This window comes from Collimonas silvisoli (genome assembly GCF_018305005.1).
Classification (GTDB): domain Bacteria; phylum Pseudomonadota; class Gammaproteobacteria; order Burkholderiales; family Burkholderiaceae_D; genus Collimonas; species Collimonas silvisoli.
Window position 1 is genome coordinate 1 of sequence record NZ_JAGQEG010000032.1, and the last position, 56,841, is coordinate 56,841.

At 51.7% G+C, this 56,841-nt stretch carries 50 protein-coding genes, 1 tRNA gene and 1 pseudogene; 22 read left to right on the forward strand and 30 right to left on the reverse strand.

The window, feature by feature from the left end; all coding sequences use genetic code 11:
• Window positions 1-185: 185 nt before the first annotated feature.
• From KHU33_RS10795 to groES, 5 genes are all read right to left on the reverse strand, one after another.
• Complete coding sequence (locus KHU33_RS10795) at window positions 186-995, reverse strand: MetQ/NlpA family ABC transporter substrate-binding protein (protein WP_211462857.1); 810 nt, start codon at window positions 993-995, stop codon at window positions 186-188.
• Between the two features lie 72 nt (window positions 996-1,067).
• Entirely contained in the window at window positions 1,068-1,721 is a 654-nt protein-coding gene (locus tag KHU33_RS10800; RefSeq protein WP_211462858.1) for a methionine ABC transporter permease, read from the reverse strand.
• Window positions 1,711-2,760 (reverse strand): methionine ABC transporter ATP-binding protein, encoded by a 1,050-nt coding sequence (locus KHU33_RS10805; protein ID WP_211462859.1) that lies wholly within the window; start codon window positions 2,758-2,760, stop codon window positions 1,711-1,713. The genes KHU33_RS10800 and KHU33_RS10805 overlap by 11 nt, the downstream gene beginning before the upstream one ends.
• A 341-nt stretch (window positions 2,761-3,101) precedes the next feature.
• Entirely contained in the window at window positions 3,102-4,754 is a 1,653-nt protein-coding gene (gene groL / locus KHU33_RS10810; RefSeq protein WP_211462860.1) for a chaperonin GroEL, read from the reverse strand.
• A gap of 100 nt (window positions 4,755-4,854) precedes the next feature.
• Entirely contained in the window at window positions 4,855-5,148 is a 294-nt protein-coding gene (groES, locus tag KHU33_RS10815) for a co-chaperone GroES (RefSeq protein WP_211462861.1), read from the reverse strand.
• A 551-nt stretch (window positions 5,149-5,699) separates the two neighbouring features.
• On the opposite strand from groES, the gene KHU33_RS10820 reads away from it, so the two are divergent.
• Window positions 5,700-6,680, forward strand: coding sequence for an alpha/beta hydrolase (locus KHU33_RS10820; protein ID WP_211462862.1), 981 nt, complete (start codon window positions 5,700-5,702; stop codon window positions 6,678-6,680).
• Window positions 6,681-6,959: 279 nt separating this feature from the next.
• Here the strand turns inward: KHU33_RS10820 and KHU33_RS10825 are convergent, their stop codons facing one another.
• Window positions 6,960-8,366, reverse strand: a complete 1,407-nt coding sequence (locus tag KHU33_RS10825) for a glycerophosphodiester phosphodiesterase family protein (RefSeq protein ID WP_211462903.1) — start codon at window positions 8,364-8,366, stop codon at window positions 6,960-6,962.
• 799 nt (window positions 8,367-9,165) lie between these two features.
• Between KHU33_RS10825 and KHU33_RS10830 the strand changes: the two genes are divergently transcribed.
• From KHU33_RS10830 to KHU33_RS10850, 5 genes and pseudogenes are all read left to right on the forward strand, one after another.
• Window positions 9,166-10,644: an efflux transporter outer membrane subunit gene (locus tag KHU33_RS10830; protein ID WP_211462863.1), complete on the forward strand. Its 1,479-nt coding sequence runs from the start codon at window positions 9,166-9,168 to the stop codon at window positions 10,642-10,644.
• 23 nt (window positions 10,645-10,667) lie between these two features.
• A complete protein-coding gene (locus KHU33_RS10835; protein ID WP_211462864.1) occupies window positions 10,668-11,855 on the forward strand; it encodes an efflux RND transporter periplasmic adaptor subunit in 1,188 nt (395 codons plus the stop codon).
• 12 nt (window positions 11,856-11,867) lie between these two features.
• The gene (locus tag KHU33_RS10840) at window positions 11,868-14,936 is read left to right on the forward strand and encodes an efflux RND transporter permease subunit (RefSeq protein WP_211462865.1); all 3,069 of its coding nucleotides are present in this window, start codon (window positions 11,868-11,870) and stop codon (window positions 14,934-14,936) included.
• 275 nt (window positions 14,937-15,211) lie between these two features.
• Window positions 15,212-15,331, forward strand: a pseudogene (locus tag KHU33_RS10845) (cyanase); the annotation flags it as partial.
• Window positions 15,332-15,480: 149 nt separating this feature from the next.
• Window positions 15,481-16,131, forward strand: a complete 651-nt coding sequence (locus tag KHU33_RS10850) for a DUF1345 domain-containing protein (RefSeq protein WP_211462866.1) — start codon at window positions 15,481-15,483, stop codon at window positions 16,129-16,131.
• Between the two features lie 149 nt (window positions 16,132-16,280).
• Here KHU33_RS10850 and mgtA read toward each other — a convergent pair whose 3' ends face one another.
• On the reverse strand, window positions 16,281-19,043 hold the full coding sequence (gene mgtA, locus KHU33_RS10855; RefSeq protein ID WP_211462867.1) for a magnesium-translocating P-type ATPase: 2,763 nt from the start codon (window positions 19,041-19,043) through the stop codon (window positions 16,281-16,283).
• 690 nt (window positions 19,044-19,733) lie between these two features.
• On the opposite strand from mgtA, the gene KHU33_RS10860 reads away from it, so the two are divergent.
• Both KHU33_RS10860 and dacB read left to right on the forward strand, forming a co-directional pair.
• Window positions 19,734-19,916 carry a hypothetical protein gene (locus KHU33_RS10860; RefSeq protein WP_211462868.1) on the forward strand — a complete coding sequence of 61 codons (183 nt, stop codon included), beginning with the start codon at window positions 19,734-19,736 and terminating at the stop codon, window positions 19,914-19,916.
• 195 nt (window positions 19,917-20,111) lie between these two features.
• The gene (dacB, locus tag KHU33_RS10865; RefSeq protein ID WP_407928268.1) at window positions 20,112-21,536 is read left to right on the forward strand and encodes a D-alanyl-D-alanine carboxypeptidase/D-alanyl-D-alanine endopeptidase; all 1,425 of its coding nucleotides are present in this window, start codon (window positions 20,112-20,114) and stop codon (window positions 21,534-21,536) included.
• Window positions 21,537-21,622: 86 nt separating this feature from the next.
• On the opposite strand, the gene KHU33_RS10870 is transcribed toward dacB, so the two are convergent.
• Genes KHU33_RS10870 through KHU33_RS10880 form a run of 3 tightly spaced genes read right to left on the reverse strand, consistent with a single transcriptional unit; the run spans window position 21,623 to window position 23,639 of the window.
• Window positions 21,623-22,126: a TPM domain-containing protein gene (locus KHU33_RS10870; RefSeq protein WP_211462869.1), complete on the reverse strand. Its 504-nt coding sequence runs from the start codon at window positions 22,124-22,126 to the stop codon at window positions 21,623-21,625.
• Window positions 22,126-23,040: a TPM domain-containing protein gene (locus tag KHU33_RS10875; RefSeq protein ID WP_211462870.1), complete on the reverse strand. Its 915-nt coding sequence runs from the start codon at window positions 23,038-23,040 to the stop codon at window positions 22,126-22,128. The genes KHU33_RS10870 and KHU33_RS10875 overlap by 1 nt, the downstream gene beginning before the upstream one ends.
• Window positions 23,040-23,639, reverse strand: coding sequence for a LemA family protein (locus KHU33_RS10880; protein ID WP_211462871.1), 600 nt, complete (start codon window positions 23,637-23,639; stop codon window positions 23,040-23,042). Before KHU33_RS10880 ends, KHU33_RS10875 begins: the two co-directional genes overlap by 1 nt.
• A 158-nt stretch (window positions 23,640-23,797) precedes the next feature.
• Here KHU33_RS10880 and pyrF point away from each other — a divergent pair, with 158 nt between their 5' ends.
• The gene (gene pyrF, locus KHU33_RS10885; RefSeq protein WP_211462872.1) at window positions 23,798-24,625 is read left to right on the forward strand and encodes an orotidine-5'-phosphate decarboxylase; all 828 of its coding nucleotides are present in this window, start codon (window positions 23,798-23,800) and stop codon (window positions 24,623-24,625) included.
• Between the two features lie 7 nt (window positions 24,626-24,632).
• Here pyrF and KHU33_RS10890 read toward each other — a convergent pair whose 3' ends face one another.
• The 10 genes from KHU33_RS10890 to KHU33_RS10935 all read right to left on the reverse strand — a co-directional run bounded on the left by KHU33_RS10890 (window position 24,633) and on the right by KHU33_RS10935 (window position 31,866).
• The gene (locus KHU33_RS10890) at window positions 24,633-25,142 is read right to left on the reverse strand and encodes a CinA family protein (protein WP_211462873.1); all 510 of its coding nucleotides are present in this window, start codon (window positions 25,140-25,142) and stop codon (window positions 24,633-24,635) included.
• 78 nt (window positions 25,143-25,220) lie between these two features.
• On the reverse strand, window positions 25,221-25,739 hold the full coding sequence (locus tag KHU33_RS10895) for a phosphatidylglycerophosphatase A family protein (protein WP_211462874.1): 519 nt from the start codon (window positions 25,737-25,739) through the stop codon (window positions 25,221-25,223).
• On the reverse strand, window positions 25,736-26,731 hold the full coding sequence (gene thiL, locus KHU33_RS10900; RefSeq protein WP_211462875.1) for a thiamine-phosphate kinase: 996 nt from the start codon (window positions 26,729-26,731) through the stop codon (window positions 25,736-25,738). Before thiL ends, KHU33_RS10895 begins: the two co-directional genes overlap by 4 nt.
• A gap of 98 nt (window positions 26,732-26,829) precedes the next feature.
• Complete coding sequence (locus tag KHU33_RS10905) at window positions 26,830-27,390, reverse strand: hypothetical protein (protein ID WP_211462876.1); 561 nt, start codon at window positions 27,388-27,390, stop codon at window positions 26,830-26,832.
• A 66-nt stretch (window positions 27,391-27,456) separates the two neighbouring features.
• Window positions 27,457-28,164, reverse strand: coding sequence for a tRNA (guanosine(46)-N7)-methyltransferase TrmB (gene trmB / locus KHU33_RS10910; RefSeq protein ID WP_211462877.1), 708 nt, complete (start codon window positions 28,162-28,164; stop codon window positions 27,457-27,459).
• Window positions 28,165-28,298: 134 nt separating this feature from the next.
• Window positions 28,299-28,372, reverse strand: a tRNA-Gly gene (locus tag KHU33_RS10915).
• Window positions 28,373-28,542: 170 nt separating this feature from the next.
• Window positions 28,543-29,841 carry an SIR2 family protein gene (locus KHU33_RS10920; RefSeq protein ID WP_211462878.1) on the reverse strand — a complete coding sequence of 433 codons (1,299 nt, stop codon included), beginning with the start codon at window positions 29,839-29,841 and terminating at the stop codon, window positions 28,543-28,545.
• Between the two features lie 49 nt (window positions 29,842-29,890).
• Complete coding sequence (locus KHU33_RS10925) at window positions 29,891-30,670, reverse strand: nuclease-related domain-containing protein (protein WP_211462879.1); 780 nt, start codon at window positions 30,668-30,670, stop codon at window positions 29,891-29,893.
• 80 nt (window positions 30,671-30,750) lie between these two features.
• Window positions 30,751-31,080 carry a hypothetical protein gene (locus tag KHU33_RS10930; protein WP_211462880.1) on the reverse strand — a complete coding sequence of 110 codons (330 nt, stop codon included), beginning with the start codon at window positions 31,078-31,080 and terminating at the stop codon, window positions 30,751-30,753.
• Window positions 31,081-31,455: 375 nt separating this feature from the next.
• The gene (locus KHU33_RS10935; protein WP_211462881.1) at window positions 31,456-31,866 is read right to left on the reverse strand and encodes a transcriptional regulator; all 411 of its coding nucleotides are present in this window, start codon (window positions 31,864-31,866) and stop codon (window positions 31,456-31,458) included.
• A gap of 138 nt (window positions 31,867-32,004) precedes the next feature.
• Here KHU33_RS10935 and KHU33_RS10940 point away from each other — a divergent pair, with 138 nt between their 5' ends.
• The 5 genes from KHU33_RS10940 to KHU33_RS10960 all read left to right on the forward strand — a co-directional run bounded on the left by KHU33_RS10940 (window position 32,005) and on the right by KHU33_RS10960 (window position 36,242).
• The gene (locus tag KHU33_RS10940; protein ID WP_211462882.1) at window positions 32,005-33,450 is read left to right on the forward strand and encodes an FG-GAP repeat domain-containing protein; all 1,446 of its coding nucleotides are present in this window, start codon (window positions 32,005-32,007) and stop codon (window positions 33,448-33,450) included.
• A 68-nt stretch (window positions 33,451-33,518) separates the two neighbouring features.
• The gene (locus KHU33_RS10945; protein WP_211462883.1) at window positions 33,519-34,067 is read left to right on the forward strand and encodes a hypothetical protein; all 549 of its coding nucleotides are present in this window, start codon (window positions 33,519-33,521) and stop codon (window positions 34,065-34,067) included.
• A gap of 113 nt (window positions 34,068-34,180) precedes the next feature.
• Window positions 34,181-34,762, forward strand: coding sequence for a hypothetical protein (locus KHU33_RS10950; protein ID WP_211462884.1), 582 nt, complete (start codon window positions 34,181-34,183; stop codon window positions 34,760-34,762).
• 32 nt (window positions 34,763-34,794) lie between these two features.
• Complete coding sequence (locus KHU33_RS10955; protein ID WP_211462885.1) at window positions 34,795-35,409, forward strand: hypothetical protein; 615 nt, start codon at window positions 34,795-34,797, stop codon at window positions 35,407-35,409.
• 113 nt (window positions 35,410-35,522) lie between these two features.
• Window positions 35,523-36,242 carry a PIN domain-containing protein gene (locus tag KHU33_RS10960; RefSeq protein ID WP_211462886.1) on the forward strand — a complete coding sequence of 240 codons (720 nt, stop codon included), beginning with the start codon at window positions 35,523-35,525 and terminating at the stop codon, window positions 36,240-36,242.
• Window positions 36,243-36,459: 217 nt separating this feature from the next.
• Here KHU33_RS10960 and KHU33_RS26365 read toward each other — a convergent pair whose 3' ends face one another.
• The 5 genes from KHU33_RS26365 to KHU33_RS10985 form a co-directional block, all read right to left on the reverse strand.
• Complete coding sequence (locus tag KHU33_RS26365) at window positions 36,460-36,867, reverse strand: hypothetical protein (protein ID WP_230414184.1); 408 nt, start codon at window positions 36,865-36,867, stop codon at window positions 36,460-36,462.
• A 257-nt stretch (window positions 36,868-37,124) separates the two neighbouring features.
• A complete protein-coding gene (locus tag KHU33_RS10970; protein ID WP_211462887.1) occupies window positions 37,125-38,264 on the reverse strand; it encodes a tyrosine-type recombinase/integrase in 1,140 nt (379 codons plus the stop codon).
• Between the two features lie 1,385 nt (window positions 38,265-39,649).
• Entirely contained in the window at window positions 39,650-40,270 is a 621-nt protein-coding gene (locus KHU33_RS10975) for a hypothetical protein (protein ID WP_211462888.1), read from the reverse strand.
• A complete protein-coding gene (locus tag KHU33_RS10980; RefSeq protein WP_211462889.1) occupies window positions 40,212-42,638 on the reverse strand; it encodes a phage/plasmid primase, P4 family in 2,427 nt (808 codons plus the stop codon). Before KHU33_RS10980 ends, KHU33_RS10975 begins: the two co-directional genes overlap by 59 nt.
• 97 nt (window positions 42,639-42,735) lie before the next feature.
• On the reverse strand, window positions 42,736-43,293 hold the full coding sequence (locus tag KHU33_RS10985) for a hypothetical protein (RefSeq protein ID WP_211462890.1): 558 nt from the start codon (window positions 43,291-43,293) through the stop codon (window positions 42,736-42,738).
• A gap of 158 nt (window positions 43,294-43,451) precedes the next feature.
• On the opposite strand from KHU33_RS10985, the gene KHU33_RS10990 reads away from it, so the two are divergent.
• From KHU33_RS10990 to KHU33_RS11005, 4 genes are all read left to right on the forward strand, one after another.
• On the forward strand, window positions 43,452-44,102 hold the full coding sequence (locus KHU33_RS10990) for a hypothetical protein (protein ID WP_211462891.1): 651 nt from the start codon (window positions 43,452-43,454) through the stop codon (window positions 44,100-44,102).
• Between the two features lie 636 nt (window positions 44,103-44,738).
• The gene (locus KHU33_RS10995; RefSeq protein WP_211462892.1) at window positions 44,739-44,981 is read left to right on the forward strand and encodes a DNA translocase FtsK; all 243 of its coding nucleotides are present in this window, start codon (window positions 44,739-44,741) and stop codon (window positions 44,979-44,981) included.
• 514 nt (window positions 44,982-45,495) lie between these two features.
• Entirely contained in the window at window positions 45,496-45,717 is a 222-nt protein-coding gene (locus KHU33_RS26855) for a hypothetical protein (RefSeq protein WP_407928269.1), read from the forward strand.
• 342 nt (window positions 45,718-46,059) lie between these two features.
• The gene (locus tag KHU33_RS11005; RefSeq protein WP_211462893.1) at window positions 46,060-46,593 is read left to right on the forward strand and encodes a hypothetical protein; all 534 of its coding nucleotides are present in this window, start codon (window positions 46,060-46,062) and stop codon (window positions 46,591-46,593) included.
• Here the strand turns inward: KHU33_RS11005 and KHU33_RS11010 are convergent.
• From KHU33_RS11010 to KHU33_RS11030, 5 genes are all read right to left on the reverse strand, one after another.
• Window positions 46,559-47,518, reverse strand: coding sequence for a DNA-methyltransferase (locus KHU33_RS11010; protein WP_211462894.1), 960 nt, complete (start codon window positions 47,516-47,518; stop codon window positions 46,559-46,561). The two genes, KHU33_RS11005 and KHU33_RS11010, sit on opposite strands and share 35 nt — an antisense overlap.
• Before the next feature lie 344 nt (window positions 47,519-47,862).
• Window positions 47,863-48,246 (reverse strand): DUF1249 domain-containing protein, encoded by a 384-nt coding sequence (locus KHU33_RS11015; protein ID WP_211462895.1) that lies wholly within the window; start codon window positions 48,244-48,246, stop codon window positions 47,863-47,865.
• A gap of 235 nt (window positions 48,247-48,481) precedes the next feature.
• Window positions 48,482-49,048 carry a hypothetical protein gene (locus tag KHU33_RS11020; RefSeq protein ID WP_211462896.1) on the reverse strand — a complete coding sequence of 189 codons (567 nt, stop codon included), beginning with the start codon at window positions 49,046-49,048 and terminating at the stop codon, window positions 48,482-48,484.
• Window positions 49,026-49,901 (reverse strand): hypothetical protein, encoded by an 876-nt coding sequence (locus KHU33_RS11025; RefSeq protein WP_211462897.1) that lies wholly within the window; start codon window positions 49,899-49,901, stop codon window positions 49,026-49,028. Before KHU33_RS11025 ends, KHU33_RS11020 begins: the two co-directional genes overlap by 23 nt.
• Before the next feature lie 129 nt (window positions 49,902-50,030).
• Window positions 50,031-52,709 (reverse strand): type VI secretion system Vgr family protein, encoded by a 2,679-nt coding sequence (locus tag KHU33_RS11030; protein WP_211462898.1) that lies wholly within the window; start codon window positions 52,707-52,709, stop codon window positions 50,031-50,033.
• Between the two features lie 588 nt (window positions 52,710-53,297).
• On the opposite strand from KHU33_RS11030, the gene KHU33_RS11035 reads away from it, so the two are divergent.
• From KHU33_RS11035 to KHU33_RS11050, 4 genes are all read left to right on the forward strand, one after another.
• Window positions 53,298-53,669 (forward strand): DUF6232 family protein, encoded by a 372-nt coding sequence (locus KHU33_RS11035; RefSeq protein ID WP_211462899.1) that lies wholly within the window; start codon window positions 53,298-53,300, stop codon window positions 53,667-53,669.
• Between the two features lie 228 nt (window positions 53,670-53,897).
• Entirely contained in the window at window positions 53,898-55,523 is a 1,626-nt protein-coding gene (locus tag KHU33_RS11040) for an alpha/beta hydrolase (RefSeq protein ID WP_211462900.1), read from the forward strand.
• A gap of 40 nt (window positions 55,524-55,563) precedes the next feature.
• Window positions 55,564-56,181, forward strand: a complete 618-nt coding sequence (locus tag KHU33_RS11045; RefSeq protein ID WP_211462901.1) for a hypothetical protein — start codon at window positions 55,564-55,566, stop codon at window positions 56,179-56,181.
• Window positions 56,182-56,236: 55 nt separating this feature from the next.
• Window positions 56,237-56,476 (forward strand): hypothetical protein, encoded by a 240-nt coding sequence (locus KHU33_RS11050; RefSeq protein ID WP_211462902.1) that lies wholly within the window; start codon window positions 56,237-56,239, stop codon window positions 56,474-56,476.
• The last annotated feature ends 365 nt before the right edge of the window (window positions 56,477-56,841 follow it).

Sequence of the window (56,841 nt, forward strand, 5' to 3'; positions counted from 1 at the left end):
CTACCTGCTCGACAACGCTCAATTTAAAAGCCAGGCTGTAATCACGTTGGCTGCGCCGCATCTCTTGCTCCATTTGACACTCCTTCTCTTCATCGAAAAAGTGTCAACCTAATTCAGGACGGGTCACGGGATAAAAAAAAGCCCGCGCTGCACAAGCAACGCGGGCCGTTTTTCGCAGTTCCGATTTACCAGGCTGGAATCACCGCGCTCTTGAACTGAGTCACGACATATTGTTTGACTTCCGGGCTATGGTAAGCCTTGACCAGTTTGGCCACCCAAGGCTTGTCTTTATCGGCGCTACGCACCGCAATGACGTTGGCGTAAGGACCCTTCGCCGCTTCGATGGCGATGCCGTCCTTGGTAGGATCCAGGCCGGCCGATTCCGCATAGTTGCCGTTGATCGCGGCCGCATCCAGATCGTCCAGCGAGCGCGGCAATTGGGCGGCGTCGATTTCGACGATCTTCAGTTTCTTCGGATTGTCGGCGATATCCAGAGGCGTCGCTTTCAGGCCGGCGTCTGGTTTCAATTTCAATACGCCTTGCGCCTGCAACAACAGCAAGGCACGGCCGCCGTTGGTCGGATCGTTAGGGATGCCGACGCGCGCGCCGTTTTTCAGATCCTTGAGGGATTTGATTTTCTTCGAATACACGCCCATAGGGAAGGTGATGGTGTAGCCGACATTCACCAGCTTGTAGCCGCGATCCTTGATTTGCGCTTCCAGATAAGGCAGATGCTGATAGCTGTTGGCATCCAGGTCGCCGGCTGCCAGCGCTGCATTGGGCTGCACATAGTCGCTGAATTCGACGATCTGGATATTCAAGCCATCCTTGGCCGCGATTTTTTTGACGACTTCCAGAATCTGCGCATGCGGACCGCCGGTGGCGCCGATCTTGATCGGCTTGTCCTGCGCGAAGGTAGCGCTGACGGGAGCTGCACTCAGGCCTGCGAGCAGACTCAGGCCAGTAAAGAATTGGACTAATTGACGACGATTCATTTTCTTCCTTTCAAAAATCATGGCGAACCCTGCGCGGCAAGCGTGGGATGGGCTCAAAAAAACAGCGAAAAATCAGCGATGACTGAGGCGGCGCACCAGGATATCGCCCAGAGTCTGCACCAGTTGCACGAACACGATCAGGATCACCACCACCAGCAGCATTACCTCCGGCAAGAAGCGTTGATAACCGTAGCGTATCCCCAGATCGCCCAGGCCGCCGCCGCCGATGGCGCCTGCCATCGCCGAGTAACCGACCAGGCTGACGAAGGTAATCGTCAGGCCGGCGACGATGCCGGCAAATGCTTCCGGCACCAGCACCTTGTAGACGATTTGCCAGGTCGTGGCGCCCATCGCCTGCGCTGCTTCGATCAAGCCGCGGTCGACTTCGCGCAGCGCGGTTTCCACCAGGCGAGCGATGAAAGGCGCGGAGGCGATCGTCAAAGGCACAATCGCTGCCGCGGTGCCGATCGAGGTGCCGACGAAAAAGCGCGTGAATGGAATCACCGCCACCAGCAGGATGATGAACGGGGTAGAGCGCACGGCGTTGACGATCAGTCCGGCGATGCGGTTGAAAGCCGGCTGCGGCAAGACGCCCTCGCGGCCGGTCAGATGCAAGGCTATGCCCAGCGGCACGCCGAGCAGGGCGCCGAGAATGCCGGAGATGCCGACCATCATCAAGGTTTCGCCGAATGACGATAAAAACAGATCGAGCATTTCAGATGACATGATTCAATTCCTCTACGGTGACGCCTTGCGCGCTCAGGTAAGCCATGGCGGCGCTGATGTTTTCGCTAGTGCCATTCGCCAGAATCGCCAGCGAACCAAATGCCTGTCCTTGTATTTCGTCGATCTGGCCGTGCAGGATATTGAAATCCAGATCGAATTTGCGCACCGCTTCCGACAGCAAAGGCTGATCAACCCCGGAACCGGTAAACGCAAAACGGAACAGATGATCGGTGCCACTGCCGGCGTCGCTTTGCGCCAGTCGCGCGCGCAGGCGCTGCAATACGCCTTGCGGCAATTCCTGGGCAATTACATCGCCGATCAAGGCGCGCGTGACTTCATGTTTGGGCGAACGGAACAGCTCAAGCACTTCGCCTTGTTCAATCACCTCGCCGCGTTCCATCACCGCCATGCGGTCGCAAATCATCTTGATGACTTCCATCTGATGGGTAATCAAGACAATCGTCAGGCCCAGCTCGCGATTGATCTTGCGCAGCAGTTCCAGGATCGAGCGGGTGGTTTCCGGATCGAGCGCTGAGGTGGCTTCGTCGGACAGCAATACTTTCGGCTCGTTGGCCAGCGCCCGGGCGATGCCGACGCGTTGCTTCTGGCCGCCGCTGATTTGCGCCGGATAACTATCCTTGAGGGCAGTCAGCCCAACCAGTTCCAATAGCGGCGTGACCTTTTTATCGATATCGCTTTTGGACAGACCGGCCAATTCCAGCGGCAGCGCGATATTGTCATACACGGAGCGCGACGACAGCAAATTGAAATGCTGGAAAATCATGCCGATTTCACGCCGCGCGCTGCGCAGCTGGTCGGGGTTCAACGCGGTCAGGTCTTTGCCGTCAACGATGATATTGCCGGAAGTAGGGCGGTTCAGCAAATTGAGGCAACGCACCAGGGTGCTTTTGCCGGCGCCGCTGCGGCCGATGATGCCGAAGATCTCGCCCTTGCGTATGCTCAGATTAACGTCACGGACCGCATCGACCGGGCCGCGCGCGCCATTGAAGCGCTGGGTGACTGCTTTGATTTCTATCATCTCAGAATGAAAAAAGGCAGCTGATTGCATAAACATCAACAATCTCGCCGCCGTTATGTATTTTAATAACTGTTAATTTTATAAGCGTTTGTTAAGCATGGGAAGGAACATTTAGGCATGGCGTTATTACTGTCAGGTATATACATCCGCAGTTAAATTGGGGGCGGAGTTAATCGGGGTCAGAGTAATTCGCCGCGCTGCGGCGGCTCATAAACTCTATCCCCTGTTGACTCTTGACTGCGCAATGAAAAAAGCCTGCGATAGAAAACTATCGCAGGCTTTTTCAAAGCGTAACAACCGATGCCTATTAGCAGGGGCCGAATATGCAGGCCCCGCCAAAATTACATCATGCCGTCCATACCGCCCATGCCACCCATACCGCCCATGCCGCCTGGCATGCCGCCAGCCGACTTGTCTTCCGGCAGTTCAGCAACCATTGCATCGGTAGTCAGGATCAGGCCGGCAACCGACGCGGCATTTTGCAATGCCATACGGGTAACCTTGGCTGGATCCAGAACGCCCAGTTCAACCAGGTCGCCGTAGGTGCCGTTGGCAGCGTTGTAACCGTAGTTGCCTTTGCCAGCCAATACTGCGTTGATCACAACCGATGGCTCGTCGCCAGCGTTGAATACGATTTGACGCAGTGGCTCTTCGATCGCGCGCAGCACGATCTTGATACCGGCTTCCTGATCGGCGTTGTCGCCCTTCAGGTCTTTGACTGCAGCACGTGCGCGCAGGTAGGCAACGCCGCCGCCAGGAACCACGCCTTCTTCAACCGCAGCGCGAGTAGCGTGCAGAGCATCTTCAACGCGTGCTTTCTTTTCTTTCATTTCAACTTCGGTAGCTGCACCGACTTTGATCAGAGCAACGCCGCCGGCCAGCTTGGCAACGCGTTCTTGCAGTTTTTCACGGTCGTAATCCGAAGTAGCTTCTTCGATTTGCGCACGGATTTGCTTGACGCGAGCTTCGATGGTGATGGCTTCGCCGGCACCGTCGATGATGGTAGTGTTTTCCTTGCTGATTTCGATACGCTTGGCTTGGCCCAGTTCTGCCAGGGTAGCTTTTTCCAGTGTCAGACCGACTTCTTCAGCGATCACTTGGCCGCCGGTCAGGATAGCGATGTCTTCCAGCATGGCTTTACGACGGTCGCCAAAGCCAGGAGCCTTGACAGCTGCAGTCTTCAGGATGCCGCGGATGTTGTTGACCACCAGAGTAGCCAGCGCTTCGCCTTCGACATCTTCTGCGATGATCAGCAGAGGACGGCCCGACTTGGCAACTTGTTCCAGGATCGGCAGCAGATCGCGGATGTTCGATACTTTTTTGTCGAACAGCAGGATGAACGGATTTTCCAGAGCAACAACCTGTTTTTCCTGGTTGTTGATGAAGTATGGCGACAGGTAGCCACGGTCGAATTGCATACCTTCGACGATGTCCAGTTCGTTTTCCAACGACTTGCCATCTTCAACCGTGATCACGCCTTCTTTGCCGACTTTGTCCATTGCCTTGGCAATGATTTCACCGATGTCGGTGTCGGAGTTAGCCGAAATCGAACCAACTTGTGCGATTTCCTTGCTGGTTGTGGTTGGCTTCGACAGAGTCTTGATTTCTGCAACGACGGCGATGACAGCTTTGTCGATACCGCGCTTCAGATCTGTAGGGTTGAAACCGGCTGCAACGTACTTGAAGCCTTCGCGAACGATGGCTTGTGCCAGCACGGTAGCGGTAGTAGTACCGTCACCAGCGTTGTCGGAAGTCTTGGAAGCGACTTCTTTCACGAGCTGCGCGCCCATGTTTTCCAGCTTGTCTTTCAGTTCGATTTCTTTAGCAACCGAAACACCGTCCTTGGTCACGGTTGGCGCGCCGAAGCTACGCTCCAGAACCACGTTACGGCCCTTAGGACCCAGAGTTACCTTAACTGCGTTAGCCAGAATGTTGACGCCGTTGACGATCTTGGCGCGTGCTTCATCGCCGAAAATTACTTGCTTTGCTGCCATGTTTGATTCTCCTGAACAGGTTTGAATTCGATTGTGTAGTTAGTGACCTGATGTGAAGCGCTGGGCGCCGATCAATCAGATAATCCCGGTTTAACCGGAATTACTTGCCTTCAACTACGGCAAACAGGTCTTCTTCGCGCATAACCAGCAGTTCCTGACCGTCGATCTTGACGGCTTGGCCGGAGTATTTGCCGAACAAAACGCGATCGCCAACCTTGACTGCCAGCGGACGGACTTTGCCGTCGTCCAGAATCTTGCCGTTACCGACGGCCAGAACTTCACCTTGATCCGGCTTTTCGGCGGCAGCTTCTGGCAGAACGATACCGGATGCGGTTTTAGTTTCCTGGTCGAGACGCTTGACGATGACGCGATCGTGCAAAGGACGAAGATTCATATGTGACTCCTTAAGATTCAACAGGTTATTTGTATTTGCAGCAACATCGCAGCAAAGTGAACTGACCGCTCTGCTTTGCTATATAGATGCGCCGCACAGTGACTAGGTCGAGGAGATTGTTAGCACTCTCTCCTAACGAGTGCTAAGTATAGGGATGCTCTGTTGATTTTTCAAGCCCACATTCTTGTAGACATCGGCTTTTTCCTTCCATAAGCTATCGTACTTGTCACGAAGGCAATGCTTGAGGCAAAGTGAGCTCCTTTATATTTCCATCAACAAACCGTCGGAATCTTGTTTTACCGTATGTATTGACGCTGGAGCACGGATGTTTCTACGTGGGGGCAGTCGTTCGAGTATGTTAAGCGAATCGACAAGTGTCTCATCGGAATAAAGTCCTGAATGGCAACTGAGTGAAAACAAGGACTTAGAATTCCTGAACCCGTCATTGAAAACTGAAAAATCTTGAACCAGGAGATGCATTGCGCCTCAGCAAACCATCGCAATCAACGCTCGCTGAGCTCAAACTCCGGGTACCACCATAAGGCGTCCCTATGTTGCGTAAGACATATCAAACAGAAATCTACTGGAAAAAATACCAAAGATTCTTTCCACCCCACGCGCGGGTCACATCCGAAAATGCGCCAGATGAGGAGTGGTTTGAATGGCGTGGTGCGTCAATTCACATAGACCGTTATCCATGTCACGAAGCGCCACTCACGATCATCGTCGTGCATGGCGGTGGTGGCTATGGACGACTCTTCGCGCCAGTTGGGCTCCTGCTCCGAAAGGCAGGTTATGAAGTGGTTGCGCCTGATCTTCCTGGCTACGGCTTGAGCAAGAATGACTCATCGATGGTCAGATATGACGCATGGATTCGAGTGCTGAGCGATCTTGTTGCCAGTGAATACAAGCGAAATGGGCGTCGCATTGTTCTGTGCGGCGGCAGCCTTGGCGGTTATCTTGCTTATTTAAGCGCGGCACAGCTGGGTTCAGGATCGATCGCAGGAGTCATTGCAACCACATTAGTGGATCCCCGGTTGCGACTCGCTAAAAAACAGTTCGCCAAGAATGGCGCGGTATTACATGGGCTGATGCCTTTGATGCCATTGTTTGCGAAGTTGATAGGCAATCTCAAGTTCCCTATTAAATGGTTCACAAAAATGGGAGCAATGTCTAACAATCCGGAGCTGTCCCAGCTAGTCGCCGAAGATCCGTTCGGCGGTGGCGTGCGGGTTCCCGTGAGCTTCATGCAATCAATTTTCTCCGTCAGACCGGCCATTGAGCCGGAAAATTTCGATATTTGTCCGGTGCTGCTTGCGCACCCAGCGGCAGATCGTTGGACAAGCATTGAATCTAGCCGGCCCTTTTTTGACCGCATCAAGGGTGACAAGACGCTAGTTTTACTTGAGAAGTGTGGCCACTTTCCGGTTGAAGAACCCGGTATTTCACAGCTCGAACATGCGGCAATAGCGTTCCTGGCCAGAATTGCGGACAACTCCGGCGCCCAACAAAAAACGGCGACTCGAAAGTAACCGCTGGTTGCCAAGCCGAGGCAGCTGGCACAGGCGCTTCATTCAAGTTTTTATTCCCAAGTAACAACAAGCACTTCGCCGATAAGGGAGACCACCCGCGGCCGGTTCAACAACAATGGCGTCTTCATCAAAGTGAAATGACGTCCAAAGCGATTGATTCAGCTGTCAATTAGTAGGAGCGCAGGGGGCCGCTTCAATTATTGAATGGGCAGCACGGCATGCGTTGTCGCCTCACGCGGTTTTGCATGAGGCGCCAAAGACATCAATGCTGTTAGTTAATTAGCGCGTTATTTCTTTAAGGTAGGTGGTGCGCGCAGAAAATGCGGTTGGCGTGAAATCTGTAAATACGCCATCAACACCGGCTCGGTAAAAGGCCAAGTACTCTGCCGTTGGGTCTCCTTTGTAGACTCCGGCCAAGTATTTCGCTTCGTTGCGGAAGGTGAAGATATGGACGAACAAACCGGCCTTATGGGCATCGCTAATCAAGCTGGTTGGCTTGATGGTGTCGACCTCAGCTAAGCTAGCTTTTGACGACGAATCTCGGGCCGGAGCGGCGGTGAGCGACATTGCCTGCGGCTTCCACGGACCGATGCCGTCGGCGTAGGTTTTGACCTCGGCCAATCCTGCCGGTGTAAGCATCGCTCCAAAGGAGCGTGGGTCGCCCGCTACGGTCCAGCTATATGGACGGCCACTGACGAAAGTGTTGGGTTTGTCGGTGATGAAAATGGTTTCGCCGGTCTTGAAATTCATGCCGTTTCCATCGACCAACTGAACTGCTTTGGATTTCAGACCGATGGAGCGCAGGTATTTCAAGCTGGCTGGATCAAAGCTTTGTACGAAGACCGGGGCGTCTTTGCGATTGAGATCGTTGTCTTTGAGGGCTTTGAGGAAAGCCTCCTCAAAGGGATGGCCGCCTGGTGCGCCGCAACCATTGGCAATGGCTTGGGCATTGTTCCAGATCGGATTTTTGCTTTCTGGATAGGTCGTAATGAGGCGGCCTGTAGCTGCGCTTTTCGCTTTTGCAATGTCGATCACTTCCTGAAAACTCAAAATCGGCAACTTGCCGTTCAGGTCGGTTGGGCGCTGGTCGCGGGCATCATAGGTGGTGCCGCCTATCCATTGCCTAAGTTCGGCCATCGTGAAATCGCTGATTGACCAGTCGTTGGTATGATCCTCGCCATCAACGACTAACGATTTCAATACTGATTTTGGATCGTTGGGATTGGTCAAATCGCTCAGATACTGAGTCGGGCCATTTTCCGGTACGGCTGGATATTTCACATTAATCAATACGCCTGGGACGGTACGTTTGCGGGCCGCTACAGCGGCGTTCGTCTTTGCCACTTCAGCAACGTTTGTGTTGTCGCTCAGCCATGGGTTGTGTCGTGCGACCAACACGCAGTCTTTTGTCATGTGCAGATCCAATTCAAGCGAATCTGCTCCAGCATCTGCCGCGTTCTCGTAAGAAGCTCGAGTCTCTTCAGGATACAAACCTGGTAACCCACGATGGCCGATGACTAGGGGACGTGCGCCGTCAAGTGTTTTGAAAGAGCCGGACGCTGCTGTGCCTGCAGTAGATACATCTCCATTTGTACTGCTGCAAGCAGTTACGAGTAGGCTATATCCAATAACGATGGAACGGACCAAGGATTTGGTGATGAAGGGCGAACCCAGGCGGATGTACATGAGTAGTCTTTCGTAGATAAGAGGAGATGCATCTCCGGAAATATTAGCCTGAACACATGACAAAGTAATGACGATACAAGGAAGAGGGCATTGATTTCCATCTGTATTGCCGGACGCTATTTCATGTATGTTATCGACGCCCGGCGCCAGCTCCTCGAGTATCGCCCCGCAGATACGGGGCAGCTGCCGTTCCGGAAACAAAGTGGTGGCGGCTGGCTTTTCCCACATCTGCCGGTGCCCGCAAATCGCCGGCGTCGCCAATCCAATCAGCGGCAATACAGCGGCAATATTTTCCCGGCTTCCAGCAAGAATTCTTCGGTCTTCATAATCGGTTAACGATAATGCAAAGAAATCGGGCATCATGCACGGCTCTGGCTGGGGCCGTCTCAGATGCTGTCTACTGCATTTTCAGCGGGCTGTTACATGCATAATCTAGTCGAGCAAAAGTGGTATGGCACTTACTAAACAGGGCCGAAGCAGCTATTATTGCTGCGCAGAAATTTGATTGAATGCCAATAGTAGACTCGAAAGTGATATTTTGATAATCTTTTCAAAGATATTTCTTGCTGCCCGGCCTGCATGCATTCCGTCCCGTGTTTTAGTCGATTGATCCCCACGATTCTGCAGATTGTCGCAATCGCATACTCAGCAGCAATTTTCCTCTTTACAGTGTCGGCACACACTGTACATTGGAGAGTTCAGCAAATCATCAGAGACAACGCTGAACCCGGTAAAACAGCATAAACAACAAAAAATCCCGCATTTGGGAGCCCCTCAAAAAATCATGTAAGGGAAAAGGATGCGTTTATACAAGATGCTCGGCAGCGTACCCCTGCTGTCCGTGATCGCCGGTTGTGTCGTTGGGCCTACCTATCAGGTACCCTCGCCAGCCACATCATCACAAGCGGTACTGCCGCAATTCCAAGCCAGTCTGCCTAAACCGGCAGCAGCCGCCGACGGCGTGACCGATTTGACGCGCTGGTGGTCGCAATTCGACGATCCTCTGGTGAGCGAGTTGATTGCCACGGCTCAGGCCAACAATCCTAGTATGGCCCAGGCTCTGGCGCGTATTGCGCAAGCCCGTGCGACGGCGGTTTCATCCGGCAGTGCGCTATATCCTGCGCTGGCAGCCAATGCCAGCAGCATACGCAGCCGCGCGCTCTCCGGCAGTACCGGCGACCTTGCCCTGATCACCACCAGCAACAGCGCGACCTTTGACGCCAGTTGGGAGCTTGATCTGTTCGGCGGCAAACGCAAAGCCGCCGACGCCGCCAATGCGCGTGTATTCGCCCGTAACGCGGATTGGTATGGCGCCCGGGTATCGCTGGCGGCCGAAGTCGGCAGCACCTTGGTGAACTACCGGGCCTGCGTGGCGATCACGGCGATGCTGGAGCAAGACTTGACCTCGCGCGAACAGACCTCGCAGCTGACGGCGCTCAAGGTCAAGGCTGGCTTCACTGCGCCCGCCGACGGCGCGCTGATTAACGGATCGACCGCCGACGCCCGGCAAAAGCTGATCGTGCAGCGCGCCGAATGCGATCTGGATATCAAGGCGCTGGTGGCGTTGACCGACATTCCTGAGCCAAGTTTGCGCACCAAGCTCGCACTCAATCAACACTTGCCGCAACCGCGCGACATCGCCGTCGAGAGCGTGCCGGCGCATGCTTTGTCGCAACGGCCCGATATCGCCGCGGCCGAGCGGGAACTCGCCGCGGCCAGCGCCGAGATCAATGTCGCCCAGGCGGATCGGTATCCGAGCATTTCGCTGTTAGGCAGCATTGGTGTCGCCGGCTTGCGTTTCGACGGCCAGCGCACACGTTCCAATACCTGGTCGTTCGGTCCTTCGCTCAACTTGCCCTTGTTTGATGCAGGCCGCCGCAAGGCTCAGGTCGACCTCGCTCAAGCGCGTTATGACGAGGCTTACGCCGGCTACCAATTGCAAGTCCGGACCGCCGCACGGGAAATCGAGGAAGCATTGGTAAGGCTGGATGCAGCGGCGCGGCGTGAAGACGATGCGGCGCTGGCGGCGCGGGAATATGAACGCTACTTCCACGCCAACGACGACAAATTCAAAGCCGGCAGCGGCAGCTTGTTTGAACTGGAGGATGCGCGCCGTACTTTCCTGGCGGCGCAGCAAACTCAAATCAGCGTACAACGCGAACACGTAACCGCCTGGATCGCACTATACAAAGCCCTGGGCGGCGGCTGGCGTAATGACAAGGAGCAGGCGGCAATATCAGCCACACCTGCGACAGCGCCAAACACCGATCGGTCTTAACAATATCCGTAAAGAATACCGTCATGAAAAAGCCATCTCTCAAGCAAGCAGCAATCGTCGCGGTCATCGTTGTGATCGGCAGCGGCGCATTCTGGGCGACCACCAGCAATCACGCCAAATCCGGCGGCGATAAAGATAAGGAGCCGGCCAAGCCGAAGGCGTCGCTCACCGTCACCACTACCAAAGCGCAAAGCGTCGACTGGCCGCTGTCTCTGTCCGCCAACGGCAGCATCGCCGCCTGGCAAGAAGCCGTGGTCGGCAGCGAACTGGGCGGCTTGTTGCTGGCGGAAGTGAATGTCAATGTCGGCGACGTCGTCAAGCGCGGCCAGGTCCTGGCGCGGTTTACCAATGAAAGCGTGGCGGCCCAGGTGGCTCAGCAAAAAGCTGCGGTGGAAGAGGCGCGCGCTGCTTTGTCAGAGGCCGACGCGAATGCCGAACGAGCGCGGACTTTGGTCAACAGCGGCGCCTTGAGCGGCCAGCAAACCACCCAATATGAGGTGGCCGAGCGCAGCGCCAAAGCACGTCTGCTGTCAGCGCAGGCAAGCCTGGAAATGCAGCAGATCCGGCTGCGCCAGACGCAGGTGATTGCGCCCGATGATGGTGTCATTTCCTCGCGTACGGCGACGGTCGGTGCGGTGGCGGCCCAGGGCCAAGAGCTATTCAAGCTGATTCGCCAGAATCGTCTCGAATGGCGCGCGGAAGTCAATGCTAGCGATTTGTTGCAGATCAAGGTCGGACAGGCAGTGAAATTGCGTGTTACCAACGGCGTGCTGGTGGACGGCAAGGTGCGCATGATTGCGCCCACGGTAGATCCGGTTACCCGCAATGCCTTGGTGTATGTCGATTTGCCCGTGCCAGGCAGCGCCCACGCCGGCATGTTCGGCACCGGCCAGTTCCAGCTGGGCCACGCCGAAGCGCTCACCTTGCCGCAAAGCGCGGTGGTGATGCGCGATGGCTTTAGCTATGTCTATCAACTGGGCAAGGACGATAAGGTCATACAAACCAAAGTGGCCTTGGGGCGTCGCGTCGGTGAACGGATTGAAGTGCTCGACGGTGTCAACGGCGCCAACAGCATCACGCCGACGATGACGCTGGTAGAAAAGGGCGCAGGATTCCTGGCCGATGGCGACACCGTGCGGGTGGCGAATCCGGCAGAGAACAAGCCGGCCGCTGCCCATGCTGACCATCCTGCGCCACTGGCCATGAAGTAAGCGAGGACCGCCATGAATTTTTCCGCTCTCTCGATCAAACATCCGGTTCCGGCCATTTTGCTGTTCATCATGCTCACCATCATGGGGCTGATGAGTTTCAAAAGCATGATTGTGCAGGACCAGCCAGATATCGAATTTCCCTTCATTTCGGTCACCGCCAGCTTGCCGGGCGCGTCGCCGTCGCAGCTGGAAACAGAGGTTGCGCGCAAGATTGAAAATTCGGTGGCTACCGTCACCGATATCCGTCATATCTACACCACCATCAACGATGGCGTAGTGTTTACCCAGATCGAATTTCGCCTGGAAAAAGACATCGCCGAAGCGATGAACGATGTCCGCGACGCAGTCAACCGGGTTCGCAGCGACATGCCTTCCGATCTCCGCGATCCGGTTTACGGCAAGGCCAGCACCTCCGGCCAGCCGATCATCACCTACACCGTAAAATCCGATCAGCTGGATGAAGAGGCCTTGTCCTGGTTCGTCGATAACGACGTTGCCAAATCCTTGCTGTCGGTGTCCGGCGTCGGCAAGATATCCAGAGTAGGCGGCGTCAACCGCGAGGTATTGGTCGAACTAGATCCGGAACGCATGGCGGCGTTGAATGTATCTGCGGCGCAGATCTCGCGCCAGCTGCAGCGCGTGCAACAGGAGGCGCCGGGCGGCAAAGCCGATATCAGCGGCGCCCGGCAATCGGTACGTACTATCGGCACGGTTGGCAATGTGGCGGAGATCGCCGCCTTGCAGATGGCTTTGCCGGACGGCCACATTATCCGGCTGGACCAGGTCGCCAAGGTAAGCGACAGTATCGGTGAGCGCACTGCGATCACGCTCTTCGACGGCAAGCCGGTGGTCGGATTCGAAATCACGCGCAGCAAAGGCGCCAGCGAAATCACGGTAGCCCAAGCGGTCAAGAAAGCGATCGCCGCGTTGAACGAGAAAGCCTCGCACGTCAAGATCGAAGAAGCTTTCAATAACGTTGATGCGGTCCAGGAAAACTACGACGGCTCCATGTCGCTGTTATATGAGGGCGCGATCCTGGCGGTGCTGGTAGTCTGGTTTTTCCTGCGCGACTGGCGCGCAACGCTGGTTGCAGCGGCTGCGCTGCCCTTGTCCATCATCCCGACCTTCATGGTGATGAATTTCCTCGGCTTTACCCTCAACGGCGTGACCTTGCTGTCGCTGGCGCTGGTCATCGGGATCCTGGTTGACGATGCGATTGTTGAAATCGAAAACATCGTGCGCCACTTGCGCATGGGGAAAACCCCGTATCAAGCAGCGATGGAGGCGGCCGATGAAATCGGCCTGGCGGTGGTGGCGACTACGTTCACACTGGTCGCGGTGTTCTTGCCAACCGCATTCATGAGCGGCATCGTCGGCAAATACTTCAAGCAATTCGGCTGGACCGCCGCCATTGCGGTTACCACCTCGCTGGTCGTGGCGCGCCTGTTGACGCCGATGATGGCTGCCTATCTGCTGAAGCCTATCGTGCATCAGAAAAAGGAAAGCCGTCTGATGGCGAAATACATGGTGATTGCATCCTGGTGCATGCGTCATCGGGTCAAGACCATGGTCATGGCGGGCGTATTTTTTATCGCATCCCTGGCCATGATCCCGTTCCTGCCGACTGGCTTCATCCCGGCTAGCGACAGAGGGCAAACGCAAGTCACGCTGGAACTGCCGCCTGGCAGCATCCTGGCGGAAACCCGCGCTAGCGCAGAGCAAGCGCGCCGGCTGTTGATGACCAATAAAGACGTATCCCAGGTATACAGCGCGATCGGCGGCGACGATGCACGGCGCGCCACCCTGACCGTACTGCTCAAAGAACCGCCGGCACGCAAGAAAAAGCAGAGCGAGGTCGACATAGAGTTGCGCAAGCTGCTGCAGCAGCTGCCCGGCTTACGGTATACCGTTGGCGCTGCCGGTAGCGGCGAAGAGCTGCAGCTGCTGCTCTCCGGCGATGATCCGCAGGCGCTGAGCGCAGTGACGCAAGCGGTGGAACGTGAAATCCGCACTATCCCGGATCTCGGCAACATCACTTCCAGCATCAGCCTGGTGCGGCCGGAGATCATCGTCACGCCTAACTTTGCCAAAGCCGCCGATCTCGGCGTCACCGCTTCAGCGATTGGCGAGACGCTGCGCATAGCGACTTCGGGCGATTACGATCAATCGGTCGCCAAGCTGAATCTGCCGGAACGCCAGGTGCCGATCCGTGTGCGTTTGCCGGAAACCGCGCGGCACGATATGAGCGTGCTGGAGCGTCTGGCGGTGCAAGGCAAGAGCGGCAACGTGCCGCTAAGCTCGGTGGCCGACATCCGTTTCGACAGCGGGCCGGCGCGTATCGACCGCATCGATCGTAACCGCCGCGTCATCATCCACGTCGAACTGAACGGCCATGAACTAGGCGAAGTGATGACCAAGGTCAATGCATTGCCGAGTCTGAATAACCTGCCGCCTAACGTCAAGCGCGGTGAGTTGGGCGATGCCGAAATCATGAAGGAATTGTTTTCCGGTTTCGCTCTGGCGATGCTGACTGGCGTGCTGTGCGTCTACATGGTGCTGGTGCTGCTGTTCAAGGGATTCCTGCAACCGGTGACGATTCTGGCCGCATTGCCTTTGTCCATCGGCGGCGCATTTGCGGCGTTGTTGATCACGCACAATTCGTTCTCCATGCCATCCCTCATCGGCTTGCTGATGTTGATGGGTATCGCCGTCAAGAATTCGATTCTGCTGGTCGAGTACGCCATCGTCGCCAGACGCGATCACGGCATGAGCCGCTTCGACGCCTTGATGGATGCTTGCCACAAGCGCGCCCAGCCGATCGTCATGACCACCATCGCGATGGGCGCCGGCATGTTGCCTATCGCCTTGGGATTGGGAGCAGACTCCAGTTTCCGCGGCCCGATGGCGATCGCGGTCATCGGCGGTCTGGTGACATCGACCTTCCTGAGCTTGCTGGTGATACCTGTGGTGTCTACCTATGTTGACGACTTGCTGGTATGGGCCGGGCGCAAGTTGCGGCGCAAACACGGTGAGACGACTCTCACCGTAGCGGGCGGCAAACTGCATGCGGCTGAGAAGTAGTTGGCAATCAGTGCAGCTGTTGCTGCACATCTCCTGAAAGAAGAATAAAGCGCCTGCCGGGCGCTTTATTCTTTTGTATTCATCATTCCAAACTTTCATTCGCTTGATCGGCAGTCATGGTTGCAGCCAGTTCGGTAAAGGCCCGCGACGCCGCGCTCTGGTAGCTATCCTTGCGCCGCAACAGCGCGACGGACAATTTCAGCGATGGCGTTAATGGTGTGGGTTTCGATGATTATTTTTGGAGAAATCAACGATGTGCAGGGTGATGCCCGGATAACGGCATCATCAGCGCCATCAACTTCAAGCTGGATCTGAAACGGGTGGAAGATCCGGAGGGCGGCTCGCGTGCGGTGATTACCCTGGACGGGAAATTCATGCCTAACAAACCGTTCTGACGCGATAGCGTTTACCGTGTGCGTTCTGCTAAAGCTAAACGAAAACACACGGGAGTCCGCAGTTGCAATATGCTATCGACTAAAAAACGGCGAGCTTGCTTCACTGCAAGCTCGCCGCTTATCGATATCGGATTCAACTAAGGACAAGCATGCATATACGCCGCCTGATTTTTCATACACACCCGCGCCTGGTGATTGCATTGCTGGTCGGTCTCGTGGTCTGGGCCGTCCTGCCGCAAGGATCGGCCATTACACGGGGGCTGATAGGCTGGAACGCCGGAGTCTGGACGTATCTGGCGACGCTCTGGTGGATGATGACCCGGGCCACCTCGAACCAGGTAAAAAGGCGCGCTGCCGTGGAAGATGAAAACGACACCGTGATATTGGTCCTCATTTGCATCGCCGCCGTTTCCAGCATCGGAGCGGTGGTGTTCGGGCTGACGCAAGCCAAGAATTTCTTACCGGGACCGAAAGAGCTGCGGTATTTGTTTACCGGGATGACAGTGCTGGGTTCCTGGTTTTTGGTGGGCACCATCTTTGCGCTGCACTACGCGCGCCTGTTTTACGCCTGCCATGCAGACAAACTGCCGCTGCGGTTTCCGGACGATGAAAAAAATCCCGACTACTGGGATTTTCTCTATTTTTCTTTCACGATGGCAGTCGCGGTACAGACCTCCGATATAAGCATCATGACCCAGCCCATGCGCAAGATCGTGTTGATGCAATCGGTGCTGACGTTTCTGTTCAATTCGGCCATCCTGGGTTTGTCGATCAATATCGCCGCGGGTTTGGTCGGATAATCTGGCCGGATAAATTTCGCGCCTGGATTGCTGGTCAAGACGTAAAAAAGCCAATCGTTGCGGATTGGCTTTTTTCTTGGGGAATCGGGAATGACGGCTTACATGTTCATCCCGGTTTCCCCTATCTATACTGCGCCGTATTGCGAGCCTTATTGCCAGCCGAAGCGGCGCGCGTACCAGCCTTTCATTGCCTGTGTCAGCACTGCATAGGCAATCAGGATCAGGATCAGCCAAGGGAAATAAGTCAGCGGCAGGCCTTGAAACTTGAAGTAGTCGGTCATTGGCGACATCGGCAACACGATGCCGATCAGCATGACGATGAGGGTCATGCTCATCAGCGGCCAGGATGCCCGGCTTTGAAAGAATGGAATCTTGCGGGTGCGGATCATGTGCACAATCAGCGTTTGCGACAGCAGGCCCTCGACGAACCAGCCGGTCTGGAACAATGTCTGATGTTCCGGCGCGTTGGCGCCGAAGATGTACCACAGCACTGCAAAAGTGGTGATGTCGAAGATCGAGCTGATCGGGCCGAAGTAGATCATGAAACGGCCGATCTCGCCCGCGTTCCAGCGCTGCGGCTTTTCCAGGAATTCCTTGTCGACGTTGTCGAAAGGAATTGCGATCTGAGAGATATCGTAAAGCAGGTTTTGCACCAGCAGTTGCAAAGGCAGCATTGGCAGGAACGGCAGGAAGGCGCTGGCGAGCAGCACCGAGAACACATTGCCGAAATTGGAACTGGCCGTCATCTTGATGTATTTCAACATGTTGGCGAAAGTCTTGCGGCCCTCCAGCACGCCTTCTTCCAGCACCATCAGGCTCTTTTCCAGCAAGATGATATCGGCCGCTTCCTTGGCGATATCGACTGCGGTATCGACTGAAATGCCGATGTCGGCGGCACGCAGCGCCGGCGCGTCGTTGATGCCGTCGCCCATGAAGCCGACCACGTGGCCTTTATCGTGCAAGACCCGCACAATGCGCTCTTTGTGGGTCGGGCTGAGCTTGGCGAACACGGTGGTGGTGTCGACGGCGACGGCAAGATCGGCATCGCTCATTTTCTCGACATCGGAACCAAGCAGCATGCCGTCGACGGCCAGGCCGACCTGGCGGCAGATCTTGGCCGTCACCAGTTCATTGTCGCCAGTCAGGATCTTGACGGTGATGCCGTGTTCCTTGAGCGCGTCCAGCGCCGGTTTGGTCGATTCCTTCGGCGGATCGAGGAAGGCGATGTAACCGATCAGCACCAGGTTGCATTCGTCGGCCACGCCGTACACTTCCTTGGTCGGCGGCAGATCCTTGGCGGCCACCGCCACTACCCGCAAGCCTTCCGCGTTCAGGCTGGAAGTGGTGTCGTAGATTTCTTGCAGCAGTTCTTTGGTGAACGGCACCACCTGACCGTTGTGGCGGGCGTGAGTACAGACCGAAACGATTTCTTCAACCGCACCTTTGCAGATCAATTCGTGATGGTCGTCGCGTTCGCTGACCACCACCGACATGCGGCGGCGCTGGAAGTCGAACGGAATTTCGTCGACCTTGCGATAGGCTGAGGCCAGCGCCATTTCGCGTTGCAGCTCGGCGTGTTCCAGCACGGCGACATCCAGCAGATTCTTCAGGCCGGTTTGATAGTGGCTGTTGAGGTAGGCATATTCCAGCACCAGGTCGTCCTGTTCGCCGAGGATGTTGGTATGGCGCTCCAGGAAAATCTTGTCCTGGGTCAGGGTCCCGGTCTTGTCTGTGCACAGCACATCCATGGCGCCGAAGTTCTGGATCGCATCGAGCCGCTTGACGATGACTTTCTTACGCGACAGCGCGACCGCGCCCTTGGCCAGCGTCGACGTGACGATCATCGGCAGCATTTCCGGCGTCAGCCCGACCGCGATCGACATCGCAAACAGGAAAGCCTGGAGCCAGTCGCCTTTGGTGTAGCCGTTCAGCAGAAACACCACCGGCGTCATCACCAGCATGAAACGGATCAGCAGCCAGCTGACCTTGTTGACACCCGACTGGAATGCAGTCGGCGTACGGTCAGTGGCGGTGACGCGTTCAGCGAGGGCGCCGAAGTAGGTGCGGTTGCCCGTGGTGACGACGATCGCGGTAGCCGATCCGCTGACCACGTTGGTGCCCATGAAGCACAGGTTGTCGAGTTCCAGCGGGTTGCCGGTGACGGCGCCGCGATGGGTAAGGAATTTTTCTACCGGCAGCGATTCGCCGGTCATTGCCGCCTGGCTGATAAACAGATCCTTGGCGGTCAGCAAGCGCAGATCGGCTGGAATCATGTCGCCGGCGGAGAGCTGGACGATATCGCCCGGCACCAGTTTCTTGATCGGCAGCTCAATCCGGCGCGCGCCCTTCGGGTGCAGGGTGACGTCAAAGTAGCGCAATGCCTCTTCGGCGATATCCTGGGCCAGATCGTGCCGCAGCACGGTAGCGGTATTGCTGACCATGGCCTTGAGTTTGTCGGCGGCAGTATTGGAGCGCGATTCCTGGACGAAGCGTAACAGCGTCGACAGCAGCACCATCGAAGCGATGACGATAGTGGCTTTCATATCTTCGGTCAGATACGACACGCCGGCCAGTACCGTCAGCAGCAGGTTAAACGGGTTTTTGTAGCATTGCCACAAATGCGCCCATTTTGAAATCGGCTTTTCATGTTCGACTTCATTCGGGCCCGAGCTGACACGGATCTCGTCTGCTTCGGCTTCGGTCAGGCCGTCCGCACGGCTGTGCAGCTTCTTGAACAGTTCGTTGATCTCGATACTGGCAGCGGTGGACAAGGTTTCCGCCAGCGAAGCCGGCACTTCCTTGGTAACCGGCGTGCTGCGGAACATGTCGGCGCCAAGACGGCGGAAGTGGCGATCCATGCCGTGGGTGCGGACAAAGCTAACGAATGTTTCTTTAAGAATATTCAGATTCATGGAGTTCTTCTTTTTTCATGCAATGCGGTCGGCTGTCGTCGATCAGTGTGGCGCTTCCTGTGTGCTTTTTTAACTTTATCGCTTTTAACTTTGTGTTAACGAGTGGCAATCCATCCGGATGACAGCTTGTGCGCGAAAAGAAGAAAAGCTCTGGGACGGCACCAGACTGTAAATTCGATCGGTGACATCTTGATGACAATCTTCGGTCAATCTCAAGAGTTGGAATGCAGATGTTCGATGACTCCAGACATCATGGTCGGAGCCAGATTCAGCCAAGCACGCTGCCGCTACAGCTACGACTGCGCAACTTTGGATAAAACAAGATCAGGTGGTGGAACACCGAGTGCCCGGAAACTGGTTCCAGACACGGGAGATACCATCATCCGCCGGTGGCGAGATGACGGCAGGGGAAATCCTGCGTTATCTTGCCGAGGCGGCGCCAGAACGGGTCTGGCAACAACTGTCACTCGAACAAGTGCCCATTAAAGGGACTCCATAAAATTTAGACTGGTGGATAGTAGCCGCGCTCTGGGTGGCGGTCAAGAAAATTGTGCGGGACAGCACAAGCTTTTGCGCCCTCGATTTCCCCTTATCTTTTTAACAGGGGTTTTGTTGTTGTTTAATTACTTGTCCTTGTCTTTGAGAATGCAAAACCTATACTGAAATTACAACTAAACCAAGGAGACGGCGATGGTCAACCTGATAATGCACAACCTGATTTTCTTTGTGCCTGCAGCCTTGGCCGGATTGATACTGTGCGGTGAAGTACCGGTGGCATCCAAGGTAGCCAGAGGCAGCTTGCGCGTCATCGGCGCTATTTGCGGCGCTTTGCTGGCCTTGCTTATTCTGGAAGCCATACCGGCTTTGCTCTGAACCGGCAGCCGGCAGGTAGTCGGCCAAGCTGATACTCATCGGGATCGCTGACGGCATCCCGCGGCGGCTTCGTTTTTTGCTCCGCTTGCTGCTCATCCGATCGTCTTATTTCAAATCCGCCTGTATCCGCATTCTCGGCATCGCGTGAACGCGTGGGATAATTCCACGCAACATCTCTTTTTCACCGGTGCCCACTTGAACAAAAACCACGCAATCAGTCTCTTTGTCTTGTCTTTCCTCTTGCTGACCGGGGTTCAGGCGCAAGAGTCTTCCGCACTACCCGCGCCGTTTAGCAAGGCATTGCAGCTTGCCGGGATTCCGGCGCAAAACGTCGGCGTGTATGTGCAAGAGGTCGACGGCACAGGCACCGTGCTGGCCTCGGCCAACGCCGGCACGCCGTTCAATCCGGCGTCGACCATGAAACTGGTGACGACCGACGCCGCGCTGGAGTTGCTGGGGCCGGCCTACCGCTGGAAAACCCAGGCATATACCGGCGGCAGCCAGGTCGGCAATGTATTGCAGGGCGATCTGATCTTCAAAGGCAACGGCGATCCTAAGCTGGTGCTGGAAAATTTCTGGCTGTTCCTGCGTCAGATCCGCGCCAAGGGCATCCGCGACATCCGCGGCAATATCGTCCTGGACCGCAGTACCTTTGATGAGAATGCCTACGATCCCTCCGAATTCGACGGCGATCCGATGAAGCCGTATAACGTCGGCCCTGACGCCTTGTTGCTCAACTACAAGACGCTGACCTTTCAGTTCGTGCCGAATCCGGAAACGCGCCAGGTCAATGTGCTGATCGATCCACCGATGAGCGGCTATCCGGTCACGCCGCCGCGCCTGGGCAGCGGCAGTTGCGACGACTGGCAGGGCAAACTGCAGGCAGCGGTGGATGCCGACGGCGCCAGTTTCAACGGCGTGCTGCCGGCCTCTTGCGGTGAAAAGACCTGGTACATCAATCCCTACCGGATGAGTTCCACTCAATACTTCGGCGCGGTGTTCCGGCAAATGTGGGCCGATCTCGGCGGCACTTTCAGCGGCGTCGTGAAAAGCGGCGTGGTACCGGCCGGCAGCAGCCTGATCAGCGAATGGAGTTCAGTGACTTTGCCGGAAGTGATACGCGACATCAACAAATACAGCAACAACGTCATGGCGCGGCAAGTGCTGCTGACCATTGCCGCTGACATTTTGAAAGTGCCGGCCACCCCCGAACGCGGCGCCCGCGCGATTCAGAGCTGGCTGAGCAGCAAGGGCATCGACGCCAGCGGCCTGGTGATCGAGAACGGTTCCGGCTTGTCGCGCAACGAAAGGATTTCGGCCAAGACCATGGGCCGCATGATGGCCACCGCCTTTCAATCGCCGACCATGCCCGAGTTCGTCTCCTCGATGCCGTTAGTCGGCTACGACGGCACCATGCGCAAGCGCCTGAAAAATCAAAGCGTGGCAGGCCAGGCCCACGTCAAGACCGGCACCTTGAATGATGTAAGAGCGATAGCCGGCTATGTGCTGGCGGCTTCCGGAAAATACTACGCGGTAGTGTGCCTGATCAACCATCCCAACGCACCCAGAGGGCAGGCGGCACAAGACGGCTTGTTGCAGTGGGTATACGAGAATGGTTGAAAAAAGCGGTGGCTGAAACAAGCAGCAGTTAAATCGACTCTGACCCCAAATAATTAATTGGGGTCAGAGTCGATTTAATCGGGTGATTACAATACCAGCGGCTTATCCGACAACTCGTTTTTCTTCTGGCCCTGGTCGGGGAAGTGCCGTGTCAGCAGGCCGTTCATTTGCTCCAGCGCTGCCAGCGTGCTGTCGTGGAATGCGCCGTTGGCGAATTCCTTGGTCATGGTTTTGCACACGGCTTGCCATTCGGCAGACTTGGTGGCGCGGCCGATGGCGCGGTCGACAATGATTTCGACTTTGTGATCGGCCAGGTTCACATAGAGCAGGACGCCGACGTTTTCTTCCGTGTCCCAGATCCGGTAATGCGAGAATAATTCATGGGCGCGATTGCGTGAGCTTACGCCATTGAGTAAGGCCGGCAAGCTCAGCGATCCTTCGACAATCATTTTGACTTCGGCCCGATGCGTGACTTCGCCTTCCGCAATTTTCTGCTGGATGGCTTTCAGCGTGGCTGCGGTAAATGCGCGTTGCGCGCTGCGCCGGGTGGTTAGCAAATGACGCAAGATGCGTCGTAAAGTTTGTCCCATCACCAATCTCCCGAAGCGCCGCCGCCATCGAATCCACCGCCGCCGCCGGACATGCCGCCACCGCCGCCGCTGAAACCGCCGCCTCCGCCACCACCTCCAAAACCGCCGCCACGTCCGCCCTGGCTCAAAATGCTGCCGATGATGACGCCGGCGGCGTTGCCCCAGACATTACTGTTGAGCGAGCGGCCGGAACCGACGCCGCCACCGCGTGCGCGTGAAATGATGGTGACCAAGATGATGAAGCCGAAGAACAGCAGCGGCGCCAAGGCGCCAAACCAGTCGGAAGAGGGCTCTTGCGCAGGCCCGGACTTGCGGCTGGGCGGCGCAAAATTTTCCTGATCCAGCAGCGGCATGATGGCCGAGATGCCGGCAGTCAGGCCGCCGTAGTAATCGCTTTTAGAAAAATACGGGGCGATAATTTCTTGCAATACGCGTTTGGACTGGGCATCGGTCAAGGTGCCCTGGACGCCGCGTCCGGTCAATATCATCATGCGCCGCAAGGCTTTGGGATTGTCCTTTGCGACCAGCAAAATGACGCCATCGTCGATCCCTTTGCGTCCCAGTTTCCAGGTGTCGGCCACCCGCACCGCGTAGTCTTCAATGCCTTCCGGCTCGGTCTTGCTGAGCAGCAGGATCGCAATCTGGCTGCCGGTGCGCGCCTCATATTCGCTCAAGGTATTGTCGAGCGCGTTGCGTTGCTCCGGCTGCAGCATGCCAACCAGGTCGGTCACATGCGATTGCAAGGGCGGCACCGCCACCTGGGCCGCCATGGTCTGCGCTGCGGCCGGCGCCGCCAGCACAGTCAGCAGCGCCAGCAGCAGTAGCCACAAGGCCAGCGCCGATATCAGTACCCGCGCGTGGACTGCCGCCCGGATTGCCGGTTGGACTGCCGATTGGACTACATTATGCGACATTATTTTTTGCCGCCGAAATCGACGTCAGGCGAGGTCGAGATGGCTTTTTCATTGTCCACCGTGAACGATGGCTTGACCTTGTAGCTCATTGCCATCGCGGTCAGGTTGGTCGGAAAACTGCGCGCCAGCACGTTGTAATCCTGCACCGCGACGATGTAGCGGTTACGCGCCACCTTGATGCGGTTTTCTATGCCCTCCAGTTGCGACTGAGCATCGCGATACAGGCCGTCGGCTTTCAGTTGCGGGTAATTCTCGGACACCGCCATCAAGCGCGACAAGGCCGACGATAACTGTCCCTGGACTTGCTGGAATTTCTCGAAAGCGGCAGGATCGTTCAGCACTTCCGGCGTGATCTGAAAACTGGTCGCAGCGGAGCGGGCTTTGGTCACCGCTTCAAAGGTAGCTTCTTCATGGACGGCGTAGGCTTTGACGATCTGGGCGATCTTCGGCACCAGGTCGGCGCGTCCCTGGTACTGATTGACGACTTCGCCCCAGGCGGCTTTCACAGCCTCATCCTTGGTTTGGAAATCGTTGTAGCCGCAAGCGCTGAGCAGTGAAGCAAAGGTAACAATGGCCAGCCATTTGAAGAAAGTTTTCATGAATATCCCTGATAAAAGAAACAATGCGAAACAATGCAATGCACGTTAGCAAACTATCGATGGCCGCTCAAGTGCTAAATATGGGCCGTCGGCAGATCCAGGCAACTTGCGGCAGGTTTGGCATTACAATGCGGGGTTCGTATTATTGAGGCTTCATCGTGACTTTTATCGAAAAATTATCCGCCGCCTGGAGCGCCAACAATTCCTTGCTGTGCGTCGGGCTGGATCCGGATATTGCCAAATTTCCATCGCATTTGCAGCAGCAACCGGACGCGATCTTTACTTTCTGCAAGGAAATTATAGATGCGACCGCCGCCACCGCCTGCGCCTTCAAACCGCAAATCGCCTATTTTTCCGCGTTGCGGGCGGAAGACCAGCTGGAAGCGATTTGTGACTATCTGCGCGCAAACTACCCGCACATACCGATCGTGATGGACGCCAAGCGCGGCGACATCGGCGCCACTGCCGAGCAATATGCACGCGAAGCATTCGAGCGCTACGGCGCTGACGCCGTCACCGTAAGCCCGTACATGGGCTTCGATTCGGTCGCCCCGTATCTGGAGTGGAAGGATCGCGGCGCCATCGTCTTATGCCGTACTTCCAACGCCGGCGGTTCCGATCTGCAATTCCTGAAGGTGGACGGCGTGCCGCTGTACCTGCACGTAGCGCGTCTGGTGGCGGACAAATGGAACACCAACGGCCAATGCGGGCTGGTGGTAGGAGCAACCTTTCCGCAGGAACTAGCCCAAGTGCGCAGCATCATCGGCGACATGCCGCTGCTGGTGCCGGGTGTCGGCGCTCAGGGCGGGGACATTCAAGCGACCGTGAATGCAGGCAAAACGACGGCCGGTCTCGGCATGATGATCAACTCATCGCGCGCCATCTTGTATGACAAACCGGATCAGGCCAGCGGCGAAGATTTCGCCCAGGCTGCGCGTCGCGTGGCCGAAGAAACCCGCGACGCGATCAATCGTTTTCGTGTTTGAAGTTATTTCAAGAAGCGTTCAAAAAGCGCAACAAACCTTGCAGCGCATGAATCACGGTTTGTTCGCGCACGGCGCGCCGGTCGCCAGAGAACACCAGGCGCTCGGTATGGGTGCGATGGCCGACTGACCAGCCGAAGCAGACCGTGCCGACCGGCTTGCCCGGCACCGCACCGCCGGGGCCGGCAATGCCGGTGGTGGAAACGGTGACATCGGCATTGCTGTTGGCCAGCGCGCCTTCCGCCATGGCAGCGGCAATTTCTTCGCTGACCGTACCATGCTGGGCAATCTCGGCTTCCGGGATATCCAGCAATTCGGTCTTGGAGGCGTTGGAATAGGTCACAAAACCGCAATCAAACCATTCCGATGAGCCGGCGATTTCAGTGATCGCTTGCGATACGCCGCCGCCTGTGCAGGATTCGGCGGTGGACAGGAACCAGCCCTTGGCTTGCAAGGTACGGCCGACTTGTGCTGCCAGATCGATGATTTGTTCGGTGTTGTCTTCAAGCGCGGTGTTCATGTCGCAACTCCTGTTTTCTGCCTGGTCGGTGGCTACATACTGCCACTTGTTGCAGGCAGATGCAATCCGTCACAGGCCCTAAATCACGCGCCACAGAGCCAGCGCCAGCAGTGTATAAAACGCTGCCACAATGTCATCCCACATGACGCCGAAGCCGCCTTTGAAATGACGATCGAAATAGGCAATCGGCGGCGGTTTCACCATGTCGAAAAAACGGAACACGACAAACGCGCCGAACTGCGCCGGCAAGCTGGCCGGCGTGACCAGCACCAGCACCAGCCAAAACGCAATGATTTCATCCCACACCATGCTGCCATGATCCGGCGCGCCGAGATGGCGGCCGGTGCTCTGGCAAACCCAGATGCCGACCACAAAACCGGCGGCGATGATGACCAGCCAGTTCAGCGGCGTGAAAATTTCCGGCCAGCGGGTCGTCATCACCACATACGACAACCAGGCAAACAAGGTGCCGAAGGTGCCCGGCATGATGGGCGAGAGCCCGCTGCCAAAACCTTGAGCAATGAAGTGCGCCGGATGCGACAGCATGAAGCGGGCGCTAGGCTTGACCGGTTGAGGAGGGGAGTTGGGTGGCGTCATGTTGAGAGAAAGTGATCGAAAGAAGCAAGTTGCAGATTGAGCGGATTATTGCCGGCGTCCTGCAGGCGCAGACCGTGGCCGGCGTCGATGCTGCCGATGCGGGTCACTGCGGTAGCTGCCGCCTGGCCGGCTGCCAACACCGCATCGCGCCGCTCGGCAGGCGCGGTGAAACACAACTCATAGTCGTCGCCGCCGGCCAGGGTGAAGTGGCGGCGGATCGCCTGGGTTTGTTGCGACAGGATTGGGCCGGCCGGCAGGCTATCGACCGCCAGCGTAGCGCCAACGCCGGAGCGCGCCAGGATATGGCCGAGATCGCCGACCAGGCCGTCCGAAATGTCGATCGCCGCATGCGCGATGCCGCATAAAGCCTGGCCCAGCGCAATGCGTGGCGTCGGTTGATGCATGCGCGCCGCAGCAAGAATGAAAGTGTCGCTGCCGAGCGCCAGGTCAGCGTTCAATTCGGTGCCGAGTTCTTGCCGGTAAACCGCCAGCGCCAGCCGGGCGTCGCCCAGTGTGCCGGAAACCCAGATATCGTCGCCCGGTTGTGCTGCGTCGCGGCGCAAAGCCTGCCCTGGGGAGGTTTCGCCAAATACCGTGATACAGATATTCAAGGGACCCTTGGTGGTATCGCCGCCGATCAGCTCGCATTGATGCTGATCGGCCAGCGCCAGCAAGCCGCCTGAAAACGCCGCCAGCCATTCTTCATGCACGGCGGGCAAGGCCAGCGCCAGCGTGAACGCCAGCGGCCGGGCGCCCATCGCCGCCAGATCGGACAGATTGACCGCCAGGCATTTGTGGCCGAGCGCAAACGGTTCGGCATCGGGAAAGAAGTGGCGTCCTGCCACCAGCATGTCGGTAGAGATGGCCAGCTGCTTGCCGGCAGTGGGCGTCAGCAGCGCGCAATCGTCGCCGACGCCGAGCGCAATATGATGCAGATTGCTGCGCGGCGCGCGAGTGAAGTAGCGGGAGATCAGGTCGAATTCGGACAACATCCGTAGATTGTACCGAATGGCGGCCGGCTACAGCTGTTTTGCTTGGTTTTTTGAATTAAATGATAATGCTGGCACAAACGTACTCAAAACAAGCGCACTCAAAACGGCGCACCGCAACTGGTGGTGCGCGAAACGGCGCCCTTTTGCATGATGTCTTCGCCCTTGGTATTGCCGACCGAAATCTGCGTCACGCAATATGTGCCGTTTGGCCCGGTCACCTTGGTCACCCGCTGGCCGTCCGGCCGCGTGATTTCTTCCATCGTGGTCTCTCCGGGCTTGGCCGCGTGCGGCTCGACCGGCGCGGCAAGCGCTTTTTCCAGTGTCTGTTGCATGGAAGGCTTCGCTGCCGCAGCTGCCGGTTCCTTCGGCGGCGAGTCCTTGCGCAGCTCGTGGTCTATCTTTCCGATATCCCGTCTCGCTGCCTCGACCATATCCTCGGCGGACGGCCGGCTGGAAGAAGCCGGTAATTTTGGCGCCGTGATGCCGGGGGCGGCCGGCGGGTAATGCGTTTCCTCAATCGTCGTCGTTCCAGGCGGCAGCGCAGGCGCTTGCTCCCCCGCCTGCGCCAGCGGCAGATGAGACAAGGCAAGCAGCGACACCAAGGCAGCCAACCGGGTTAGCCGGTTGTCGATGCGGGAAAAAAATCGGGTTATCAACATGTCGCAAGCTTCCTATGACAATTGCATTTGCCTAGCGCCGCGTTTTATGCCGCGCCAGTGATCAGTTCAAACACGTGTAAACACCAAGTCCCAGACACTATGCCCAAGCCGCAAGCCGCGATTCTCGAACTTGGTCACCGGCCGATAATCCGGCCGTTCCGCGTAAGTCTGCGCGGTATTCTTCAGCAGCGGTTCAGCACTCAGCACTTCCAGCATCTGTTCCGCATATTCCTGCCAGTCGGTCGCGCAATGCAGATAACCGCCCGGCGCAATGCGCGACGCCAGCAAGCTCACCAGCGGCCCCTGAATCAAGCGGCGCTTGTTGTGCCGCGCCTTATGCCAGGGATCGGGAAAGAACACATGCGCGCCGGCCAGCGAGCCGGGCGCAATCATATTGGTCAGCACTTCCACCGCATCGTGCTGGATCAAGCGCAAATTGCTCAGTTGCTGCTCGCCGATCAGCTTCAGCAAACTGCCGACGCCAGGCGTATGGACTTCAACGCCAAGGAAATTCTTGTGCGGCATGCCGGCAGCAATTTTCGCCGAGGTTTCACCCATGCCGAAACCGATTTCCAGGATGGTCGGCGCAGTGCGCTCGAAAACCCGGTCGAGATCAACCACCGCCTTGTCATAAGGAACGCAAAAGCGCGGCCCCAGTTCCTCGATGGCACGTGCCTGAGCCGTCGACAAACGCCCGGCGCGCGTGACAAAGCTGCGGATCCGGTGTTCGGTCGGATCGTAAAAAAGGGGTTTGCCGGATTTGTTTTCTGACATGCTAAATAGGAAATTCGAAGGTTAGGGTGAAGCAAGCGCTGGATTGCCGCAAGTGGCAGCGTCATTGTAACGCCAGACAATTGATTGCCTCAAAAATACAAATGGCACCCAGGGTACGGGTGCCAACGCTGATCTGGAGCGGGTAGAGGGGATCGAACCCTCGTCTAAAGCTTGGGAAGCTTTCGTTCTGCCATTGAACTACACCCGCAATTCCCGCATTTTACGCGGGATTTGACGGGGTTTGCAAACTTGAAAGATGTTCGAGGGGATGGGGAATGTGATGGCTGATTTATCCGGAGTGTGATCGCTTGAGGAAACGAGCAATTTACCTTAGTCAGGATGAATGTCTCTGTCACTCTCGCCATTAGTCACGAGAGTTTACAACCAAGGAGGATGGTGAAATTCTTCGGATTCAGACACCGGGAGATCTTTAAGGTATTTGAGCGCATATTTGTAAGATGCTTTGTGTGCATCCGGTGCACGCTTGATTTGAGTGAGAAAGTCTGTAAGGTCAAAAATGTCATGTTTAATTCCAAACATGAAGTAAAGCGGGATGTGATGGATTTTTATTTCATTTTTATCCATTAACAAATACGTTAGGCCATTCACGTAGCCTTCGATATATGCCACGTCTTCATATTTTCCACGCCGTAGTTTCTTTTTTTGAAGTTCTAGGTAAGTATTGATAACGTTTTTGATTCGACAACGATGCGAGTACTCTCCCGTCCCCCGCATTGCTATTGCGCGTTCAAGAGCGTGAAGCATTCCATCTTGATAGGACGCCGCAAACATGAGTTGTGGGCAGTCTCGTATTTTAATGTTTTCGTGCATTGAACAATGCGCTGCAAAAACGTGCGACTGAAGTATAGCTGCCGCTTCGTAAATATCATCATCCAACATGATGCCTTGGGCAGTTGCATGAGCCTTAATTTGGCTCAAAAAATAGGCACCGTCAGTTTGTATCGGAATTAAGCCCGCAGCCTTGAATTTTTCACACTCAGCAGCAAACGGCGTGACAACATATGCTTGTTTGTGGAGAGCGTTCATCTGTTTTTTTATGAAATCATAAATGGCTGAGAAATCGGGGTCAGACAGCGAATATCCGATAAAAATGATTGTTTGTGTCGCTAAAATGGTTTTTAGGAACGCGCCGATTACGCCAGAGTTAAGTCGCTCCTGACATTCCTTATAGTCACTTTCAGTAGCAACTATCGATCCGAAATTTGAAACCGATCCATGAATTTTCAACACTCGCCGATTGGCGGCCTCCCAAAAAGCCAAATCAGGATCACTAACAAAAGGGGTTGCTTCACAAAGATCTTCAAAGTAAGTGTCCCAGTTTGTTGTAATTATGTTTTTCATCGGAAAGAACGTCCCCAACTCGCGATGAAATCGGGTTGCTGAGCGCTTCAGTTCTGGAAATGAGTCGATATGCTCGAAACGATCTTTTATTTTCTTTAATAATTTAATTCGACCATTTGGCTGACGGCAATATTGCTCCATTAATTCTGGAAACGAGAGCGAAGATGTTGTAAGATCGTGTTGGGATAGCATTTCGAATGCCACCGTTTCATAGAATGTAAATTTAAGAACGTTCCTTGACTCGGTACTGATTCCAGCACCGGCGAATATTGTTACTTTTCCTCCGAGCAGCTCAGCCATTAGTTCGTCGCTCACGACAAAATCCTGTTCGCTCTTGCATAAGGTACAGCTGCAGTTATTTTTTCTATTGACCATAATTTGTTGTGTAACGGCAGGCAGGAAATTTCGTGCATCCCTTGAACTGCGATCCGGCATTTACACCGGACTTGACCGTCCGTAATATCAACTCGCTTCCGCATTTCGGACATGCATTACTGTTGGTCTTTTCTGCCACAATCGATTTCACATGCTTGACATGCTCACGACTCGTTTTAAACGATGCAGGTTTTCTACCGCTCCGAATGCGTTCGATAGCATCTGCTATCTGATTGGCATCCAGAACCTGCTGATTCATCGATTTGACGTACTTGATATAGCCACCGGCTTGGGTGACATTCTCCGGCATCGGTGTTTTAAAAGTACTGTCCCCAACAAAAACGACGACCGAATGAATCACTGAGCTGTCAAGATGCAGAAGTGCTTCGAGTGCTTTGACATGCTTGTAATTTTGGAACAAGGGATTTTGGAATTTTGTGGTGTGCTTATAGATTTTTTGCGTCCACGTTTTTTGCTTGGCATCGCCGAAAATCCATCCCTTCATGTTCTTCGTCTCAATTACAAAGATGCCAAATTTTGAGATGATAATGTGATCAATCTGGGTAGTGCCGTCGTCAATGGGTAACGTCACATTTTTGATGAGATGGTAGGTCGCTCGATCTAAGAAGAACTTGGCCGATATGTTGACGATTGCTTCGCCCATCGCGCCCTTGAACCAAGGAGATTTGACTACTGCGGCGACAAGCAGCAGTGGGATCAAATACCAAAGACTATGGAAAACTTGGCCGAGTATAGGAGTGAAGTCCATTTTTATCTTTGTGCAAGAGTTTCAGCCAATTAGGGATATGGAGCGTGATCGCAGCATCATCCGAAGTGCGATCGCATCGATTACAAATCTTTTAAATCCCTAGCCTTGTCTTCTTCTTTGAGCATAGACCAGTGATGCTTTAATTTTCCTACGGGAATAAGAAGAAGTAGTGCTAAAACAGCTACAAGTACAAGACTGAGTGGAATGTCTCCAATTTTCCCATCTGGGATTACTCCTTCCCAAAAGGTAACGCTGGGAATTTTGAAAAGCCCTTCGGCAAGACGAGCGTTTAGTGCGTATAACTGATGAGCAAGACTGGCAATTGCTACCGGCAAAAAAATTATGAAAAAATATACTGCGTCGACTACGAACCACTTCGCTACTTTTGCAATACGGTCAGGTCGTTTCATAAATCCCTTAAAAAATGGCAATCAAAAATTCAAAGTAATGTTGATTTTACTGCATGATTGAATGGGCGGTGTTGATCCTTTGCAACAATTAGGATTAGCCTATGCTATTCGTTTCTGGACGCATTCTTGCGACTCCTGCTGCGATTGCCGATCTCACGGCCAGGAAACATCACCACGCCAGCTAATTAGCAGGCATCTTGCAGGTGATTGGGGAGGGGGCGATATTGCCGCTAACGATAAAAACTAAACGAAACGGCTGTCCAGAGAGATGGCAGAATTTTGTCTGCATATGCAATTGCAGACAAAAAATTCTATGTCATCACGGAGTGGGATCGCAGCTATACGACTGTGATGCTGGCGTCTGAATACTGAAACTTATCCAATATCCTGTTGCAACTGCTCGACCAGTTCTTCCACGAGATATCTACGGTGCGGAGGCAATTCCTGAATCTTCACGGCGAGATTGATCAACTCCGGCGGTAGCTTCTTCGCACCTTTTGCGACCACATCTTTTGCCTCAGGCGTTGACTTCGACGGCGCAGGACCGTAGTGCAACCAATGCTGATCCACATTTAACCATTTCGCGATGGTCGCCAGCTTGTCGTTGGTGGGAATCGCCCGTCCTGTCAGCCACTTGTGAGCCGTCTGTGGCGAAATCGCATTGCCCTGGTGCCGAAGATTGAATCGCAGCGCGAGTTCAGTCGCGCCCTGAACCGATTCAGGGCTGCGTCGCAGTGCAAATTCCAAGCGTTTTGTGAACGCCGCTTTCTCAGTGATGGTAGGCATGATCGCATTCTGCGATAACTCCAATCACACCATATCAACCAATTGGGATAATAGTATCTCAATTAGTTTAAAAATATCTTAATTTCGGCTAAGATTCCCTGTAGAAATTTTTTTATTTTTTTTCAACAGGGAGCCCGAATGAATAAGAATTTTGCCGTTTTGATCGCCGCAGTCGTTGCGGTGGCTGGATGTGGTGGTGGGGGGGGGGGCGGCAAGTCGGCTTCAACCGCGCCAGCGTCTCCACCAGCACCCACTGTGTCGCTGAGTGTCAGTCAGCCGAAGATTTCTCTCGGATCGTCCGCGAACATCACTTGGACATCTACTAATGCAACAAGCTGCACCGCTTCCGGCGGATGGGCTGGAACACAAGCAGTTTCCGGCACTGCTCTACAAACACCCGTTGCCGCTGGCCTTAGCAGTTACACGCTGACCTGTACCGGCGCTGGTGGCAATGCCAATCAAACAGTGGCTTTAACTGTTCCAATTCCAGTTCAAAAATCTTCGTACTTGAACGCAAAGAATACCGGCTTGCCAAATCAGAGTCTTCCGAAATCCAGCGGTGCAAATGCGGTGAAGTTTATTTCGCCTACGGAAATGATCACCACAGGGTTTGCAATGGGTGACTTTTTTCAAGACGGCACGGAATCAATGGTGGGGTTCACTAACAACTTCGTACCATCGTCCGATCCGAATTACGGCCGCACGCCAGGACATGCGTACTTCTACAAAAAGGACGTAAACGGGAATTGGGTAGATCAAACGGCAAAACTGCTATCTGACCAAACTGGCTGCATTACCCCGCGCAAAGTCATTGTCGCGGATTTCAACGGCGACGGCGTTCCTGACATCTTTGTAGCATGCCACGGCACAGATTTGTATCCACTTCCTGCCGGATACACCGCCGGTGAAGTTCCGCGCATTTTACTCAGTCAGCCAGATGGCACTTACAAAAATGTACCTGCACCAATATCGTGCTATTGCCACGGTGCTGCCGCTGCCGATGTGAACGGCAATGGGTTTGCTGACATCGTAGTGGTTGATCCAGAGATCAACAAACAGCCGTTCTATCTGGTCAACAACAAGGATGGCACATTCAAGCCGGACTACACTCGCATGCCGCCATCTACCGCTCCGAATACGGCTTGCAATCCAGCATGCAGGTTAGGTATTTACTCGGTAGAGCTGGTCGATTTTGATGCAACTGGAAAATTCGATTTGTGGCTCGGTGGCGTTGACGATAAATCGTTGGGTAGCTTTGCCAGCACGATCTTTCACAACCCTGGCACAAATAACTTTTCTACCGCCACCGCGACAGTACTTCCATCAGCCACTGCACCATCTGTCGCTGACAACAATCCGTTAGACCTTGTTTACACCAACGGCAACATCTATTTGATGCGGGTCGACAGCGGGTATACGGAAACTAGCATTCAGAAAATCAATTACAAAACGCTGTCGTCCACCATGATTTATCGGCATGGACCTTATACCGGCTCTACGTATTCATGGCTCACTTGGATGCTTCCGTACCAGAGCAATATTATTGGCGCGGATTCTTCCTATGGCGTATCGATACCGCAATAAGTCGATCTCCCGCGACAATCAATTCGTCGCGGGACAAAACACTTCTCTAACCCGAATAGAAAGTTCGCATGAAATATCTCAAAGTCGTTCCGCTGGCTGGCATTATTTTTGTGGCCCACAGCGCCATCGCCGCACCGTCATTCGATGATCTCAAACCGCGCTTACAAAAAATTGCTCAGTGCGATGCTACCGAGTTTCCTGCAACCAAGAAGCAAACGTCTGATCTCGACCGTTTCGCAAAATCGCTACGGCAAGCCGGAGTCAAAGCTAAAACGATTGGTGATGGCGGCATTGAAGATGAAGTGCAGTATCGCTTGCCTAGTGGCGTTACTGTCTTCGGTCAGGACGTGAAATTGATTGGCAACTACCAAGCGCCGTTTGTCAAAATCGATTTTCCTATTGCGCGTCAAGAGTTGGTACAACTCATCACGGCATCGACCGGCATGAAGCTTGTACTGAACAAAGCGACTGATGCCTACGAACTGGTGACGAAACCAAAGTTGAAATCGGAAGGCAGCAAGTATCCGTTCGAACAGAATATTTCCGTGTCATCGAACGGAAAATCTGGATCAACTTACGTCTGCAATTATCAGAATACCGATCCTAACGCTGGCTAATAGATTCAATATCTAAACGGCCAGTCGAGCAGGGTTGCATGTGACCTTGCCTGACTGGCCGTTGTCATTCCTATCGCACTGCCGGGACAATTAACGCCACTCCCAATTATTGATTGCCAGTCGTGCTCAATCTACCTGATCAACGCGATTTCATTGACCTGCCATTCGTCTACAAGATCGCCGTGGTTTATGCAATTTTGGCGATGCTAATCATTCCCGCTGGCTATGTGATCCTGATGCTGTTGATGCCAGCACAGTTACGCAAATCTAAATCCGCCGCCGATCCCTACGAGAAGACATTCTGGAAAGTGACCATGGTAGGGCGGGTCTTGATGATCGCCAGTGTGATCTTATTCGGCTTGTTCTTCTTGGCATCACATCGTACGAGTTTACTTCTCGATGGACTGGCTGCGTTGGCTCTCGGCTTCGGTGCGATCTGCGTTGCTGATTATTTCGGACGAACAGATAAAAGCCATGCATGGCACAAGCCGGACTGGTTAGCTCTGAAACATTACATCAATCAGGTGATCATCGATAACGACATCATTCTGGATCGCGATCCGTCTTTGCAATCCAATTTCCGTGTACTCACTACATCAGAAAAAAAGACAAAAATGCGCGAGTGGAAACTTGAGTTAACCGCGAATGAACTGCGATTGAATAATGCTCTGCATGCATACCGTGCGGCACTGTAAGTAATCCGAAATTTCCGATTAAAGGCACCAAGATGGATCAAGACGATTTAGCAAATCATCCACTTCTACGGATGCTGAAGAACCTGCTGAATATTCTTAGCATCGTTCTCGTCGTCGTTGGCTTCGGTCTTTTAATCTGGTCAGTGCCGTGGATATGGAAACACCGCAAAAACGCATCGTCCGAAATAGAACGGATTTTTTGGACATGGAAACTGCTATCCAGTTGGTTCATGCTCTACGGGATCCTGTTGTTTGTGCTTCTGTGCATTGACAACAATATTCTGCAATGGGGTATTGAGAACTGGTGGCCGACTGTCAGTTGGATATTCCTGGAGCCAGTATCGCACTCAGGCTCAGTGTACATAGATGTGTTTTTGTTCTTGATTCTTGGCTTCGTGATGTTGATGACCGATGGCATGTTCGGCAAAGTAACCGACAGTGGTTATTACAATCCACCGGCGCATATTCAACGACTCCGGAATATTCGAGATTTAGAGAGGCGCATTGCCGAAGAACAGGAAAAACCTCCGAGCAAGGATTCCAGATTCAGTAGATGGAGTCTGGAAGAACAAGATAAACGAACCAGGGAGTGGAAATCGGAACTGGAGCACCTGCTGATAGCATTGGAGTACGAGAGAAATAACTAACGCCCAGCCTATTCCTGAATTCGAATCTGGCGGGAATTTCCAGTACGCAGAAATGTGCATCGTCGATATCAAAATATCTCAACCTGTGCATCCAAAAATTCCGGCGTGCTGTCATGAGCATTTCGCATGCGGTGATTGAGTGTATATTTATCGATATTGCGCTCATTCGCCATAAGGAATATGTGAATTTTTCTACGACCATTAAATCAGATTCTTTGTCCGCCATAAGGCCGCTGTTTGAAACGAACGGCCTGCTGAGAATGCTGGGTCAAATTTTTAAAATGGCTGTCGTTATTGATGCCAATTTTATTATTCGAGATATTCTATGGTTGGCTCGAAAGAGAAAGAAGCCTGAGTCTCGTACTGAGCTTTTCGAAGTTTTAGTTGCGGGAACCATAACGGCATACGCACCAACGTTCTTAGTTCAAGAAATGAGCGTTAATCTTCCTCGTTTAGCCCGAGAGCACAATGTGTCACTCGACGAACTTGAGTTGCATTGGCAGACCTATAGAGCTCACATTCATTTCGTTGATGCAGGCGGTGTGGACGATGCCTATGAAGATCCTAAGGACGCGCCGTACCTAAAATTGCAAGCGAAGCTAGGGATTCTTATACTCTCGAAAGATTCGGACATTCCGCGAATGGGAGGGAAGGTAGCAGATGCAGTTCTCGTAACTAGGCTGCGAACATACTCTCGCCACGTAGCTGTTGAGTACACGTTAAAAACAGGTATCGCAGGATCTTTGATGATTTCGTTTGGAACTTTGGTCGTCATCAAAAAATTCTTCATGGCGGCTGTTGTAGAAGCAAAGAGATTACCAAGATGGTTTTAGCTTATTGCCATCATTCTGGCAATTGCCGTTGTACTTCACGGACCAACTCGCCAATATGTCTCGGCGTTTGTCATATCGCAATCAGGAAAATCGAAAGAGTTGGGAGTAAAGCTGCTTGGCCTGCTTGCATCGATGTCAGTTGAGCATGAACAGGCAAAGAAAGGGGCCGCAGCTTCGCTGGAAGGACTTCAAACTGATCCAGTCAATATCGTCAACCTTAGAAGTTCTTAGCCCGCTTGTCCCAGAATCCCGGTGCGTCGTGATGAACGTTCCGCATGCATTGCTCAAGTGTGTAGCAGTTGAACCACGTATTCGGAAATTTCATTGTGCCATCTGAATTTTCTAGAAATGCGGCGACACGTTGAAATCGCTCGTCACTTTCGTCGTACGGCACGTCAATGTAAATCTGGCCGCGATATGCCGTCAATCTAGTTTCGCTAGCGTACTGTCCACACGGATAATGGGGAATATCGTTAGCCGTCAGCCATGCGATGATAGTTTCACGAGATTCGTTCTGCCGGTAATTAATATTCGAATGAGATTCATCGTCGTGAAACTCAACAGTCAGCACATTGCGCTGTTTTTCACGAGCGATTTGATCGATATGGGGAAGCAGTTGTGGCATGTGTTTTCCTTTGATTTTTCTTTGTTTGTGGATGGAATGCCAGTGCAGTAAGCACTGCAATTATCACATCTTCGCTCAGCGTAATCCAGTTTTACACCTCTGGTAAGAACCAGGATAAGACATCCCCGATTTCCAGTTTGTGACCATCGTATTTCACACAGTTTTTGACGGCGATTCCCGTGCGAGAAATGCTGAAACCATCTGACCGCCGATACAGGGAATATCGGGTAAATTTTTGATCAGATGGTTTACTGGCATTACGCCTGCATGGCATTGATCAGGTCTACCGCTTTGCGGCTAGCGTCGTTCGGCGCAAGGTGAGCATAGCGCTGTGTCATTTTTGGATCAGAATGGCCCAGCAATACCGAAACTTCAAACAGACTAATGCCAGCCTTGACTAGCTTGCTGGCATACGAGTGACGTAACGTATGCATCGTAACCTTGCCGCCTTTTTCTTTGACGACATCAGGGGCATTGAGTCCGGCTCTGTCCATCGCCTTCTTGATTGCCTGCGTCGAATAGCCGCGTTCCTGTCCCGCCTTGTTCTCGAAGACATAGCGACCTTCAGGCCTGCGATCAGCAAAGCGACGCTGCATTACCTGTTGAAGCCGTGCAGTCATGTGTAATACATCTTCATTGCTGACCTTGTTGCGGTACAACGCAAGTGTGCCTTCTTCGAGATTGATTGCTGACCAGGGAATATTTGCAACTTCAGAGTAACGGCAACCGGTATCGAGCAGAAAAACAACCAGATCATAATTATCTTGAATATTCCGGCGTAATTCCGTGGTTCGCGATTCTAGCGATTTAACGCCGCCTCTAACCGTTTCTGACTTCAACTCGCTAAGTAATGCTTCTTCCTCGATGGAATCGAGATAACGGAGTCTATACGTCGTTTTAAACGTGGGAAATATGATCTCGCGATTTACCTTATATCCAAGCTTGATCATTTCCTTGATGGTCGAGCGAATCAAGCCTACCTCGTGTTTCATTGTCGCTGGTTTATCACCCTCTGATTTTCGCTTCTGCACCAGTCGTTCGATATCTTTGGTTTGTAAATCGTGGAGCAGGATATCCGCTTTTAAACCGTAGCAAGGGTAATCAACAAACGTTTTGGAATTCCGCTTACTGCCCAGCATCTTGCGTGAGATCGATTCCATGCCCTTGTAGTACGACAGATTCTTACGGACTTCAAGATATTTGTTGAGTGCTTCCCGCAACGTGATCGTTTCCGATTCGCCGAGAAATTCTTCGCCGTGTATCTTGTTGCGTAGATCGCGTTCAACTTGCATCGCCTTGGTTTTGTTCGGGGTGCCAGTTGTGCCGAAATATTTTCTGCCCTTGAACTGGAATTGATAGTACCAATTTCCGCTATTGCTTCGCTTATGTAATGCCATGTTTGTGCCTCTTCTGTGCGTTGAAAATAACTACATCGTCAGCTATTTATCAGCCCAGAACAACGGCGATGAAACCGGCATGAACAGGGTGATTGGTACGGAATTGGTGGTAATGCGTGTGAAAATTTTGGTGTCGATTTTTGGCCTGTCGCCAGATCGTCGTATAGACGTATACAAATGTAATTCCGTACCGATGCCAGTCCGCAATTTGTAAAGCCATGGTGGCCTTGTGGTGGAATTGATGCCAGAAATTGGCGTCATACTGATGAAAATTTGAGCAGACGTTTTCGGATTGTCGCCAGATCGTGGCAGGTGGCTTTACAAGATATTTCTATGGTGTCGCAGGTCCGGAATTTGTAATGCCACCAGAGCGGTATTTCCAGAAAAAACGGCGTCGACAGGTGTGATATGCCGGAAATGGCAGCGAAAATGCCGATATATGCCGCTGGCATAGCCGGGAGATGAGACGGAAGACCGGAAAATGGCGTCCAGCCTTGGTTAAACAAGCTGGATGCCAACTGGCATATGGCGATTGACTTGGCCCACATGGAATATTGCCGCACAAAGCTGGCGGGTCGCAGACGCAACCCAAAATCTGATGCAGCGAGTGAGTTCGCAGAACTCGTGAGCTGTATCGGGTTTTGCAGCAGCGCCGCAGGTGCTGTTGGCTTGATTTACTGATGCAACCAAATATACTGCATCTAAGCCATCATCTAACGTAAGTCCTCGGCACAGATATTGTCTGCATCAACGGCGATATGAATATGTAGTATTGAAGCACGACTTGATCCAGCATGAAACTGCTGGATACAGTTCGCATAAAAACCGAGCCGTTCTGAACCGTCTTACGCCGTCTCGCATCTGCTGCATCAATCGGATTTATCGCTCTCGCTACGCTTGCGTAGCGAGAGCCAGTCACAGTAATTAAAACCGAGCGCTTACCGCGCTCGGTTTGATCTACCGTGTCAGGGGTACAGGGCTGAACCGGATTAGCAGGCAACCGATTCAATAAACGGAGGACGATCCCACCATTAACGGATGCAAGGAGGGTGGTTGCATACGGATACCAATTTCATATCAGGAATTACAACTCAGTGTCATTCGTTTCTACAGGCGGCTGAATCAAACGGGAACAGGGAGGCAATGCGATCCGGCCTAAGGGGACGGACTTTATATGCACATCACGCACAAGAGCTTGGGTTCAAACGGAACTGTTCTCTTCGCAGCCACTGTGGAGACGTATGTAAGATCATGACGATGTGATCAAGACGCTCCAATTAGCTGCATGTCACGACCAGAATTTGGCTTTGGAAGTGACACCTCTGTCAATTGTAATCTTTACTCTGGCCGTATTTATGCTCGAGTAAAAGTGACCCTCTCGGAATTTACCGCACCAGTTGATATGCAGGAAGTGACCGAATGTGTTTCTTGAAATCTTCATAAACATGCTCTGCGCAGGCCCCTCCGCTGTAGTATTTCGAAGGATGAATTTCGATATACAACACCAAGTTTTTCCACCTGGGACATTTGGCATGATGGATCGTGAAAAGAGTCCGGTTGTCTTTCCGCACCTTCCATGCTTCAAGTTCCACCGCCAGCTTCTCACCGTATTCGACCATATCGGGTGTGGCTTTGAAACAGTAGACATCGACCTTTAGCAAACCGGGAATAGGCCGATCTGGATAAGGCAATTCACAAACAAGCCGGACGCTATATGTCTGTGGTTTTTCAGGTTCATCAGGCCCAAATATGCTGTCGAGCAATGGATTGTGGTTTTTGACTGCTGTTTTCTTGGGATGTTTCTTTGTTGAGGGCATAAAATATCTCTGAGAATTGTGAGTGCCAATAGCGATTATTTGCAGTTGGTAGTTCCTGCCGTCCGATTCCTTTTCTGATGGAACGGACGGCAGGGCGGAGCAGTTAAACGACGCGCTGGAAAAAATATTTTCAGTCGAGTTCGGGATCGATTTTTCCTTCGTCTCCCCATTCCTGAGCATCAATTTCATCTTCCGGTTTCCACTGCTCGAAACTCGGTTCTTGAGCAGCCCAATCTTCCACGATAAGAAATTGTTCCTCGTCGTTCACCTGATCCGCAAGCTTTTCTTCTTCGTCCAACAGATCAAAACAAATGGCAAGCTCAGGACCAGATTGCTCAGCACAAGCAGCATCATCAGGGTGCCATTGCACGGCACAGATTGTTTCCACCAACTGCACAAAATCCTTGTGGGCATCATGCTTTTTTAACAGATGCTTTGGCAAAGTTTTTCGCAGCGCCAAGCCAACGTAACAGCGGTGTGGTCGTGTGACTTTCGTAAAGCCGCGTTCGGTCAGCATCTTGCCAAACTTGATCTTGCTGTAGTTGCACTTGAAATTGGTGACGCCCCAAGGCTCGAACAATTCATACGCGTCGTCGAACCGCAGTTCATAGGTTTCATCCATTTCACAGTGCTCAGAGATCCACAAGCCAAGAATGTCCATCTCGGAACGATATTCACTCGTTGCTTTTTGGATCGCAACAGGAATCGGCAAGCGATTCTTCTGCCAGTCAAGACATCCACGGACAGCCCAATTCAGAATACCTGGCAACTCCTGTATCAACTTTTGTTCAAGATGAATGTCCTGTTGTGCTTTTTCAAACCGCACATTAAACGGAATCAAATGTATACGACGCCAGATTGCATGCCCGTCTCCCTTGATCGTTGGCTTGTGATTTGCTGCAAGCCACAACTTAAAGACGGGTATGAATACGAAATCATCCTTGTAGAGATGACGTGCGGTGATGGCGTCGCTGCCGGTTAATGACTTGACGAGTGCTTCTGCCAAAAATTTGCCATCGTCAACTTCGCTGAGTGCGACAAAGCGTTTCCCGCGCAACCGCGCAATATCGCCAGAAGGCCCGCTACTGGAGCGTTTCCCGTCAAGCAGTGTTTCACCCGCAGCCTGTGTACCCAGTTCGCTCATCAGTGCACGCAGCACGTTCAAGAATGTGCTTTTGCCATTTGCACCAAAGCCATACAGAAAGAACAGACACTGCTCTTGTGTCGATGTCGTCAAGCTATAGCCGATGGCACGCTGCAAATAGAGAACGAGATCTTTATCGTTGTCCATGATTTGCAAAAGGAATTTCTCCCATTGTGGACAAGTCGCGTTAACATCGTACTCAACGTTAGTGCCATGTGTCAGAAGCAAATTACGATCAGGTGGTGAGAATTGACCTGTTTTCAGATCAACGACACCGTTCTTCACTGGAAAAATATAGCCGTGCTGATCCAGCGTGGAAATTGGCACAGCAATCGGATTTTCTGATTCAAATAACTTGATCATATCGTCGAGCTTGCGGCGATTTTCTGAATCCAGTGCGTGAAGCTTCAATGCTTTTTTAAGTGGCCCGTCAATTAATGCGTCTGCTTCTGCATGCAAGGTTTTACATACGCCTTTCGCCAGTGCATAAATGGCATTTTTATTTGTTGGCGACCAGATGTTTTCATTCCATTGCAGCCATTGACCAGTATCGACAACATAGCGAACTTCATTTTTGTATAGTGACGCCATTTTTTTTGCGTTTCCCGAATCGGTGCAATGCATCGTGCCTTGATCGCTGTACAAGCGGAAGACGTTATCGACAATTTTCAATACCTCAGCATCTTCCAGCGGTGGAACGCAAGCTGCAGCGTTTAACATAAGGACGATATCGGTGACCACATTGCGAGGGTGACCTTTTTTCATTTGTTCGGTGACAGCCTGCATCATTGTGTCGTTACGACTGCCCGGCGTGACAACGGTTCCGATTGTTGGCGTTTCAGTCAGCTTTGGCTCGCGTGGCTTTTTGACGCCAACAATCTTGATCAGCCATGCAGGTGCATCTGCAATCGGCACTGATTCGTCAATCCATTGGTACAGATTTCCGCTGACAATCGACGGTGGTGCAACAACGTAGCCGCCTTCGCCACGCACGTCGATGCCTGGACGGATTGCAACCCGGCACTTGATTGGCGTATCTTGAGGATAGTTAAAATAAAAATGTTTTCCTCCGCTGCCAGTCGCACAGGTCAACGTTGGCGGCAAAGGACCATACTTGTTTTCAAGTTCGGCCAGTGATTCCATTCCTGATACGCCATCTTTTACGTCGATGTCGAGAACGAAAATGCTGGATGCCACGCCGGTCGCGATGCCGATATTTGCATGCGTGTTTTTCGGAAACCATTCGACGATTTGATCTGGATCTGTGCTGGCATCCTTAAAGCCGTTCGCAACGGCTGGAAATTTCTTGTTGGCGATGATGGGAAGCACTGCGAAGAAACGTTTAAGAAAGTGTAGTGCAGCGGTCAATATTGAACCACGTACACTTGTTGCGGAATCTGATTTGAGTGACATAATATTTGCTCTTGAATGTGGTTATAGAGAAAATTCACAGAATGCGTGGCATGCTGGCAAGGCCGGTGCTGATGACAACGGCCTTGCCAATTACCGCTTACGCCGGTTGCTGCATTGCCTTGAGTTGGTCGATCAAATTCAACATGATGTCAGCGACAACTGCTGGCGAATTTGCATCGGGATAGCAGGCGACACCCAAGCCGCGTTTTTTGCGAGTTACGCCGTAGCCGAAAGAACGCTGTGTATCTGCTACCAATTTTTCCATCGGGATCAGGCCGTCTTTGCCGAGTACGCAAAACACTTGCTTCACCATGTCTTGTGTCGCTTCCCATTGCTCGGGGGGGATGTTCTTGGGGCATTCATCCGTATTACGAACGGCGCTCAGATTAATGCCGCCGCCGGGCGCGGAGAATTCCTTGAGCAAATCTTGTATCGTCGGGCCGTATGAATGAAATACAACAATGCCATCAGCAAAATACTGTGACAGTGCTTTGTGTGTTGGTTTCACCGAGCCATTCAAGACGACATCGAAGACGCCATCATGTGTTTCTGCAAGTTGTTCATTCAGTGGTGCCGAGAGAAGTACCTCTGTGCAGGAAACCAGTTCAGCGGACAACTTGTTTTCTGTAAAACGCTTTTCCTGAAATATGTTCATTATTTTCCTTAGTGGAGCGATATCGGATTTAGATATCGAAAATCAATAAAATTGCTGCTGTTTGTGTTTGCCGTCAGTGCGTCACGACAGTTACAAGGCTACCGGCTCTGAGTTACTATTAACGCAGCAACCGATTAACCTTTAATTGACTCGTTAATATGAAATACGCAAAGAAAGCCACCACGGATGCGGTGTACGAGCTATGGTTTGAGTTCTTGAAACTCGCCGATCCAGAGAAATGTGCCGATTTTGTGAAAAAAGATTTTGGGAATGTTTGGGAGACGGATTTCAAGACGTGGTGGCCGGATCACCGCCGTCTTTTTGAACCAGAAGCCCCGTTGGCTATCCAGAAGATTGAAAATATCGATGAATATAAAGACTACGAAACAGATGATGATTCGCTGATCATCGTCATTCCGCTGCTTACGCCGAAGATGCACTTGCAGAAACAGTTCGAGAAGCTTTTGCGTGAGTCGCATCCGGCTAAAAGGGGACGGCCAAAGCATGACGATATTCGGCAACACTATTCGTTTTGTTCCCGGCCATTTGTTCATGGGCTAGAACAAACATTGAAGGTCTATAAGTTCAAGCAACTGCATCCGGAAATGACCGGCATGCAGATCGAAGAGAAATTGAAATTGATCAACAAGACTGGAAAAAACGCTGGCAAAATTTGGAAAAGGAGCACCAAGCCAAAGGAACTAGAGCGTATGTGGAATATTCAGCGATCTACCGTATCGCGATATCTCAGGCAGGCAGACAAATTGATCGAGAACGTTGCGAAAGGTATTTTCCCGCTGAATAAGTAGTGTCTGCATTCCTGCCGTAGCAGATCGGCCTGTCGCCTGACGACTGGCTTAAGTGCTGTTGGCGGTAGCTTTGCCGTTGCCGCATATGTTGCCTATAATATGAGCAGTGATCGCCTAGTAGTTGTTCCCACGGCTTACCTTTGCCCACCTGTCGCCAGTTCTGCCGATAGCACCCATCATCCAGTTTCAGCCGTCGCCAGATGCCTTGCCTCGATGTTTGACGTTTTGATGTTTCGTCCGTGTTTTTGGAATGTTTTATATATATTATTTTTTTGTATGATGGTTTTAAAAAATATATCAAATCATCAAATCATTTAAATTATTCCTCGAATATTTACCGGTCAATACCAAGGCCGAGAGGTGAGCCAAGGGTGGGAAGCGGCAAATATGGGCAAGACGAAGACGGTAGGTCGTGTCTGATGGCTCACAGGTGCCAGCGGTGCGGATGGGCATCGTGTCAGTTTGTGGACAGCTTGACCCGTTGGCGGTGGTAACCCAAAGCGGAACGTGGGCTTGGTAGCCTGTGGCTGCCTGGCCTACGTGCCAATTTTGCAGGTCCGGCAGGACCTGGGATGTCGACCTGAGCCGGCTGGCGATTCATCAAAGCGGACTGGATACCATTTAGGAGAATTATCTGTGACTGAATCTACTATGTACGAATTGGCGAAGGCTGTTTTGCTGAAAGAGCAGGTCGTGTCCGTATCGCTGTTGCAGCGTCGTTTGATTTTGGGCTATAGCGTCGCGTTAGCGTTGATGGATGAGCTTGAACAGAATGGCGTGGTAACCGGGCTGAATGCTGAAAATTTCCGTACGCTGACTCCACAGTACAAGAATCAGGCCATCGATGATGGACCAGCGTTCGGTGAAAGTAGTAATTGACGGTTGGTTGTAACGGTAAAGCTAGAAGAGCTTCTGTTCTAGTAGAGAATATCCTGGCGAATCAACGAGTTAGTAGCGGCATACGTTCTACTGACATGGAAAATGACATGGGTGACCAAGAAAATTGATGATTTCTTTGCTGGTTGTACGTTCATGCCGAAGATGTGACTTGTCAGATTGGCGTTGAGATTTTTTACGGTAGACCGGATGGTGATGACTCGATCAACGACGAAAGATCATTATCATGATAAAGCCTACCGGAACCATCACACTCAAAGCAACGAGCGAACCAGCCAAGACAACGGAACCAGTTAAAGTAGTTGAGCCAGTCAAGGAGTCCGCTGCGGTCACGACCACGGCGACAATCAAGGTGCCAGAACCGACGAGCGTAATAACGCCGGTAAAAACGGATAACGCTATCAATCCGGCAGAATCTATCAAGACTGGACTGGAATCGGGTAAAACGGCGTCTAATACGATTGCGGCAGTATCTCCAACGGAAATTAAAAACGATGTGGCCAAGACACCGGTAGCATCGAGCGCAGAAAAATCGCCAGATGCATCGGCAGTGGCTGCGCCAGTGAAGATGGTCATCGCGACAGAAATTTACAAACGGATGAAAGCGGTGAAGGGCGTCACCCGTAAGGAAATTCTAGATATATTTGTCGCAGAGGCGAAATTGTCGAAGGCGGGTGCCAGCACGTATTACCAGCTGATTAACGCGAACGTAAAATGATTTGCTTGATCCGTCCCTGAGTTTTGTTGATCAGGGACGGATAACACAACCAAGTTGTTCCATGCAGTGACAAATTATCCTGAAAATACATTAGCTGTATCTTTCCTAGCAGTTTCAGAGTGATCACCTTTTTATCTTCTTCCTAACAGTTAGGTAGAACAGCAGGGTACCTCAATCAAATTTCGATCAGTGGCAATACATGAGTTCGCATGCGCCTTTAATTAGGCCTATCGATTCGACGTTATTGTTTCATTATTTGATAGTTTGACGCTGCCAGATGCTAGACTAGCAACCTTCTATATACACGGAAGGGTTGCGATGCTACCGGCTACTGAGCAAAGTTTGAACAAGATATTGCAGCAATACCAAAATTCTTTTAATGCTAAATCCTATGCAGAAGAAAACGATGACATTGATGTCTTGATGGAAGTATTCAACATTACCCCGTTGCTTAAACGCGAAAATCGACAGTTTTGGGGACGGGAATTGGGAATGTGTTGGCAGCTTCTTGTGACAGAGTTGTGCCGTCAGTGTTGTTCCGATTTTTCGGTTGCTGAGAAATTTGGCTTGGATTCACCATATGATCTGGGGGTAGGGAAATTCGCAATTGACACTAAGTATCGTATCGGTTCGGGAGATGCCGGGACTCTAAAAAAATTTAAAGCTTACGGCCCTTTGCTACAAACAAAAGGCTTTACCCCGGTGCTTTTAATTGCTAGAGAAGACAATCTTGGTGCTGCGATAAGCGCATGTATAAGTGGCGATTGGACCGTGATCACAGGGAAAAATTCTTTTGATTTTATCGAAAAGATGACCGGAGTAGATATTAAACAGTATTTGATTAACCAAAAGGGAAGGTTTCCTGTTGTTCGTTAATATGGGCAATAGGGGCTTCTGGGCTATCGATTTTTTGACCAAGCCGTCGTTTAATTATGTCGATATAACTCGGAACGATTTCAATACCCATATATCGTACGCCTAATTTTTTTGCCGCAACTAATGTCGTGCCAGAACCAGCGAATGGATCAAGCACGATATGTTCGCTTGGCTGCGGGACGAACAATTCAATAAGCCTTTCCATCAGTGCCATCGGCTTTACAGTGCAGTGGACATTCCAGTCATGGGGTTTATCGCGGCGGATACCTTCCAAAATATTGGATTGGAAGGAGCCGTCGTCATTTATCACTTTAATAACTCCGACGCCTGACAGGTCAAGAGTTTCCAAATAGTTATTAATAAGTGGTTTTTGAACTACTACAATCGCTTCCCATTCACTTCGGAATGCACTATGCCAACGTTCCCAATCAGGGGCCTCTTCGACACCCTTTTTTTTCATTTGGGCTGATACATTCAACCCTTTCGGAATGCCAGTGGATCGCCGATATACAATAATGTCACGAGCATAAAATCCTGCCCTCTCTAACGCAACTTGTACATGCGCCGACGTTCTAGTGCTATTAAACGCGACAACGAATGCGCCGGGTTTACAGACTCGATACACTTCGGTCCCCCACTCATAGCACCATTGTTCGTACTCTTCGATATTTTTTTTGATGTTTCTGTACCATCGTTCATTGCGAACACCGCCCGCTAGACCACTACCGTATGGTATGTTTTTCACCAATGTGCTGCTACTTTTGACCTTCTCCAATCTGCGCTGTATTTCCCCATCGTCCCATTTGTGTCCGATGAATTCGTAGTTATAAGGGGGATCCGTGATACAAGCCGAAATTGAATTTTCGGGTATGTTTTTTAGTACTTCTCGGCAGTCGCCTGCAAATAAACTATCTTTCAATTCCATTTCTTTCCTTTGTGAAATGATAACGCTTGACTGTCACTGCCATCACTGCGTTAGCTTACGGGCAGCCAAGGTTTTTATATTTACGGTGGTCAACAACAAGTGCCAAGTGCGTGATATACAACTATCCTAATATTGAGTGTTCTTGATGGACAGTAATTTAGAGATTGGCGACACAGCACGCCTGAAGCGTGGTGGGGCATTGATGGTCGCGCAACGCCCGAGGGCTGACGATTATGTCGAGCGTGTCTGGCACGACGGAACGATGCCATGTCATGAAATATAAGATTCAACAGTTTGGGAACACATTGCCGTTGTGGCTAGTGTAGGCAATGTGTAATGTAAGATTATAACGCATGACCTTGCTCCAATAAATTTGTCAGCCATTGACCGAGAAATGAATTCAGTTCTTTTTTGGTCGATGGGCTGAATGCCATCAGGTCGTCGTCGTAGACTTTGCGGTAGCCGAAGCAGTCTTGATACGTCAGTGCTTCGATGGTCTCGTTTGCAGAGTAGACGGCAATCGTCATGTCAGGATCGGCAATCATGTCGCCAGATGGATGCTTGTAGTAGTGACTGAGAGCGATGACTGTTTTCTTGTGGTGGCGATTCAGGATATCGAGATTCAGATTCATGTATCCCGGTGCCGTGAGTTTGGCAGCTGATTTTATTTCGTGCAATGTGGGGATGAGTTGCAACAGCTTGCGGTAGTTTTTTTGATAGATGTCCATGCCGGTAACTCGTATTGAATTCGTTACAGGTACTATCCCGTCGACTACCGCAGATAGACAACGGCTTTAATTGCGTTCATTCACAAGGAATAAATCGCTCGTACGTCGTGGCTAAATAAATCCGCGTTGCACTGTCGTCAGTGTATTGATGATGGCGGCGGTTCAGTTGAGATTCATGTTCTTGTACAGAATGTACTTACAACGCACATGACTAGCTTTGTTCAAATTGAAACTGTCAATGAAGAATCTTTATTTCATTAAATCCATTTTTTAGATCATTAACAAAATCGTCTATCTCGTTTTTGGTTTTTGGATGTAATGGATTTGCGTTCTCTGACAATTCTTGTTTCACTTCCTCTTCAAATGGAAGCATCTTTTCATCTTCCCTGGGTGCATCGCACTTTCGATCGCTATTATTCGATAGATATAGGCCAGAAGATTTTTTACAGAAAAAAAGGGCATTGCGCGTCATTTGATCATCATTTACCATTCTCGGAATATTGTCATAAGAATAATGAGAGAATAATTTATTGTCATAATTTGCATATATTTCGAATCTATCTACTTTACTATTGTCTGCAGCATACGATTTACCATTTAAAAAAACTGTTGCCAAAAAAGAGCGTGAATCATATTTAAACATGTATACATTAACATGCACTTTATTGAGTATCTCTTTGTCTCCGTGAACCGTAAACGGTGGTTCTAAATAAATACAACGTCTCAATAAAAATAGAAGCGCGACAAAGCCAACTACAAACAATAACCATTTTATTATTCTACGTTTTTTTACGATGATCATTAAAGTATCCTTGATTTACTGAGCGAATCTTTTTTCCATTCAGGTAACAATTCATAGGTTCAGCTGGATCATTGTTTTTATGAACGTATTCAGGATCATCAATGCGGATAGCATTATCGGTCGCCTTTATTCCTCCTTTGATGTGTCCCGCTATCTGATACGTTGGCCCTCTAGACCAACCCATATGCATATCTCTTGCTAACGATGTAACTCGATAGTCAGGTAAAAATGATGGAACAGATTTGGTGGACTGCCCCCAAATTTCAACATCTAAAAACTTAGATCTTTCTGATAAATTTTTGGCAAAATTTTTAAAACTTTTCTTATTTGGGTTATCTTCGGGGGGAAGCTCAAGTGCCGAATCACAACCATATACAATAAATCTTGGAGTATCAGTACACCAATTAAAATCAATAGCATCCCAACCTTCCAACTGCATTTGAGCAAATTCTGTTGCCGAATGAAAAGAAAATTGGACAGGATTAACACTTCCTAACGGACCATCTCCGGCAGCATGAGAATGAATACTACTTTCCTTTGTACGCACCTTGGTTTTACCACCAAACTTGGCAATATAGCGTGCAACAATATTTTTTATTTCGGATAAGTCTTCAATATCTGGGCAGTGCACCTCATGTATTGCTGGGTTATACCACGCACTATTTTTTATATTATGCATTCTGGTCTTTGCGCCCTCGCTGTAGAGCGCTCCTCCATATTTTCCCTTTACCCAAAAAAGTAAAAACAAGAGTTTTACTGGCTCTATTTCTACTATTTTTCGCTTTGTATTTTCTACAGGTGAAGTTGTTGAATCACCATAAACTTTCCATTTTATATCAACTGCGGCACTCATCGTATTTCCTCGTAATTTAAATAACCGACATTTATTTCTTTGTCGCAGCAAGCCATCAAGTAAAAAATATGTCAATATACCAATTGCAGTTAATTAATCACCTAGTTAATTTTGATGTCTGAATTTTATTTATTCTTCCTGCATTTCAAGTGTAATAATTTCGGGAATGAAAGTACTTATCAAATGAGTATGTCCAGTGTCATCCGTTATTCCTTCTTCATAACTACCGTCTTGGCGCTTAACTCTATATTTCTTGCCCGCCATGATTGCTCCGGTATTTTTATCTTTCACAAGAAATGCTTCGTCAAATGGCAAAGCAAATAGCACAGGAATATGCATACTATTAGGACCATCCAAATTTTTACTATTTGAATGCACTACCCAACTACCATTGGTCCCAGTCTCAATTCCGCTGGTATTCCATTTCATATAACTGCCGCCTCCGTTGACAATGACTTCTTCCTTGGCGGTGATGGTGATGCGGTTGGCGGTCTGGGTGACGTTGAGCTTGGCAAGCAGGTTGATATTATTTTGCAGCGCCCGCAAGTCAATGTCGCCGCCTGCCGCAATCAATTTCATTCCGGTTTTATGCGTGAAGATACGTATGCCGTTTTTGACGCTTGCCAATAGTCGTTGACCAACGGACAGGCTCAAATGCTGGCCGCTGGTCAGCGCGATATGTTCGCCGCTGGCAATGTGCGTTGACTGTGGTGTGGTGGTTTCGATTCCGGCAGGGCTGGCAAGGATCAGATGCGGCTCGCTCAGTTCGGTGAAATTTCCCACTTTGGCATCGCCGCCGGTTCCTTTGATGGCATTGTTTTGCGCCTTGATGACCTTGGCGACATCGCTCTGGTCGCTATCGTGATCCTGTGCCTGATGCTGTTGCGCCAGATCGCCGAGGGTTTCGTGCTGGCCGCGAGCTTGCGTCAGGCGTTGGACTGTCTCGCCCATATTGGTAATATGACTTTGCGCGTTGGCACGTGCTTCAGTCGTGATCAATAATCCGTCTTTGGCACGAACGGCACCGTGACCATCGGTGCGCAGCTCAAAACCCTCTCCACGCGGGTCTTTGCGTCCGGCGTTGTCTTCGATGCGCGTGATATTGCCAAGCGATAGCTGGCTATGCTGATGATCGCTCTTGAGTTGGACTTGAATCTTCTTCTCGGTATCATCCATCACCAGATGATTGCTGCGACCGCCAGCACCGTTGCCGCCTGTTGGCGTCAATTCACGGCTGCGGAAACCGGACAAGGCACTTTGACTTGGCAACGACCACGGCGGCAAATTCATCTGGTTGTGAATTCGTCCGGTGCAGACGGGTAAATCAGGGTCGCCGCCGATATACGAAATCAAAATTTCCTGCCCGGTACGCGGCAGGTGCATGCCGCCTAATTGATTACCGGCCCACGGTGCATCTATCCGCACCCAGCAACTGCTGTTTTGATTTTTTTGACCAATGCGGTCCCACGGAAACTGCACTTTGATGCGCCCAAGCGAATCGGTCCAGATGTTTTGATCTTCCGGTCCCACGACAACCGCGGTGGCGATACCTGGGACGATCGGTTTGCGGGTCGTGCGGTCTGGACGGAATTCCTGACCATTGGCGGGGTGGACGGTAAAATCCACGTCAACCCGATACTGCTGACCACGCAGACTGCCGATTCGTTGCGTTTCCTGTGCGACCTCTTCGATGGTCAACGTGGTCGATAAAATAATATATTCAATATTGGCAGTGTCTTGCGGATATCGTTTCAGCGTGAATGTGCAACCCGGCACCATCGCGCGGACATGACCGGAGCCGTGGGCGCGATGGCCGTGACTGCGCATGCCTTCCATACGCATTCTGGCAATGAAGTCTCCTTCGGCGCGGGGATCGTTTTCAGCCTGGCTCGGTCCGGCCTTCGGTTGCGCATAGTTCGCGTCGACATGCCATTCGTAGACTTCCTGATTATTCTGTGCGGTGGACTGACGGTCACTACGGCTTGCCGTGAGATTCGCCTTCGGTCGCGTGTAATCATAGTCTCGCGTCGTGTAAGTGCCGGCAGTGAGTTTGCGCTCGGGAGTGAAGGCGGATATCGTTTCCTCATCGATGCGCATGCCTTCAGTGTAAAAATTCAGTACGTGATATGCACTGCTTCTGAATTTGCGATAAGACCCGTTGGCGTCCGCCAGGACAAGCCTATGGGCGCCGTCGCTATGGGAGAAGTGGAAGCTGATGCCGAATTCCTGCGTGAGACGGCAAAAGAATGCGTAATCGGTTTCGTTGTACTGCGTTTGATAATCGCGCTTCGGGTACAGATGAGCGTCATACAGGCATTTCTCGACCGGGAAGGCATAGTCTGCCAGCAAGCTATCGAGCACTTCTACCACGGTCATATCCTGGAATATCTTGCAGTCCGTGGTCAAGGTTGCCAGATGCAGCCAAGGTCGCAGCGTGACTTCGTAGAACACATGCCGTCCTTCTTGGCGCAGCATCCGCGCATCGGTCATCAAGCCCGAAATCTCACGCGTACCGGCCCCCACATTGCCTAGTCTGCTGCCGCCCACTGCGCCTGAAATAAAACTGCCGTTGCCTTCGAGTTCGATGGTGACGGTCAGTTCGCGACCGATAAAATCGTCCAGATTGAAATTGGCGGCTGCATCGGCCAGATGATTCAATGCATCTGGCGTCTTCAGTATTAGCTTGTAGTTGAACAGCGCGTTGATGCCTTCGGTGCCTGACAGGCTGACCGGGATTAACGCAGGTTGCCCTAGCAACTCAGGAATTGCGCTGCTCTTCGCGGTTAAGGTGCGAGAGGTGTTAAACATAGGAATCTTTTTCCTGGGGAATTGTTATCGTTACATCAGGCTAGAGTTAGTCGCCTACAGTGGCATCAACCGCAGATCAATACGCCGCCACACTGTTCCTGTCATTCGTCAAGGCAACGGGACGCTCTATGCAAATGATAAAAACGGATGCAGGGAGCACCGGCAATGTGCGAAGTAATGCATCAATGTAACTTCCTTTGATTTCAGGGAATGTCAGAGACTGTCAGGGCTCGCCGCCTACAGAACAATGCTGGTCAGCCAGCAATGTGTTTCGCAAATAAAAATATTTCTTCGACGACACGCTATTGAAGCTCAAAAACTGCTACTTTAATAACGACTGTCAGGAATGATGTTTCAGTGCAACTTGCTGCCCCGTGGTTGCTATTCGGCAGGCTATTTTTTTTGCGGTTCCGTGATGGCAGATAAACGCTGCTCATTACCATTTGTATCAAGGGGAATTTCATCGATGAAAAATTGGATTCCAAAAGAAGTACAGAGCACTGGCACTGGAGACGGTGCACATCAGCCATTTTGTAGCCACGGAGAGTAATGGCTCGATTCACATAACAATCACTATAGGGAAATAAAATGAGCGAATCACAGGAAAAGATCTACTACGATGGCGGCGACGTCAAGGTTACAAACGCACGCTTTATCGTTTCCTCGCAGACCTATGCAATGTCCGGCATTACGTCAGTGAAGTTTTTCACAGAAACCCCAAGCAAAACGGGGCCGATAGTCGCCTTTTTTATAGCAGTCGTGGCACTACTGAGTCACGCAAACATCTGGGTAATTGGTATCCCGTTGGTCATTGGCATTCTATTGTTGTTCCGCAAAGCCACTCACCATGTGGTGCTTAGCAGCGCTTCCGGCGAAACACGGGCACTCAATAGTCAAAACAAAGAGTTCATCTCCAGTGTCATCCAAGGTCTTAACGAGGCGATCGTCGCACGTGGTTGAAGCTGAATGAGAAGTCATCGCCACGGCTGTAAGAAGGCAGAGTGAAGTGCAATGTCGCTCTTTGAAGCTATGAGGGAGATTACGTTACCGCGAAATGATTTTCGTGTCAGATTGAATTTTTTTGTGGATATTCCAGTTTGGTTCTCGTACATACGAGTGAGGCTGAATTTTTTGCTTTTATGATCTTACATTTTTGCGACCCAGTGCTTACCTAGGGAGATAAATGCAATGAGAAAACGTAAAATACATAGAAATCCACTTGAAAATATTTTGAGATTTCTCATTTCAAGTTTCTGCATTTTTCAATTGGTAGCGTGTGCGAATTTTAACGCGCCATTTCGCCAATTAGATCCAAATGCGACCGCTTGTCAGCTATATCAAACCGGTGCGGGATCACCTGTATTTCAAGAGGCCCAGCATCGACACCCTGGTGCGTTCGAAAGTGGTGTTGTAGGTGCGGCGGCAGGCTGCTACCAAGAGAGACATACGATAGCGTTGGCAGAGTCTGAGCAGACGATTTCGTTTCAGCTGAATTTTCTGGAATTTTCTGAAAATGGATCGTTACGTGAACCTAAACAATGGCGAGCTATCCAGGACGCGTTAAGCGATTTTCCCGGGCCGAAATATGTGGTCGTATTTGTCCACGGCTGGCGGCATGATGCATCAATTGATGACAGTAATGTCCGCGCTTTTCGTACTATGGTGGCGTTGTCTGCACGTTACCTACATGAGCGTGAATTCTTATTTGGTCAAAACGCTCGTGTTTTTGGCATATATGTTGGTTGGTCAGGTAATGCTTGGCGCTGGCACTGGACTGATGAATTGACTGTGCCGACTTTGTTCACTTTCAAGTCGCGTAAAGCCAACAGTGAATTCATTGCGGACAAAGTCGCGGCAAAATTACTGGATATTGACGCTTTACTGCATGATGACAAAATTTCTCCTGATTTAAATCGCTTGCTGATTTCAGGGCATAGCTTCGGAGGGAATTTATTGATCACTGGGTTAACTCCAGTCTATATAGATGCACTTACAAAAAGCAAACAAAGCGAACCGATTCGTGGAGTTGGGGATCTGACGGTTTTATTTAACCCTGCTAGTGATTTTTCTAATTGGGAAATTTTGCAGAAAAAAGAAAATGAGATCGCTAATTTCCAGCCATTTGTGAGCAATGACAATGCCTATTTTTCGCCGCGGCAGAAACCAATTTTGATGTCGCTGACGGCTACCTGCGATTGGGGTATCCCAAATTCTGTTCATCCTCGCCCGGGTGAGAAAGACGGAGTTTTTGATTGCGACTGGGCGACTGGCTGGGCGTTCCCTGCCGCGCAGCGTATATTGCTGCGAACGCAGTTTGGTCAAGACCACGCTATCGGTCACGTTCGGGCTTTTGTGGCACGCAATAACTCAATTGAAAGCCAACCGTATGGCACGACCCATGAATTAGAACTAAATCACCCAGCGGCAGTTACTTCCTATTCATTGGTAGCAAGTTCGCCATCGAAAGTTTTGTGCCCAATTGCCGATGGCTGGTTGCGGCAGGCAGAAAATACGTCTAAGGCTCCGTATGAACGTCAGTGGGATACTAATGTTGCCGGACCACCGGGGGCTCAACTGCAAATACGCCATGGCACGTATCGAGAGTTGTTCCGAGGGCGCCAAAGCGATGGTTGCAAAGGAGAGTCTGGAACTTGCAACGATAAGTTCTACCCTGCGCTGGGTCCCGCGCATGATCCGTTTTGGAATGTTGCCAGTCATGAATCGGCAATCCCAGATCATGACACTATATTTACCCATCCAGTCTGGTGCATGGTCAATCAGATGGTTCTCGATGACGTTGTAAAACAAAAATAGACGTAACCGATGCAAAGAGGGGGCAGTGACTATGAGGGGCGTGTACGCATTCGCAACAGAAATCGATCGTTGCATCGAAGCTCTCTCTGAAAAAGATTACCATCAAAAAATTGGTCGAAGTAAGACGTTGCGAGAAGAGCTATACCCACTTAGCCGCCTTGCTCTCAGTTACAAGCAACCAGGATTGGATGTCGCGGTAGAGGGTTTTGAAAATTCTGGGCGTGCTGATGGCCGTATTAGGATCACCGGATATTTTGACCGGGAATTCGAAGTCCAAGTTACCTATGCGGGCTATGACGGGGATGATGCATTGAGGGCTGAGTTACTTGTTTTTCGAGGTTGCGCTCCGGGAGCAGGCCCAATACATCGCGACAAAAAATCTGGTGGAGTAATTGCAACGATGAGCGCCGTCGATTGCGATGAGCACATCGAGCGTCTATCGGTAGCAATTAAAACGCAATTCTGGAAAAAGGCGTCGAAGCGATATCATCCAGGCACCGTATTGCTGATTGCGTGCGAGGAAATCAAGCTTCGCGGTAGGATCGGGTGGAAGCAATTGCTCTCTGCTATTGAGCGGGAAGGCGGGTTTACGGAAAGCCAGTTCGCAGAGGTTTACTTATTCAATGGTGCCACGAACGAGTTATACAACGCTACCTAGGTTTCTATAATTACACGTTCAATACATCGGCGCTGTGTTTACATGGGAATCAGTCATGAACACATTTGAAGAACAACGTGCTGAAGAGCGCGTCGCTATAGAAAACCAACGTCGTGCATTCGAGCGCAGACAAGCAGCCTTCCTTGCCATCACTAAGCAGTTCTATCCACAGGGAAGTGGGCAACCAGCAGCGAGTGATTTGGATAATCTCGCCGCTGCAGATGCAGAGTGGAAAACGGCGAATGCAGAAGTTGAGCGAATCGCTGACGAAATTCGAACGGGCAAACGCCGTTAGCTGCAGTCAATCGGGGCAGCCATCACACAAACACATCAGCAGTTTTTGCTTCTACAAGTGGAGTAGAAAAAGTGATGGCTGCTAACTCGTTGATTAGCGTGGAGCTTTTGATGTGATGGCATTTTCATGCGGTGGAGACGCGCATGAACGGTGGGATTTTGACACGCTGCAGGTAAAATTTTATCGCGGAGAACTTATAGGCGATAACAGAGGATATCAGACAGAATTACAGTCGTTTTCATCGGTGCAGTGAAACCTATTTAGAGAATAAAAACGCATGACATTATCTGAACATTGCGGCATGCCTCTATTAACATGCAACATTGAAGGACTGCGAAATCACGTGACCTTTAATAGTATGTTTG

What these genes read in the sequence shown, in the direction of transcription:
- KHU33_RS10975 (WP_211462888.1), bottom strand. Translation starts at nt 40,270, where the DNA reads ATGAAATTGATGCTCAGGAATGGGGAGACGAAGGAAAAATCGATCCCG.
- KHU33_RS11040 (WP_211462900.1), top strand. Translation starts at nt 53,898, where the DNA reads ATGAGAAAACGTAAAATACATAGAAATCCACTTGAAAATATTTTGAGA.
- KHU33_RS10795 (WP_211462857.1), bottom strand. Translation starts at nt 995, where the DNA reads ATGAATCGTCGTCAATTAGTCCAATTCTTTACTGGCCTGAGTCTGCTC.
- KHU33_RS10830 (WP_211462863.1), top strand. Translation starts at nt 9,166, where the DNA reads ATGCGTTTATACAAGATGCTCGGCAGCGTACCCCTGCTGTCCGTGATC.
- KHU33_RS10825 (WP_211462903.1), bottom strand. Translation starts at nt 8,366, where the DNA reads ATGTACATCCGCCTGGGTTCGCCCTTCATCACCAAATCCTTGGTCCGT.
- thiL (WP_211462875.1), bottom strand. Translation starts at nt 26,731, where the DNA reads ATGTTGTCCGAATTCGACCTGATCTCCCGCTACTTCACTCGCGCGCCG.
- KHU33_RS10860 (WP_211462868.1), top strand. Translation starts at nt 19,734, where the DNA reads ATGGTCAACCTGATAATGCACAACCTGATTTTCTTTGTGCCTGCAGCC.
- KHU33_RS10980 (WP_211462889.1), bottom strand. Translation starts at nt 42,638, where the DNA reads ATGTCACTCAAATCAGATTCCGCAACAAGTGTACGTGGTTCAATATTG.
- KHU33_RS10970 (WP_211462887.1), bottom strand. Translation starts at nt 38,264, where the DNA reads ATGGCATTACATAAGCGAAGCAATAGCGGAAATTGGTACTATCAATTC.
- KHU33_RS10930 (WP_211462880.1), bottom strand. Translation starts at nt 31,080, where the DNA reads ATGAAACGACCTGACCGTATTGCAAAAGTAGCGAAGTGGTTCGTAGTC.
- KHU33_RS10945 (WP_211462883.1), top strand. Translation starts at nt 33,519, where the DNA reads ATGAAATATCTCAAAGTCGTTCCGCTGGCTGGCATTATTTTTGTGGCC.
- KHU33_RS10935 (WP_211462881.1), bottom strand. Translation starts at nt 31,866, where the DNA reads ATGCCTACCATCACTGAGAAAGCGGCGTTCACAAAACGCTTGGAATTT.
- KHU33_RS10835 (WP_211462864.1), top strand. Translation starts at nt 10,668, where the DNA reads ATGAAAAAGCCATCTCTCAAGCAAGCAGCAATCGTCGCGGTCATCGTT.
- KHU33_RS10940 (WP_211462882.1), top strand. Translation starts at nt 32,005, where the DNA reads ATGAATAAGAATTTTGCCGTTTTGATCGCCGCAGTCGTTGCGGTGGCT.
- KHU33_RS11020 (WP_211462896.1), bottom strand. Translation starts at nt 49,048, where the DNA reads ATGATCATCGTAAAAAAACGTAGAATAATAAAATGGTTATTGTTTGTA.
- KHU33_RS10990 (WP_211462891.1), top strand. Translation starts at nt 43,452, where the DNA reads ATGAAATACGCAAAGAAAGCCACCACGGATGCGGTGTACGAGCTATGG.
- KHU33_RS10870 (WP_211462869.1), bottom strand. Translation starts at nt 22,126, where the DNA reads ATGGGACAAACTTTACGACGCATCTTGCGTCATTTGCTAACCACCCGG.
- KHU33_RS10985 (WP_211462890.1), bottom strand. Translation starts at nt 43,293, where the DNA reads ATGAACATATTTCAGGAAAAGCGTTTTACAGAAAACAAGTTGTCCGCT.
- KHU33_RS11025 (WP_211462897.1), bottom strand. Translation starts at nt 49,901, where the DNA reads ATGAGTGCCGCAGTTGATATAAAATGGAAAGTTTATGGTGATTCAACA.
- KHU33_RS11050 (WP_211462902.1), top strand. Translation starts at nt 56,237, where the DNA reads ATGAACACATTTGAAGAACAACGTGCTGAAGAGCGCGTCGCTATAGAA.
- KHU33_RS11030 (WP_211462898.1), bottom strand. Translation starts at nt 52,709, where the DNA reads ATGTTTAACACCTCTCGCACCTTAACCGCGAAGAGCAGCGCAATTCCT.
- groL (WP_211462860.1), bottom strand. Translation starts at nt 4,754, where the DNA reads ATGGCAGCAAAGCAAGTAATTTTCGGCGATGAAGCACGCGCCAAGATC.
- groES (WP_211462861.1), bottom strand. Translation starts at nt 5,148, where the DNA reads ATGAATCTTCGTCCTTTGCACGATCGCGTCATCGTCAAGCGTCTCGAC.
- KHU33_RS10850 (WP_211462866.1), top strand. Translation starts at nt 15,481, where the DNA reads ATGCATATACGCCGCCTGATTTTTCATACACACCCGCGCCTGGTGATT.
- KHU33_RS10895 (WP_211462874.1), bottom strand. Translation starts at nt 25,739, where the DNA reads ATGACGCCACCCAACTCCCCTCCTCAACCGGTCAAGCCTAGCGCCCGC.
- KHU33_RS11010 (WP_211462894.1), bottom strand. Translation starts at nt 47,518, where the DNA reads ATGGAATTGAAAGATAGTTTATTTGCAGGCGACTGCCGAGAAGTACTA.
- mgtA (WP_211462867.1), bottom strand. Translation starts at nt 19,043, where the DNA reads ATGAATCTGAATATTCTTAAAGAAACATTCGTTAGCTTTGTCCGCACC.
- KHU33_RS10890 (WP_211462873.1), bottom strand. Translation starts at nt 25,142, where the DNA reads ATGAACACCGCGCTTGAAGACAACACCGAACAAATCATCGATCTGGCA.
- KHU33_RS10805 (WP_211462859.1), bottom strand. Translation starts at nt 2,760, where the DNA reads ATGATAGAAATCAAAGCAGTCACCCAGCGCTTCAATGGCGCGCGCGGC.
- KHU33_RS11015 (WP_211462895.1), bottom strand. Translation starts at nt 48,246, where the DNA reads ATGGACATCTATCAAAAAAACTACCGCAAGCTGTTGCAACTCATCCCC.
- KHU33_RS10955 (WP_211462885.1), top strand. Translation starts at nt 34,795, where the DNA reads ATGGATCAAGACGATTTAGCAAATCATCCACTTCTACGGATGCTGAAG.
- KHU33_RS10875 (WP_211462870.1), bottom strand. Translation starts at nt 23,040, where the DNA reads ATGTCGCATAATGTAGTCCAATCGGCAGTCCAACCGGCAATCCGGGCG.
- trmB (WP_211462877.1), bottom strand. Translation starts at nt 28,164, where the DNA reads ATGTCAGAAAACAAATCCGGCAAACCCCTTTTTTACGATCCGACCGAA.
- KHU33_RS10880 (WP_211462871.1), bottom strand. Translation starts at nt 23,639, where the DNA reads ATGAAAACTTTCTTCAAATGGCTGGCCATTGTTACCTTTGCTTCACTG.
- KHU33_RS26365 (WP_230414184.1), bottom strand. Translation starts at nt 36,867, where the DNA reads ATGCCACAACTGCTTCCCCATATCGATCAAATCGCTCGTGAAAAACAG.
- KHU33_RS10905 (WP_211462876.1), bottom strand. Translation starts at nt 27,390, where the DNA reads ATGTTGATAACCCGATTTTTTTCCCGCATCGACAACCGGCTAACCCGG.
- KHU33_RS10960 (WP_211462886.1), top strand. Translation starts at nt 35,523, where the DNA reads ATGAGCATTTCGCATGCGGTGATTGAGTGTATATTTATCGATATTGCG.
- KHU33_RS10925 (WP_211462879.1), bottom strand. Translation starts at nt 30,670, where the DNA reads ATGGACTTCACTCCTATACTCGGCCAAGTTTTCCATAGTCTTTGGTAT.
- KHU33_RS10800 (WP_211462858.1), bottom strand. Translation starts at nt 1,721, where the DNA reads ATGTCATCTGAAATGCTCGATCTGTTTTTATCGTCATTCGGCGAAACC.
- KHU33_RS10840 (WP_211462865.1), top strand. Translation starts at nt 11,868, where the DNA reads ATGAATTTTTCCGCTCTCTCGATCAAACATCCGGTTCCGGCCATTTTG.
- KHU33_RS10820 (WP_211462862.1), top strand. Translation starts at nt 5,700, where the DNA reads ATGTTGCGTAAGACATATCAAACAGAAATCTACTGGAAAAAATACCAA.
- KHU33_RS11035 (WP_211462899.1), top strand. Translation starts at nt 53,298, where the DNA reads ATGAGCGAATCACAGGAAAAGATCTACTACGATGGCGGCGACGTCAAG.